The sequence below is a fragment of the Noviherbaspirillum soli genome, from assembly GCF_015352955.1.
Classification (GTDB): Bacteria; Pseudomonadota; Gammaproteobacteria; order Burkholderiales; family Burkholderiaceae_D; genus Noviherbaspirillum_A; species Noviherbaspirillum_A soli.
The window spans coordinates 1-57,545 of the sequence record NZ_JACYOX010000029.1 but is presented as its reverse complement, the minus strand read 5'-3'; the positions used below and the strand labels follow the sequence as shown (position 1 = coordinate 57,545).

The window sequence follows — 57,545 nt, the reverse complement described above, 5'->3', positions numbered from 1 at the left end:
CCCAGGCGCGCTTCCTGGCAGAGGCCGGCTGCGACGACATCCAGGGTTATTACGTCGGCATGGCCCTGCCCGCCGGCGAACTGGCCGCCTTCCTGCGCGAAGGCCAGCCGCTGTCCACGCGCCGCTGGCAGGACGCGGGCGCCGGGATAGAATGAGCGCCCGTCCATTCCCCCTCTTCGCATCATGGCCAGTTACCCTTTCCGGCTCCTGAACGTCTTCGCCGACACCACCTTCGGCGGCAATCCCCTGTGCGTGTTCGAGCATGCCGACGGCATGGACGATGCCACCATGCAGGCGCTGGCACTGCAGTTCAACCTGTCGGAAACCACCTTCATCCTGCCGTCGCAGCAGGCCAGCGCCCGGGTCAGGGTATTCACAACCGGCTATGAGATGCGCTTTGCCGGCCATCCGACGCTGGGCACCGCCCATGTGGTGCGCGAACTGATGGCCGCTGGCGATGCGCTGACGCTGGAATTCCAGGCCGGCATCGTGCCGGTGACGGCACAGGGCGACGTCTGGACCTTCACCGCGCCGCATCGCGGCGCGGTGCGCACGGCCGCCGCCGGCCTGCCCGACGCCGACGTGGCGGCGCTGCTGGGCCTGCAGGAAGAAGACCTGCTGTCTTCGCCGCTGTGGGTCGACACCGGCGCCGACCAGCTGCTGGTGCCGCTGCGCAGCCCGGAAGCGGTGCGCCGCGCCTGTCCCGACAGTACGCGCATCGCCGACTGGCCGGTCAGCAGCCTGGGCCGCAAGACCGCCTATGTGTTCGCCTTCGACCCGGCGCAGCCCGGGCTGGTGGAAGCGCGCTACTTCTTCACCAAGCAGGGCGGCGGCGTGGCCGAAGATCCCGGCACCGGCTCGGCCTGCGCCAACCTCGGCGGCTGGCTGCGCGCCACCGGCCATGCGCTGCCGGCACGCTTTCAGATCAGCCAGGGCGACGCCGTCGGCCGCCCGAACCGGCTGCACCTGGAGGTGGCGGCCGACGGCGCGATCCGGGTCGGCGGCCGGGTGATCGAGATCGGCCGCGGCATGGTGAATCTGTAGAAGGCCGACCGGATTGGCAAGGCGGATGGGGGTTGTGGCGCTGTTGCTATCTGACTGCCTTCCAGCGCGCCGTGACGGCAATGCCTGGAGCGAACAAGGTGCCGCGTTCGTAGGTGCCGCGTTCGTAGGGCGCAATACCCCGCAGGGGCATTGCGCCGTTGGTCGATCGAGCAAGTCGGCCGACCATGCCATCCCGGTTTGCGGCCCGTGGTGCAATGCCCTGCGGGTATTGCACCCTACCAGGGGCTATCCGACTTCCTTTAAGCGCGCCGTGACGGCAATGCCTGGAGCGAACAAGCCGCCGCGTTCGTAGGTGCCGCGTTCGTAGGGCGCAATACCCCGCAGGGGCATTGCGCCGTTGGTCGATCGAGCAAGTCGGCCGACCATGCCATCCCGGTTTGCGGCCCGTGGTGCAATGCCCTCCGGGTATTGCACCCTGCCAGGGGCTGGGCTCGCTTGTTCCGTTGCGGGCAAGCTGCGGCATCTGTCATCGGTCGCAATACCGCGCAGGGACATTGCAGCCTTGGTTCATCGACGAAATTGGTCGAGAACACCATCCCGGTTTGCAGCCATGGAGTTGCCGTTCTCCTTTTTTGGCGAAGCAAAGAAGGAGGTCGCCCGCCGTGGCGAATGCCCGGCCTGGTCATGACGGAAGCGCGGCGGCGTTGGGTCACCAGCGGTGAAGCGTCACTGCGAAGCAGCAGTTGCAGTCGACGTCGATGGCTGCAGGACGATTTCACTATCGTCATCACGACGCGCCATTTTCTACGTCGCAAACGGTCCGGCGCCCGGCGCAACCGCGTTTTGGGGCTCTAGGAAACCTGTCTCGGCAGGCCTGCTTGATCCTGTTGGCGGTCGTGGAGCAGCGCATCGACCTCCTTGGCCTTGATGGCTTCCATCGACTCGATTGCCCGCACCAGCGTGCACGACAGCTCGGACTGGCTGGCGGTGTCTTCATCCGACGCCGCCATCTCGGCGATCAGCTCGCTCAAGGCAACGAGCCGCTGTTTCAGTTCCTCGATATGGCGATCGATCAGCAACAGGTAGGCGTCGTCGTCGGCATGCGTCATCGGGCGTCACCATTCCGGTTATTAAACACCGATCGTAGTCTCCGGCATGATGCATGTCTGTATTACCGCTGACATATGGATGAGTTCATTCATCGCCACCCGGGCGGACTGCGTGCCAAGGCATGGCGACAAACCTGTGCCGGCCAACTAGAATGGCCGCTCCACCCGTTCCCATAGTCACCTTCATGACCTTGCAAACCCATGCCGGCACCGGCCTCGACCTGCCGCCCGCCGCCCAACCCGGCCAGGCGTTGGCCGATGTCGATACCCCGTCCCTGATCCTCGATCTCGATGTCTTCGAGCGCAACCTGGATCGCATGCAGACACTGGCCGACCGCGCCGGCCTGCACCTGCGGCCGCATGCCAAGGCCCACAAGTGCCCCGCCATCGCGCTGGCCCAGGTGGCGCGGGGCGCGGTCGGCATCTGCTGCCAGAAGGTCAGCGAAGCCCTGCCCTTCGTGCGCGCCGGCATTGCCGACATCCATGTCAGCAATGAGCTCGCCGGCCCGGCCAAGGCGCGCATGCTGGCTGCGCTGGCACGCCATGCCCGCATCAGCGCCTGCGTCGACGATGCGCGGCAGGTGACGGCGCTGGCGCAGGCCTGCGCACAGGCAGAGGCCTCGGTGACCGTGTTCGTCGAGATCGATGTCGGCCAGGGGCGCTGCGGCGTGGCAGATGCCGACGCCGCGCTGCGCCTGGTCGAGCAGATCGCCAGGTACCCGGTGCTGCGCTTTGGCGGCCTGCAGGCTTACCACGGCGGCGCGCAGCACCGGCGCAGCCGGGCCGAGCGGCGCGAGGCGGCCGCCCAGGCGGCCGAACGCACTGGCGCAGTCGTGGCGCGGCTGCAGGCGGCCGGCGCGGCCTGCGACGTAGTGACCGGCGGCGGCACCGGCAGCGTCGAATTCGACCTTGCCAGCGGCGTCTATACCGAGATCCAGCCCGGCTCCTATGTGTTCATGGATGGCGACTACGGCCGCAATGAATGGGACCCGGCCACCGGCTTCGGCCACAGCCTGTTCATCGCTTCCACCGTGATGAGCGTGGCGCCAGCGACGCGGGTGGTGCTGGACGCGGGGCTGAAATCAATGGCGGTGGATTCGGGCCTGCCGCTGGTCTGGCAGGGCGAAGGCGGCGGACTGCGCTATGTCGCCGCCAATGACGAGCACGGCATCGTGGAATGCGACAATGCCGCCTCCCGGCCCGGACTGGGCGACCAGCTGCTGCTGGTGCCGGGCCACTGCGATCCGACGCTGAATCTGTACGATGAACTGGTCGGCATACGCAATGGCAAGGTGGAATGCATCTGGCCGGTGGCGGCGCGGGGAATGAGCCGCTGAACCGGCCCCGCCTGCGGCTCAGCCGAGGTCGACGAACACCCGGCCGCCTTCGATCTTCACCGGGTAGACCCTGATGTCCTCCGTCACCGGCGCGCACATGGCGCGGCCGTTGCGGATGTCGAAGGTGCCCTGGTGCAGCGGGCATTCGATCTCGAAGCCATCCAGGAAGCCGTCGCACAGCCGGGCATGGCCATGGGTGCAGATGCCGTCGCTCGCATACACCTGGCCTTCCACGCCGTAGAGCGCGATGTCGCGGCCGTGTGCTTCCACGCCGATCACATCCTCCTGCGGCACCTCATCTTCTGCGCTTACATCAATCCAGTTTTCTGCCATGGTGACCTCAGATCGGGTAGATCAGTGAATTGGGGATCATCTCGGTGTCGTAGATGCACAGGCGCGATGCGAGCTTCAGGCCGTCGGGCGTGACCCTGATGCGGTCGATGTAGCGGCCGACATTGAACACGGTGGTCTCCTGTCCGAGCTTGGTGCGGAACACCGAATAGTTGGCCTCGGCCTCGATCAGGTCGCCATCGGCCTTCAGGATGCGCGGCAGGCCGACCACGTGGCGCTGGTAATACGGATCGTGGAACAGGGTTTCCTTGATGCCGTAGGCGCGGTCCTTCAGCATGTTGCGGCTCAGCAGCGCCAGCGTGGCCAGCGGGAAGCCGCGCTCATGGTTCTCGCGCGGCTGCACCTTGTAGACGCAGTCCTCGGTGAAGAAGTCCACCCAGGCATCCCAGTCCTCGCGGTCGACCGCGGCGGCATAGTCGGCATGCAGCTGCACCAGGGCCAGCCAGGCCTGCGTCGTCATCGTCGTGTTCTCCATCGTCAGACCTCCATCACCTTGCGCCAGTAGTGGTACATGCCGCGGATCAGCGTCTCGGTCACCATGTGGTCGGTGTTGCCGCAGTCGTAGCCGCCCAGCTCCGCCAGCGCCCGGTGGAAGGGCTTCTGCTCGAAGCCGCTCTGCGAGAACTCGATCACCTCGCCATCGTCGGCCGAGACGAAGCCGGCCGGGCCGAACAGGTTGGCCTGGATCAGCCGGCGCTCGGTCATTTCCGGCGTGTCGTCCTCGAAGCCGAAATGGGTCCAGACGAAGTCGAAGGAGCCGGTGCCGTTGGGCTGGATGTGGCGGGTCGACACGCTGTTGACCTGCTGCTGGAAGATCACGCTGGGAAACAGCGTCATCATCACTGCGGTCGGGCCTTGCCACCATGGCTCGGGCACGATGTCGAGCAGGCGCTTGTCCTGGATCTCCATGCTTTCCTTGAAGCTGGTGACGCCGGCCGTGACCTCGGACCTGGCGCCGCCGCTGCCGCGGGTGGAGATCATCGCGGCATGGCGGTACTGCGCATCCATGATGAGCTGCGACTTGTTATCGGCACGCCACAGGCCGTAGGTGATGAACCAGGTATGCAGCAGGCCCGGATGGTAGGGGTCCTTGATGTTTTCCTGCATCAGCTTCCAGTTGCCCGGTATGCGCTGGCGGTTGTAGCCGAGGATGGTCAGCTTGCGGCCGTTGAACAGGCGGTCGAAGTAATGCAGGATGTCCGGCCCGAGAAAGTCTTCCAGCGGCTCGATGCCGTGGTCGAAGGAAGCGAACACCACGCCGCCGCGGGTAGCCACCTTCAGCCTGGTCAGGCCGTGCTCCCCGGTGTTGAATTCCTTCGGCATGCCGCCCTGCACGCGGCCATCCTGCTTCACGCCGCGCCGGAACGGCACGCCCTGCAGGTCGCCCTTCAGGCTGTAGTTCCATTGGTGATAGGGACAGACGAACTCGGTCTGGTTGCCGTGGCGCTTGCGGCAGAACTGCATGCCGCGATGGGCGCAGACGTTTTCAACCACATTGATGCCGCCATCCGTATCGCGCACCATGATCACCGAGCGCTCGCCGACCACGGTGCGCTTGAAGTCGCCCGGGTTCGGGATCTCCGCCTCCAGGCCGACATAGCACCAGTGGCCCTGATAGAAGAAGCGCTCCAGTTCCTTCTTGTACAGCGCTTCATCGGTGTAGGCCCAGAACGGGATGCGGCTGCTGCCATCGCCTTCCCATTTAGGGTCTTTTGGAAATACCCCAGGCATGTCGCCCATGCTGTCTCCTTGTCGATAGTCTTATCTAGTCCATTGCCGGGTAAAACGCGTCGGCATGCAGCTTGTCCGGCACCACGCCACGGGCTTTCACCAGCAGTGCCGCCGCTTCCACCATGGCCGGCGCGCCGCACAGATAGGCCCGAAAACCCGCCAGGCTGGCCCAGTCCTGGGCCACCGCCTCGGTCACCAGGCCGCGCCGCGCCGTGCCCTCGCCGCCGCTGGCAATCACGATATGCACATGCAGGTTGGGATGGGCATCGGCCAGCTCGGCCAGCCGGTCGGCGTAATACACGTCCTGCGGCGTGCGCACGCCGAAGTACAGGTGGACCGGATCGCGCATGCCGGCAGCGATCGCGCCGCGCACGATGGAAAGCACCGGCGCCAGGCCGGTGCCGCCGGCCACGCACAGCATCGGCCCCTGATGCTTCGTGCGCAGGTAGGCGGTGCCCAGCGGACCGCTCACCCGCACCGCGTCGCCGGGCTTGAGTTCGGCCGCGATATGCCGGGTGACCCGTCCGCCCGGCACCAGCCGCACATGGAATTCGAGTTCATCGTCCTGCGGCAGTCCGGCCATCGAATAGGGCCGCACATGGGCCGGCGTGAACTGCAGGCTGGCGTACTGGCCGGGCGAGAATGCCAGCGGCTTGGCGGGTTTCAGGCGCAGCCGCAGGATGTCATGGGACAGCGCATCGATCGCAAGCACGGTGGCCTTCAGGATGCGTGCAGGATGGGTGACGATCTCGTCCGGCTCCGGTATCTCGATCGTGCAGTCTTCGCTCAGCACGCTGGTGCAGGCCAGCACATACTGGTCCTCGCCTGGATTGGTGATCTTGCCCTGGCGCCCGGTATCCAGCACGCTGCCGGCGCTGACCCTGCAGCGGCAGGTGCCGCAGCGGCCGGCGGTGCAGCTGTAGGACACCGCGATGCCATGCTCGCGCAGCGTGGCCAGCAGGTTGGCGCCGGGACTGGCTTCGATGGTGCGGTTGGCTGGCTGCACGAGCAGTTTCATGGACGATCCCCTGGCTTGCGTTGGGCGATTATAGGCAGGGAAGTAAAATAAACGAATAAAATCCGGTGAATCCACCGTATTGATTTCATGAATACCCATGCAACTCAAAGACGTCGACCTGAACCTGCTGATCGTGTTCCACCAGCTTTTCACCGAAAGAAGCGTGTCGGCCGTCGCCGCGCAACTGGGCCTGACCCAGCCGGCGGTCAGCAATGCGCTGGCGCGGCTGCGCAGGCTGATGAATGACGAGCTGTTCCTGCGCACCTCGCGCGGCATGGAGCCCACGCCCTACGCGATTGAACTCTCCGAGCCGGTGGCCTATGCGCTGGGCGCGCTGCATGACGCGCTGAACCGCAAGACCGATTTCGACCCGGCCGCCAGCAACCGGAAATTCACGGTGGCGATGACCGATATCGGCGAGATCTACTTCCTGCCGCGCCTGATGACACGGCTCGCGCAATTGGCGCCAGCGGTGACCGTCAGCACGGTGCGCAACCGGGAAACCAACCTGGCCGATGCGCTGCAGGCCGGGCATGTGGACCTCGCGCTGGGCCTGCTGCCGCAGCTGAAGTCGGGTTTTTTCCAGCGCGGCCTGTTCCGGCAGCGCTATGTCTGCATGTTTCGGAAGGGCCATGCGCTGGACCGGGAGGCGATCTCAGTCGAAGCATTCGCCGCGGCCAGCCATGTGGTCGTGGTCGCCGAGGGCACCGGGCATGCCACGGTGGATGAATCGATACAGCGGCGCGGCATCGCCCGCAATGTGGTGCTGACCGTGCCGCACTTCGTTGCGCTGGGCCACATCCTGTCCAGCACCGACATGGTGGCCACCGTTCCGGAGCGGTATGCACAGGCCTGCCTGGCGCCGTTCGACCTGCGCTACCTGCCGCATCCGGTGCCGCTGCCGGACATCGGCATCAACCTGTTCTGGCATGCCAGGTTCCACAAGGACCCGGCAAGCATCTGGGTGCGCAATGTCATCTTCGACCTGTTCTCCGACCAGGCGCAGCCATAGAAGGCGGCCCGGCGTTCAGACTGCGCCCGCCATGTCTTCGTTGCTCAGCAGCGGCGCCGACATCGCGGCTACAAAACTTGCCGAGTTGTTGTACTGCTCGAAACGGGCGATCTTTCCGTTTTTCATCGTGAAAACATGCACCCAGGCATCGTCGAACTTCGCGCCGTTTTCCAGCACCTTGCCGCGCGAGATCCCGCTTACGGCCACCTTGTCGCCGTCGGCAATAAAGCTTTGCGGCTCGAAGTGCTCGAATTCAATGGCTTGCGACATCAGCTGGAAAAAACGGCCTACCTCCGCCTTGCCGTGAAAGCTGCCTGAAAAGGAAATCGGTTCGTTTTTCGGGCTGACCCAGGCTATGTCATCGGCGCAAAGGCCGATCACGCCTTCGATATCGCCCTTCATGAACATGTCGTAGCCGCGCCTGGCCAGTTGCCGGTTTGCTTCGGTGCTCATCATCGTCTCCTTGCGCCGCGTCGACAAATCCGGCAATCGGCCGGATTCGCGGCGACGTGGATAGACATTAGGCGGGCATGCTGCGCCCGGACTGAGAGAAGTCAAACTTGGGGCTGGTTGCATCAGTCCGGAAGCGGGTCTATTGCCGTGCAGTAGCTCAGCGGCTTCCCTGATTTCGCTGCAGTGTCACTTCCTTCTGCGCCTCCAGTGCATCCGCCGGCCATCCGCTCTTGATATACGCCAGCACCGCCTGCACGTCGGCATCCGACAGCAGCCGTTCATAGGCCGGCATGTCGCTTTCGTAAGCGTCGGGCGCGGTCTTGCCCGGCACCAGGCCGTGCTTGACGATATCCACCAGCACCGCGTCCGGGTGATGCCAGGTGTGGCCACTGGCGTCATGCGGCGGCGCCGGCAGGCGGCCGTCGGGCCGGCGCTCGCGCCAGTTCGGCTGGCCTTCCATGCTGGCGCCATGACAGGCGGCGCAATGCTGGGCATAGATGGGCTTGCCCCGCGACACCAGGGCCGCGTCGGACGGATCGATATACGCTGCCGCAGCGCCGGGCCGGCCAATGAAAAGCGCTGCGGCCGCTGCCAGGGCCAGACCAGCCGCCGCTGCAATGAAAATCCCTTTGTTCAACTTCCTCTCCCGCCGGCAACGCCATTCCGGCCCAGTGCCATCCGGATTTCCGAACGACTTGAGGCCGCATTATCCGGGAATCCGGACACGGCCACGCCGGCCTGAATTTTTACCTTGTTAATCAAAGGCTTGCACTTCCACTTGGAAAGCCAAGACTGGCACGTCTTGTGCTGAACAGGAGGGCGGTCAGCAAATGGCCTTGAAAGCCGGGCACCGCCCATTCGTCCCAATCAGCCAGAAGCAAAAGGAACCCTCCGATGAAACGGAACAAACTTACCAGCTGGATCGCCATTGCCATGGTGTCCGGCGTTGCAGTCGGCTATCTCTGCCACTCGCTTGCCGCGGATGCCGCGGCGGCCAAGGAGATTGCCAGTTATTTCACGATGGTCACCGACATCTTCCTCCGGCTGATCAAGATGATCATTGCGCCGCTGGTGCTGGCCACCCTGGTCGGCGGCCTGGCCGGCATGGGCGACGCCAGCGCGGTGGGCCGCATCGGCGGCAAGGCGCTGGGCTGGTTCATTACCGCGTCGCTCTGCTCGCTGATGATCGGCCTGGTGATGTCCAACCTGCTCCAGCCCGGCCATGCGGTCAATGTGCCGCTGCCGGACGCCGGCGCCGCCACCGACTTGAAAACGAACGCACTGAACCTGAAGCAGTTCGTGACGCACGTCTTCCCCAAGAGCATCGTCGAGTCGATGGCCAACAACGAGATCCTGCAGATCCTGGTGTTTGCGCTGTTCTTCGGCGTGGCGCTGGGCAAGCTGCATGACAGCACCGCCCGCAGCCTGTTGAAAACCACCCAGGAAATCGGCCATGTGATGCTGCAGGTGACCGACTATGTGATGCGCTTTGCGCCGGTGGGCGTGTTCGCCGCAGTCGCCGCCATCATCACCACCCAGGGCCTGGGCATATTGCTTGTGTATGGCCGCTACATGGCCAGCTTCTTCGCCGCGCTGGCAGTTCTGTGGATGGTGCTGATCTTCGCCGGCTACTGCGTGCTGGGCCGCGAGGTGTTCCGGCTGCTGAAGCTGATCCGCAATCCGATGCTGATCGGCTTCTCCACCGCGTCCAGCGAGTCCGCCTATCCGAAGCTGATGGAGCAGCTCGACAAGTTCGGCGTGCAGAAGAAGGTCACCAGCTTCGTGCTGCCGCTGGGCTATTCCTTCAACCTCGACGGCTCGATGATGTACACCGCCTTCGCCGCGCTGTTCATTTCCCAGGCCTACAACATTCCGCTGACGCTGGGCCAGCAGATCACCATGCTGCTGGTGCTGATGGTGTCGTCCAAGGGCATCGCCGGCGTGCCGCGCGCCTCGCTGGTGGTGGTGGCCGCGGTGCTGCCGATGTTCAACCTGCCGGAAGCCGGCCTGCTGCTGGTGATGGGCGTGGACCATTTCCTCGACATGGGCCGCACCGTGACCAACGTGCTGGGCAATGCGATCGCCACCACCGTGGTGGCCAAGTGGGAAAACGCGATCGATACGGTCGACCCTGCCCTGGCCGAGTCCGAGGACGTGCTGCCGCTGCCCGAGGAAGAACGGGAAACCACGCCGGCATAGCAGCCAGGCGCCGGCAAGGAGCGACATGCGCAAGCCAACGATGATGCAGCAAGGTTTTTCCGGCGGAAATGACGCCGGAATGCCGGCGGGCCGGCATAATCCGGAAATCCGAACGGCCCCCGTTGTCATGCTCCCTGCCCTGTCCCTGTCGCGTGTCGCCGCCCTGCTGCTGCTGTTTGCGGCGCTGACGCTGGGCGCGTCGCAGCTGGCCTTCCGCTACAGCCTGTCGGCCGGCATGGCCGAACTGGAATCCACCGGCCGCCACCGGCTCGACCTGTACGCCGCCAGCCTTGAACGGGAAATCGACAAGTACGGCTATTTCCCGGCGCTGCTTGGCCTGGACCAGAGCGTGCTGGACATGCTGGCCGCGCCCGACGCCGCCCGCGTGGCGCGCATGAACCATTACCTGGAACAGCTCAATGCCCGCGCCGGCAGTCTCTCGATCTACATACTCGACCGCGAAGGCCGGGTGGTTGCCAGCAGCAACTGGCGCCAGCGCGACAGCTTCATCGGCGAGAACCTGTTTTTCCGGCCGTATTTCCGACAGGCGCTGGAAACAGGCGCCGGCCGCTTCTTCGGCATCGGCACCACCCAGGGCGAGCCCGGCTATTACCTGTCCTCGGCGCTGGCCAGCGGGCACGACGTGGCCGGGGTGGCGGTGGTGAAAGTCGGCCTGCGCCAGCTGGAACAGTCCTGGGGCGCGGTCGAGGCGCCGGCGCTGGTGTCGGATGAAAACGGCGTGGTGATTTTGTCCTCGGTGCCCGACTGGAAATTCACCACCATCAAGCCGCTCGACAAGGCCACGCTGGAAGCCTTCGAGCGCACCCAGCAGTACAACCGCCAGGCGCTGGCGCCGCTGGGCGTGAAGGAGCTGTCGGTGCTGGAGGACGGCGCCCGCCTGGTGCGCCTGCCGGCGACCGCGACCGCGGCGCCGGTGTTCCCGCTGGCGGGCAACTTCCTGGCCCAGACCCGCAACCTGCCCGGCACGCCGTGGAACATCACGGTGTATTCCCCGCAGGCCCAGGTGCGCACCATCGCCGTCAACCGCGCCGCGCTGGCCGGCGCCTTCGCCGCCTTCCTGTTCATCCTGGCGCTGCTGCTGAACCAGCGCCGCCGCCACCTGCAGGACCAGCTGGCGGCGCAGGCCGCGCTGCAGCGGGCGCATGACGAGCTGGAGCGCAATGTGATCGAGCGCACCGCCGACCTGTCCTCGGCCAACGAACGGCTGATAAAGGAAGTGGCGGAGCGCACCCAGGCCGAGCGCACCCTGCGTTCGGCGCAGGACGAGCTGGTGCAGGCCGGCAAGCTGGCCGTGATCGGCCAGCTCTCGGCCGGCATCGCGCATGAGCTGAACCAGCCGCTGGCCGCGCTGCGCACCCTGTCCGGCAATGCCCGCAAATTCCTGGCGCGCGGCAACCAGGAGACCGCCAGCAGCAACCTGGAACGGATCGACCAGCTGGTCGACCGCATGGGCCTGCTGACGTCGCAGCTGAAGTCCTTTGCCCGCAAGTCGTCCGGCAAGCCGCAGGCAGTGCCGGTGCGGCGCGCCATTGAGAATGCGCTGTTCCTGCTGGAGCAGCGGCTGAAACAGGCCGGCACGGTGGCCTGCGTCGACCTGCCGCCGGACGAGCTGGAAGCCTGGTGCGACCCGAACCGGCTGGAGCAGGTACTGGTGAACCTGGCCGGCAACGCGCTCGACGCGATGGAAGGCCAGCATGCGCCGGTGGTGGACATCTCAGCCAGCCGGCGCGACGGCCGCATCCTGATCCGGGTGCGCGACCGTGGCCCCGGCATCAGCGAGGAAGCCAGCGGCCGCCTGTTCGAACCCTTCTTCACCACCAAGGAAGCCGGCGGCGGCCTTGGCCTGGGGCTGGCGATCTCCGCCGGCATCGTCGCCGACTTCGGCGGCGCGCTGTCCGCCGACAACCTGCCCGAAGGCGGCGCGGTGTTCACCGTCGACCTTCCCGCCGCACCGCAAAGGCCCGCTTCATGACCGACAAACTGCAGGTACTGATCGTCGAGGACGATCCCGATGTGCGGCTGGGCTGCACCCAGGCGCTGGAGCTGGAGGACATCCCCGTGATGGCGGTCGACAACGCCGAACTGGCCTGCCGCCGCATCGCCCGCGATTTCGCCGGCGTGATCGTCAGCGACATCCGCCTGCCCGGCATGGATGGCATGGCCCTGCTGGCGCAGGTGCGCGCCGTCGATGCCGACCTGCCGGTGGTGCTCATCACCGGGCATGGCGATGTGTCGCTGGCGGTGCAGGCGATGAAGAACGGCGCCCACGACTTCATCGAGAAGCCGTTCTCGCCGGACTACCTGGTGGAAGTGGTGCGGCGCGCGCTCGACAAGCGCCGCCTGACGCTGGAAGTGCGCCGGCTGCAGGCCCGGCTCGAAGGCCGCGACCGGCTGGAAAACCTGCTGATCGGCCGTTCCGCCAGCATGGTGCGGGTGCGGCAGCTGGTGGCCGAACTGGGCAACAGCGCCGCCGACATCCTGATCGAGGGCGAGACCGGCGCCGGCAAGGAGCTGGTGGCGCGCAGCCTGCACGAGGCGGGCCCGCGCCGCAGCGGCAACTTCGTCGCGATCAATTGCGGCGGCCTGCCCGAGACCCTGTTCGAGAGCGAGATCTTCGGCCACGAAGCCGGCGCCTACACCGGCGCCGGCAAGCGTCGCATCGGCAAGATCGAGCATGCCAGCGGCGGCACCCTGTTCCTGGACGAGATCGAATCGATGCCGATGGCGATGCAGATCAAGCTGCTGCGGGTGCTGCAGGAACGCACGCTGGAGCGGCTGGGCAGCAACACGCCGGTGGCGGTGGACTGCCGCGTGGTGGCCGCCACCAAGGCCGACCTGAAGCACTTGTCCGACCAGGGCCTGTTCCGTGCCGACCTCTACTACCGGCTCAATGTCGCCACCCTGCCGCTGCCGCCGCTGCGCGAGCGGCGCGAGGATATTCCGCTGCTGTTCGAGCACTTCCTGCTGCAGGGCGCCGCGCGCCACCAGCGTCCCGTGCCGGAACTGGCGCCGGCGCAGATGAACCGGCTGATGGCCTATGACTGGCCGGGCAACGTGCGCGAGCTGCGCAACGTGGCCGAGCGCTGCGTGCTGGGCATCGCTTCCGGCTTCGCGCCTTTTTCCGGCAATGCCGAGGCCTCCGGCCCGACGCCGCTGCCGGAAGCCGTTGCTGCCTATGAACGCGCCCTGATCGTCGACGCGCTGGCCCGCAACGGCAACAGCCTGGCGCGTGCGGCGGAAGCCCTGGGGCTGGCCAAGACCACGCTGCACGACAAGATCAGGAAGTATCGGCTGGGGGAGCAGGGGTAGGGGGTGGGATGGCTGCCAGACTGCATCAACCAGCCCTTGACCCCGCCACCACACTTTTCCCCCGCAACTGCTGCATCACCACCGCCGCAATCAGCAGCCCCAATCCCAGCAAGTCATAGAACGTCCCCGGATAAGCCAAAGTGAATCCCGCCACCAGCAGCAACGTGCGCTCAAGCCAATTGGTGCGGATGAACATCCAGCCCTGGAACCCTGCCGCCAATGCCGCGATGCCGGCCGCCGCGGTCAGGCTGACCTGGGCGATGGACCACCAGTTCGCGCTGGCCAGCGCCTTGGTCGACCCCATCAGCAGCAGGCCCTGCCCGCTGCTGTCGAGCACGAACATGAACGGCAGCAGGAAGGCCGGCACCGTGTACTTCCAGCATTGCATCGTCGTCTTGTACGGGTCGCCGCCGGTAATGGCCGACGCCGCGAACGGCGACAAAGCCGTCGGCGGCGAGACTTCCGACAGCACCGCGTAATAGAAGATGAACATGTGCGCCGCAAAGTCCGGCACGCCCAGCTTGGTCAGGGCCGGCGCGGTGATCACCGCGCAGATGATGTAGGAAGCCGTCACCGGCACCGCCAGTCCGACGATCCATACCACCAGCGCGGTATAGACCGCGGTCAGCAGCAGCGAGCCGCCGGCGTAGTTGATCACGATGGAGCTGAACTTCAGGCCCAGGCCGGTCAGTGTCACCACGCCGACGATGATGCCGGCGCCGGCGCAGGTGGCGGCGACGTTGAGCATGCCGACCGAGCCGGCTTCCAGTGCCTTGACCAGCCGCGAATCGACGATGTGGCGCCATACCGAGCCCCTGCCGCGGAACAGGTCATAGGACAGCAGCGCGCAGTCGCGGTCGAGGAAGCTGACGAAGAAGGTGACGATGGTGGCCCAGAACACCGACAGCACCGGCGAATAGCCAAGCAGCATGAACACCACGATCGATATCAGCGACACGAAATGAAACCAGTAGCGCCGCGTCAGGTTCCACAGGCTGTCGGCCTTGGCGAACACGGTATTGCCCATGCCGTACTTGCGCGCATCGATTTCCACCATCAGGAACAGCGCCAGGTAGAACAGCACCGTCGGGATGGCCGCCATCAGCAGCACGTCGAGATAGGAAATCTTCAGGAACTCGGCGATCAGGAAGGCCGCCGCGCCCAGCACCGGCGGCGAGATGATGGCGCCAAGCCCGCCTGCCGCCAGCAGCCCGCCGGCGGCGTTGCGTTCATAGCCTACCTTCTGCAGCATCGGCCAGGCCACCGAGCCCAGCGTGACCGTGGTTGCCACGCCCGAGCCGGAAGGGCCGCCGAGCAGGAAGGAAGCCAGCACCACGGTGCGGCCGGCGCCGGTCGGCTTGCCGCCCATCGCGGCGAAGGAAAAGTCGATATAGAACTTGCCGGCCTTGGAGAACTGCAGGAAGGCGCCGAAGATGGTGAACAGGATGATCAGCGAGGAGGACACGTCCAGCGCCACGCCGAAGATGCCCTCCAGCGTCATGTACATCTGGCCCACCAGCCGGCCCAGCGCATAGCCCTTGTGGGTCCAGGGTTGCGGCAGGTAGGCGCCGTACAGCGCGTACAGCACGAAGCCGATCGTCACCACCGGCATGATCCAGCCGGCGGTGCGGCGCATCGCTTCCAGCACCAGCACCATCAGCAGCGCGCCAAGCACGATGTCCCAGGTTTCCGGCATGGTATTGCGGTCGTTGAAGTCGTCGCCGCCCATGATGGCGTAGGCAATGATCACCAGCGACAGCAGGGCCGCGATCCAGTCCCACCACATGATGCGGTGGCGAAAGCGCCGCGCCACCGGAAAGATCAGGAAGGTCAGGAACAGCACGAAGGCCAGGTGCACCGGGCGCAGCACCTGCGTGGGCACGATCGCATAGGCGCTGTAGAGATGGAACAGCGACATCACCACGGCGGTGAAGGTCAGGAAGCCGGCAATCCAGCCGGTCATGCGGTTGGCAGCGCCTTCCTCTTCCTCGATGTAGGCTTCCGCCTTTTTCAATGCCTCGTCGTCCACGCCGGCGGCCAGCGCCGGGTCCGGCTTGCTACTTTCAGTCATAAGGTTTCCGGTGTTGTTAAGCATGCGGCTTGCCGGCCGCCGGCTGCACGCAACAGCGCGCAGCCGGGGCAGGCTGGCATCGAGGCGCTCAGTTCAGCTTGATGCCCTTTTCAGCGTAGTACTTGGCGGCGCCTGGATGGAACGGCACCGGCGTGGCGCTGGTCTTCTGGTTTTCCAGCTTGAAGTTTTCCGCTTCCTTGTGCACCGCGATCAGCTCGTCGCGCTTCTCGAAGATAGTCTTGGCGATGTTGTAGGCGGTCTTGTCGTCCATATTCTCGTTCGCCACCAGGATGTTCATCACGGTCGCCTGCTGGTTGTCGGCGGTCATGCCGTGGTACATCGACTTGGGGATGGTGTCGGTCACATACAGGTTGCCGTACTTCTTGTTCATCACGGGCACGGTCTCGGCATGGTCGACCATCTTGATTTTGGTGCCGGGCGTGTTGGCCAGGTCGGTCACGGCGGCGGTCGGCAGGCCGCCAACCCAGAAGAAGGCATCGATCTTGTTGTCCTTGATCGCATTGACCGATTCGGCCACCGAGAGGCGCTCGCGCTTGACGTCCTTGTCCTTGTCCAGGCCGGCCGCCTCCAGGATGCGGAAAGCCATCACTTCGGTGGCGCTGCCCGGCGAACCGGTCGACACATGCTTGCCCTTCAGGTCCGACAGCTTGCTGATATTGCGCCCCTCCACCGTCACCAGGTGCATGCGGTTGGGATAGAGCACGGCGATGGTCCGCACCGGTATCTTCTTTGACTTGAACTTGTCTTCGCCCTTGTAGGCATCCTGCGCCGCGTCGGACATGCTGAAGCCGACATAGGGCTGGCCGGAGCCGACCAGCTTCAGGTTGTCCACCGAGCCGCCGGTGACCTCGGCCGTGGCCTGCAGGCCCGGCACATGCTTGGACAGCACCGCCGCGAGGCCGCCTCCGAGCGGGTAGTACACGCCGCCGGTGCCGCCGGTGGCAATGGACAGGTTCTGGGCGCCGGCCACTCCGGCAAGGCCGATCGCCAAGGTGGCCACGCAGGCCCGCAGTAATTTCGTCATCATGCTTGTCTCCTCAGATTAATAGATGGATAGATGGATTGTCGAGTGCTTCAGCACTTCTTGACGGGAATGGCGGATGTCGTCCCGGAACTTGCCCGGAACGCGTGTGCGTCGCCAGTGGCGACGGCGGTAAAGGGCACGGCCATGCCTGCGGCGGGCCAACGCCATCTGTGATTGGGGTGCATTGCTGTCTCCTTTTTAGGCACTGGGTCCTGTCGGCCCGGCGCTCGTCAAGCGCGCTCACGCTTGCGCTTCGATATAGTCGAAGTCGTCACATGGAAACATGCTTCCAACAAACCGTCAACTGCTATGAAGCCATGAAGAGACTGTGGTTAAGGCCAGGCTCATCAGTACCGCGGCATGGCATCGCCGCGCTTGCGCCGCAACGCGAGCCTGGACCCGTCAGGGCAGTGGAAACAGGAAGCGCCTGGTCAGCAGCACCGCCAGTTCATGCGCTGGCACCGGGGCTGATACATAGTAGCCCTGGGCTTCGTCGCATTGCAGCTGCTGCAGCAGCTGCAGCTGCTCGGCCGTTTCAACGCCCTCGGCGACGACCCGCATGCCGATCGCATGCGCCATCGCCAGGATGGCGGTGAAGAAAGCCAGGTCTTCCGGGCCGTTCGCGATCTGCGCCGTGAAGGACTGGTCCACCTTCAGGCCATCCATGTCCAGCCGCTTCAACTGCGACAGCGAGGAATAGCCGGTGCCGAAGTCGTCCACATACAGCTTCACGCCAAGCGCGCGGATTGCCGCCAGCTCGGCGCCTGCCATGCCCTCCTGCGCCACGGTGGCCGACTCGGTGATCTCGACCTCGATCTGGCTGGGGTCGATGCCGTGGTGCGCCATGCAGCGGGCAAGACAGGCGCTGACGCCGGCGCGGTCGATCTGGCGTGCCGACACGTTCACCGACAGCGGCACCACCGGCAGGCCCGCATCGCGCCATTGCGCCAGCTGGGCACAGGCCTTGGCGATCACCTGCTCGCCCAGCGGCACGATCAGGCCGTTCTCTTCGGCCAGGCTGATGAAATCGTCCGGCGGTATCAGGCCGCGCTGCGGATGGCGCCAGCGCACGAGCGCCTCCATGCTGGTCATTTCGCCGCTGGCTACATCGACGCGCGGCTGGTAATACAGCTCGAACTGGTCGGCTTCCAGTGCCTGCCGCAGCTCGGCCTGGCGCGTCACCCGCCGCAGCAGGACTTCGGAAAGGCTGGCGCGGTAGAGGCAATAATTGCCCTTGCCGGCGGTCTTGGCTGCATACATGGCGATGTCGGCATGCTTGAGCAGGGTTGGTCCGTCGTCGCCATCCCGTGGAAACAGGCTGATGCCCACCGAAGCCTGCACCGTATGCCGGGCGCCGCCGCCGATCGTGAAGGGGTCGCCCAGCGCGGCAATCAGGCGCCCCGCCACGTGCAGCACATCCTCCTCGCTGCGGGCCGACGCCAGGATGATGGTGAATTCATCGCCCCCCAGCCGGGCGATGCTGTCGCCGGGACGCACCAGCGCCTTGAAGCGCAGCGCGGCCGCGCGCAGCAGTTCGTCGCCGGCGGCGTGGCCCAGCGTGTCGTTGACATTCTTGAAGTCGTCGAGATCGACGAACATCACCGCCACCAGCATGCCGGCGGCACGCGCCTGCTCCAGGGTGTCCGGCAGATGCTGCATCAGCCAGTGCCGGTTGGGCAGCATGGTCACCGGGTCGGCATTGGCCAGGCGATGCATGGTTTCCTGCTGCAGCTTGGCATCGGTGATGTCGCGCAGCGTCACGGCCAGGCCCATGCCAGAGCGCTCCAGGCGGCGCTGCAGCCATTGCGGCTCGCGGCTCTCATGCGGCGGCACATACACCTCGTCCTCATAAAAGCCGCTTTCCATCGCCTGGCGGCAGGCCGGCAGCATATGGGACTGGAATAGCAGCGGCGCGGTGGCCGACAGGCGCTTGCCCAGCAATTGGGCGCGCTGCAGGCCGCGGTAGAAGGCGCCGCGCTCGTTGCAGTCCTCGATCAGCAGGTCGACGATCTGGCGCTGGCCGTCGTACAGCGGGCGCAGCATGTAGAAGCCTTCGCGCGCGCTCTCGGTCGCCAGCCGGTATGCCGCCTCCACTTCCCTTGCATATTCCCGGCGCAGCACGCGCAGGGCGGAATAACCCATGCCCGTCCCGGCCACCAGCAGCAGGAGAATGCTGGCTGCCAGCGCGATCAACTGCAGTTCGCGCTGGCGGTCTTCATAGGCAACCATCAGATTCTGTTCCGCCAGGCCTACCAGCCCGACCATGGGATAGTTGCGGGCATGATGCCAGCCGACATAGCGGGCGCGGCCATCCACGAACCGGGTGCCGGGCATCTTTTCCAGGCCCGCCGGCGCCGCCAGGGCCGGGGTCTCCTTCAGCACCGGGCCGGCGGCGGGTTCGGCGCCGATCATCCGGGCGGCGAGGAATACGCCGTCGGCACGGCGCGCCGCCATGAAGTCGCCCTTGCCCAGGCCGGTGTAATCAGCGATCGAGGTCAGGTAGGCGGGCTCGATGGCAACCACGATCAGGCCGTCGAACGCGCCCTGTGCATCGTCTAGACGGCGCGACAGGATCAGCACCGGGCGCTTCATGCGCATGCCATCGACCGGCTTCGAAAACAGCAGGCCCTGGTCCTTTGCGCGATGCGCCTTGAAATAATCGCGCTCGCGTATCGATGGCTCATTGCGGCCCAGCGCGAGCGTGCTCGTCACCGGCATGCCGCGCCGATCGACGATCGTGATGGACAGCCCGGCCGCGGCCGGCACCAGGCCCTGCTTGACCTGCTCTTCCAGCAGCACGTCGCCGGCGCTTTTCTGCCAGTGATACTTCAGGCTCAGCATGATGTAGTCGATCTGGCCGATGATGCGGTCCAGCTGCTCGGCATAGGACCTGGCCTGGGCCGAGGCATTGGCGAAGGCGCGCTGGCTGATGGCGCGCTTCTCGTTTTCCATCATCCAGAAAGCGCCGCTCCACAGTGCCGTGGCAACGGCGCCAAGCACCAGCGGCCACACCAGCAGTGAGCGCAGGTTACTGCTCAGATAGCGCAGCTTTTCGGCGGAACTGAATGGCAGCGGTTGTGTGGAAGTCAAAGTCGTCGGCGCATCGGGAATGGGCGCGACAATTGTAAGCTGCCGCAAGCGGGCGTGTTTTACTTTTTGCGCCACAATCGATCGCCGTCATTGCGCGCGACCGATCTTCCCTAACCCATATTCAACAATGGCCAGCCACCGCCGGTTAACACGCGACCATTGGCCGGCGCGCTCGTTCCACGCTACCCGCAAGGGGCAACGACCGAGATAGCCCGCACTCAGTATAATCAAGGCCATTTTTTCCCAGCCCGCCTCGCCATCATGTCCATGGTCCAACTTGCACTGCGCCGGCCCTACACCTTCATCGTGATGGCGCTGCTGATCCTGCTTGCCACGCCGTTCGTGCTGCGCAAGATGGCCACCGACATCTTCCCCGAGATCGACATCCCGGTCATCAGCATCATCTGGAACTACAACGGCCTGTCGGCGCAGGAGATGGGGCAGCGGGTGGCGGCGCAGACCGAGCGCGGGCTCACCACCACCGTCAGCGACATCGAGCATATCGAGTCGCAGTCGCTGTCGGGCGTCACCGTCATCAAGATCTTCTTCCAGCCCACTGCCAACATCCAGACCGCGATCGCGCAGACCGTGGCCTCGGTGCAGACCCAGGTGCGGCAGCTGCCGCCGGGGATCACGCCGCCGCTGGTGATCAAGTACTCGGCGTCGAGCATCCCGGTGATCCAGCTGGCGCTGTCGTCCACCTCGCTGCCCGAGCAGACCGTGTTCGATGCCGCCGTCAACCAGCTGCGGCCGCAGCTGGTGACGATACCGGGCGTGGCCATCCCCTTCCCCTACGGCGGCAAGATACGCCTGATCTCGGTCGACCTCGACATGCAGGCGCTGCAGTCGCGCGGCATGGCGCCGATCGACGTGGTCAATGCGGTCAATACCCAGAATTTGATCCTGCCCTCCGGCACCGCCAAGTTCGGCGAGACCGAGTACAACGTGCGCATGAACAGTTCGCCCGACGCCATCGCCGGCCTGAACGACATGCCGGTGCGCACCGCCGGCGGCGCCACCACCTATGTGCGCGACGTGGCCCAGGTGCGCGACGGCTTCTCGCCGCAGACCAATGTGGTGCGGCGCGACGGCGAGCGCGGCGTGCTGCTGTCGGTGCTGAAGAACGGCGGCGCCTCGACGCTGGACATCGTCGAGAACCTGCGCGCGATGCTGCCGGTGGCGCTGCAGACGATGTCGCCCGACATCAAGGTCACGCCGCTGTTTGACCAGTCGGTGTTCGTCAAGGCCGCGATCAAGGGCGTGGTGGCCGAAGCGGTGATCGCGGCCGGCCTGACCGCCGCCATGGTGCTGCTCTTTCTCGGCAACTGGCGCAGCACCCTGATCATCGCCGCCACCATACCGCTTTCCATCCTGGCGTCCATCCAGATGCTGTACCTGATGGGCCAGACCCTGAACCTGATGACGCTGGGCGGGCTGGCGCTGTCGGTGGGCATCCTGGTCGACCAGGCCATCGTCACCATCGAGAACATCGAGCGCCACATGCAGCTCGGCGCCAGCCTGGAAGACGCGATCCTGACCGGCGCCGGCGAGATCGGCATTCCGGTGCTGGTGGCCACGCTGTGCATCTGCATCGTGTTCGTGCCGATGTTCTTCCTATCCGGCGTGGCGCGCTTTTTGTTCGTGCCGCTGGCCGAGGCGGTGGTGTTCGCGATGGCGGCCTCCTACCTGCTCTCGCGCACCCTGGTGCCGACCCTGGTGATGCTGTTCATGCGCGGCCATGGCGCGCAGGATGGCGCCAAGCCCAGCCTGCTGCAACGGCTGTACCGGGCCTTCGACCGCCGTTTCGAGCAGGTGCGCCGCGCCTACATGCTGATCCTGTCGACGCTGCTGTCGCGCCGGCGCGGCTTCCTGATGATGTTCCTCGGCTTCTGCCTGCTCTCCACCCTGCTCTTTCCCTTCCTCGGCCGCGACTTCTTCCCCACCGTCGACGCCGGCCAGATCCGGCTGCACATGCGCGCGCCCACCGGCACCCGCATCGAGGAAACCGCGCTGCTGGCCGACCGGGTCGAGGCGGCGATACGCGAGATCATCCCCGCCGACCAGCTCGACACCATCCTGGACAACCTCGGCGTGCCCAACAGCGGCATCAACCTCTCCTACAGCAATGCCGGCACCATCGGCGCGATGGATGGCGAGATCCTGCTGTCGCTGCATGAAGGCCACCGCCCCACCACGGAATTCATCAGCCGCCTGCGCGCCGAACTGCCGCGCCGCTTTCCGGGCGTGGAGTTCTTCTTCCAGCCGGCCGACATCATTACGCAGATCCTGAACTTCGGCCTGCCGGCCGCGATCGATGTGCAACTGTCGGGCAACAACATCGCCGGCAATGCCGCGCTGGCCGGCGAACTGGCCAAGGCGATCAGGAAGATACCGGGCGCGGTCGACGTGCATGTGCACCAGAAGCTGGACAACCCGACCCTGGAACTGCAGGTCGACCGCTCGCGCCTGCAGCAGCTCGGGCTGAACGTGGCCAATGTCGGCCAGAACCTGCTGATCGCGCTGTCGGGCAGCTCGCAGACCGCGCCCGCCTTCTGGCTCAATCCGCAGAACGGCGTGGTCTACAACGTCGCGGTGCAGGCGCCGCAATATCGCGTCGATTCGCTCGATGCGCTGCTCAATATCCCGGTGGCCGCAGGCGCTGCCGCGCCGGGCGCCACCCCGCAGCTGCTGGGCAACCTGGCCGAGGCCAGGCCGACGCAGAGCCTGCCCATCGTCTCGCGCTACAACATCACGCCTGTGATTGATCTCTATGTCAGCGTGCAGGGCACCGACCTCGCCAGCGCGGCGCGCCAGGTCAATGCCGAAGTCGAGAAGATCCGTTCCAGGCTGCCGCGCGGCAGCCAGGTCGCGGTGCGCGGCCAGGTCGAGACCATGCAGTCCTCCTTCGCCGGCCTGCTGGCCGGCCTGGCCATGGCCATCGTGCTGGTGTACCTGCTGATCGTGGTGAACTTCCAGTCCTGGATCGACGCCGCCATCATCATCGCGGCGCTGCCGGCGGCGCTGGCCGGCATTGCCTGGATGCTGTTCATCACCGGCACCACGCTGAGCGTGCCGGCGCTGACCGGCGCCATCATGACGGTCGGCGTGGCCACCGCCAACAGCATCCTGCTGGTGGACTTCGCGCGGCAGCGGCGCGCCGATGGCATACCGATTCTTGCCGCGGCGCTGGAAGGCGGCGCGACCCGCATCCGGCCGGTGCTGATGACGGCGCTGGCAATGATCATCGGCATGATCCCCATGGCGCTGGGCATCGGCGAAGGCGGCGAGCAGAATGCGCCGCTGGGGCGCGCCGTGATCGGCGGCCTGCTGTTCGCCACGGTCTCGACGCTGTTCTTCGTGCCGGTGGTCTACGCGGCCGTCCACCAGCGCCTGGCAGCCCGACACGCGGCGCGCGCCGGCATGCTGCCGGCCGCTCACTAAAACGCAACAGGAGACGCACTACATGTCCGAGCAACGCCATTCCGGCCTGACGCAGCATATGCCGCACGAGGACGAGGCCGCCGATATGCACAAGCGCAGGCAGCTGCTGCGGCGCGCGAAGATCAGCGCGGCCGTGGTGCTGGTTATGCTGGGCCTGGGCGCGGCGCGCACCATGGTCAGCCGCATGTCGAATGCCCATGCGCTGGAGGCGGTGGCTGCCAGCAACGGCAAGCTGCATGTGCGGGTGGCCTCGCCCAGGGCCGGCGCTGCCGGGCAGCCGCTGGTGCTGCCGGGCACGCTGCAGGGCTACACCCAGTCGCCGGTGGCGGCGCGCGCCAGCGGCTACCTGAAGCGCTGGACCAGGGATATCGGCAGCCGCGTGGCCAAGGGCGAATTGCTGGCCGAGATCGAGACCCCGGAAATCGACCAGCAGCTGACGCAGGCTGTCGCCGCGCGGGCGCAGACCGCGGCCAGCCTGATGCTGGCCAAAAGCACGATGGAACGCTGGGAAGCGCTGCGCAAGAAGGACGCGGTGTCACAGCAGGACCTGGATGAGAAACGCAGCGCCCATGCACAGGCGCGCGCCAACCTGGCCGCGGTCGATGCCAACATCGAGCGGCTGCGCCAGCTGGAAGCCTTCAAGCGGGTGACCGCGCCCTTCGCCGGCGTGATCACCCGCCGCAATGTCGACGTCGGCGACCTGATCGATGCCGGCGGCGGCGCCAGCCGCGCGCTGTTCCTGCTGACCCAGACCGATCCGCTGCGCATCTACGTCAACGTGCCGCAGTCCTATTCCCAGCTGGTGCAGGCCGGCCAGAAGGTCACGGTCAGCCAGCCCGAACTGGCCGGCCGCAACTTCGAAGGCAAGGTGGAACGCACCGCCGCCGCGATCGACAGCGCGACCCGCACCATGCAGGTCGAGGTCGGCCTGCCCAACCGCGACAATGCGCTGCTTCCCGGCGCCTATGTGCAGGTGGCGCTGCCGGTGACGAGTTCGGCGCTGACGATGTCGACCAATGCGCTGATCTTCAGCAGTGCCGGGCCAAAGGTGGCAGCGGTGGACCAGGCGGGACGGGTTCATCTGAAGCCAGTGCGCATCGGCCGCAACTTCGGCCAGACCGTGGAAGTGCTGGAAGGCGTCGATCCGGCCGACCGGCTGGTGCTGAATCCGCCGGATGCGCTGGCCGAGAACGACCTGGTCGAGGTGGTTGCCGATGCCCCGGCCGCGAAGGCCGGCAACGGCAGCCAGACCCGGCCGGCGCCATGACGCGGCCATACCGCCTGGCCGGCGTCCTCGCCGGCGCCGCCCTGCTGGCAGGCTGCGCCGCGCCTCCCGAGATGCGCAGGCCGGCGCTGGACCTGCCGGCCGCATGGACGCTGGAGGCGCCCTGGCGCGAAGCCCGTCCCGATGACGGCGCCGCGCGCGGCTCGTGGTGGCGGCGCTTCGGCGATGCCGAGCTCGATGCGCTGCAGCAGCGCGCGCTGGACAACAGCCCGACGCTGGCGCTGGCCGGCGCGCGCCTGGCCCAGGCCCAGGCCGCGCTGGATGCGGCGCTGGCTGCGCGCTATCCGCAGCTGGGCCTGAACCTGCGCGGCGCGCGCCAGCGCATCTCGGCCAACCGGCCGCTGACCAACTACAGGTCGCCGAATTTCTCCACCGTGCAGAACGACGCAATCGCCCAGTTGAGCGTGAGCTATGAAGCCGACCTGTTCGGCCGCATCGCCAGCAATATCGCCGGCGCCACCGCGTCGGCCGAGCAGTCCGCGATCGACCTGGAAAACGCCCGCCTGCTGCTGGCCGCGGACGTTGCCACCGCCTACTTCAACCTGCGCACCGTCGACACGGAACTGGACGTGGTGGCGCGCTCGGTGTCGCTGCAGCGGCGCGCGCTGGAGCTGGCCAGCGACCGGCATGACCTCGGCGCGGTGTCGGGGCTGGACGTGGCGCAGCAGCAGGCGCTGCTCGACAGCACCCTGACCCAGGTCGACCTGCTCAAGCGCCAGCGCGCCCAGTTCGAGCATGCGCTCGGCACCCTGACCGGCGCCGGCGCGCCCGGCTTCACGCTGGCGCCGCGGGCGCTGCCGGCGCAGTCGCCGCTGGTGCCAGCGGTGCCGCTGGGCTTGCCCTCGGACCTGCTGGAACGCCGGCCCGACGTCGCCGCCGCAGAACGCGCGATGGCGGTGGCCAATGCCCAGCTCGGCGTGGCCAATGCGGCCTTCTATCCCAGCATTTCCTTGAGCGCCGCCGGCGGCATGGAATCGCGCGCCCTGCCGGCGCTGTTCGATGCGCCCAGCCTGCTGTGGTCGCTAGGCGCGTCGCTGGCCCAGCCGCTGTTCGATGCCGGCCGCATCCGCGCCAACCAGGCCGGCGCCCAGGCCGGCTATGAAGCCACGGTCGCGGGCTATCGGCGCGTGGTGCTGACGGCGATGCAGGAAGTCGAGGATGGCATCAGCGGCATGGCTTCGCTGGAACGCGCGCATGCGCAGGCGCTGCGCGCCGGCGACAGCGCGGCCCGGGTGCTGGATTTGGCCACCGCGCGCTATGAGGGCGGTGTCGCCAGTTACCTGGACCTGATCAGCGCGCAGCAGAACCTGCTGACCGCGCAGCGCCAGGTGGCGCAGCTTGCCGGCCAGCGGCTGCTGTCGTCGGTATTCCTGATCAAGGCGCTCGGCGGCGACTTCCAGCGCGCCGCCGCCGGGGGCTGAACGCCAGCGCGGCCATCAGGCAGAGCGCCCCGGTGCCGGGTTTGGCCGATAGGGATGGATGCAGAGCACGGCTTGTTGTGAAAGTAGACCAATATCGAGGCGGCATTCCCGCCCCGATGCCTCACTCGCCTGCCCCGTCCGGCTACTTCTTCACCAGCGCACAGGCGGACGCGCTCAGCGGCTGGAAAGCCTGTTCTCCAGGGACGGTCGACACCAGCTTGTAGTAATCCCAGGGCGCCTTCGACTCGGACGGTTTCTTGACCTGGTACAGATACATGTCATGCACCATGCGGCCATCCTCGCGGATGCGGCCATTCTTCGCAAACATGTCGTTGATAGGCATTTCCCGCATCTTCTGCATCACCGCGCCGGTCTCGTCGGTGCCGGCCGCCTTCACCGCCTTGAGGTAATGCATCACCGAGGAATACAGGCCGGCCTGGCTCATGTTCGGCATCTTCTTCGTCTTCTCGAAGAAGCGCCGCGACCACTTGCGGCTTTCGTCGTCATGGTCCCAGTAGAAGCCGGTGGTCAGCAGCATGCCCTGCGCCGCGTCCAGGCCCAGCGTATGCACATCGTTGATATAGACCAGCAGGCCGGCCAGGCTCTGCTTGCCCGAGGTGGTGAGACCGAATTCCCGCGCCGCCTTGATCGCGCTGATGGTGTCGCCGCCGGCATTGGCCAGGCCAATCACCTTGGCGCCCGAGCCCTGCGCCTGCACCAGGAAGGAAGAAAAGTCCGAGGCATTCAGCGGATGCCGCACCGAGCCCAGCACCTTGCCGCCATTGGCGCGGATCACGTCGCTCGCATCCTTTTCCAGCGTGGTGCCGAAGGTATAGTCGGCGGTCAGGAAGAACCAGCTGTCGCCGCCATTCTTGACCACGGCGCGCGCGGTGGAATTGGCCAGCGCATAGGTATCGTAGGCATAGTGCACCGTGACGGCGGTGCAGGCATCGTTGGTCAGCCGCGCCGAGCCGGGGCCGCTGAAGACGGCGATCCGGTTCTTTTCCTTTGCAATCGGCACCACCGCCAGCGCGGGGCCGGATGCGGCCACATCCAGGATCGCATCGACCTTGTCGCGGTCATACCATTCGCGCGCCTTGGACGCGGCGATGTCGGCCTTGTTCTGATGGTCCGCATGGACCAGTTCGACCGGCTTGCCGAGCACCTTGCCGCCGAAATCCTCGATGGCCAACTGTGCGGCGGCAACGCTGCCGGTGCCGGTGATGTCGGCATAGAGGCTGCTCATGTCGAGCAGCAGGCCGATCCTGACGACGTCGTTGGAAATCGCCTCCGCTGGCCGGGACTGCGCCTGGGCGCCGGCTGCGAAGCCGAGCGCGATCATTGCCGCAAGCATCTTGCGTGGCATGGTGTCTCCTCCTGTTGTTATGAGTGCTCCATGGTACCAACGGAAAGACAGGACATGTCAAGCCGGTGTGATGCCGTGGTCGCTGCCCGCATGATCACGTGCAAGCCGGCGGGCTCTGAATCGATTGCACGGCCAGTCGCAGGGCCTAGTACATCGACAGCATGCCGCTGGAGATCCGTCCCCGCCAGGTGCGGATCAGGTCGCGGTACAGCTCGCCCACCGGCCTGATCTTGCGGTCCAGGCTGAACAGGCCATAGCGGTTGACCTGGCCATCGTCCTTCACCAGCAGGCTGTCCCAGTCCACCTGGTCGATCAGGCTGTACCAGGTGAAGCCGATGATGGGCACGCCGTCTTCCTTGAGCCGCACCAGGTTGCCCCACTGGCGTTCCAGCCAGGAACGGGCATCCTTCTCGTTGAGGGCATAGTCGCGGTTGTTGGTCTCGGTGTGCATCACCGGCAGGCGGTAGCGGTCATAGTACTGCTTGGTGATCACGTAGTAGCCCAGCATTTCATACTGCTGGGTGCTGCCGTCGGGATGGACGACATGCTCGTTGGTCGCATAGTAGTCATTGCCCATGATGCAGACCGGCCGGATGTTGTGGTCCAGGAAGAAATGGAATTCCTCGCGGGTCATGCCATTGTCCAGCAGGTACTCGTACATGGTTGCGCACAAGTCATAGCCGTAGCACAGGTCCAGCGACAGGAAGCGCCGCTCGTTCATGTGCCGGGCCAGCTTCACGGCGTCCGGATGCGAGGGATGAAAGTATTCCGACGACTCGCTCTGGATGAAGCGCGCCGCCGGCTGCACCTCCAGGATCGCCTCGGTGGCCAGGATGTTGGCCCTGGCGATGTGCTTGCTGGCGGTGATGAAGGCCCGGTCGTCCGTCAGGCATTCATTCCATATGCCGAGCTTGGCGGAAAAGTGCGCGGTCACATACATCTCGTTGATGGGCGTGTACAGCCTCACCCATGGAAAGCGGATGGCGAAGGCCCGCGCATAGTCGGCAAAGTGGCGCGGGAATTCCGGGTTCTGGAAATTGCCCAGCCAGTCCGGCAGGCCGAAATGGCACAGGTCGACGCAGGGCGTGATCTGCAGCCGCCTGATTTCATCGAAAGCCTGGTCGGTGAATTCCCAGTCGTAGCGGCCGGCGCCGCGATGGACCTGGTAGTACGGCGGCCCGTAGCGCAGCAGATCCACGTCCAGCTCCCTGGCCAGCGCGAAGTCTTCCCGGTACCTGGCATAGTGGTCGGTCTTCTGCATTTCGTCCACCCGCCTGGCGCTGCCGTCCGGCTGGCGTATGGTCGGATAGCTGTTCTCTATGCCGGTTGCGAAAAGAAATCCATGCATGGCTGTCCCTGGTGTGCCTGGTGTCCCACCAAGCCATGTAATCAGGCGGATGGTTTTTCCGGATTGCGCGGCGTCAAGACCGCGCTTCCGACGGCTGCTAAGGTCGCTTCATGTTTTCCCGGATATTGATCCCCACCGACGGCTCGCCCGCGTCCGCCGCCACCACGCTGGCCGGCATGCGTTTCGCGCGCAAGCTCGGCGCGGAGGTGGTGGGCGTTTTTGTTGCGCCCGAATTCCGCTACCCGATCTATATCCAGACCATGCCGCCCTGCTATCTGAGCGACGAGGAATACCGGCTTTCGATGCGCACCGTCGGCGAAACCTATCTCAACGAAATGCGCAAGGCCGCAGCCGGGGCAGGCGTTGCGTTTTCCGGCGAGATGCTGTTTTCCGATGCGGTCGCCAAATCCCTGCTCGACACCGCGCGCCAGCGCCAGTGCGACCTGATCTTCATCGGCTCGCACGGCCGTGGCGGCTGGCAGCAGGCGCTGCTCGGCAGCGTGACCATGAAGGTGGTGTCGGCCTCGCCCGTGCCGGTGCTGGTCTATCGCGATCTCCCGGCCTGAGGCGCAGGAGACGGCGTCACTTACGGCAGCAGTGGCTTTGGGCTAAAGTGTTGCGCCGCGCGCACTTTGCGCCCTGGCATCAGCCATCAGCCATCACACGGAGACAAGAACCAATGAAGAAAGTCCTCATGAACGCCGCCATTGCCGCCGCCATTGCCGCCGCGCTGGCCGGCAGCGCCTGGGCCGGCGCCCAGAACCTGCCGGACGACACGCCACTCACCGCGGAACAGCAGCGTTTCCATGACATCTACAAGGAGCTGGTCGAGATCAACACCACCCATTCCAGCGGCAACAATACCGAAGCGGCAAAGGCCATGCAGAAGCACCTTCTGGCGGCAGGCTTCAGGCCGGAGGATATCCAGTTGTTCGAGCCGTATCCGCGCAAGGGCAATCTGGTGGCGCGCTACCGCGGCACCGGCAGCAAGAAGCCGGTGCTGCTGCTGGCCCATATCGACGTCGTGGAAGCCAGGCGCGAGGACTGGAAGACCGACCCGTTCAAGCTCAAGGAAGACGACGGCTACTTCACCGCCCGCGGCTCGTCCGACGACAAGGCCATGGCGGCCTCCTTCGTCTCCATCCTGTCCCAGTTGAAGCGAGAAAACTTCATGCCGGAACGCGACATCATCCTGGCGCTCACGGCGGACGAGGAACTGGGCGATGTCCCCAGCAACGGCGCCTTCTGGCTGGTCAACAACCAGCGTTCCGCGATCGATGCCGAGTTCGGCATCAACGAAGGCGGCGGCGGCCAGCTCAACCAGGGCAAGCCCATCCTGCACCGGGTCCAGGTGGCCGAGAAGATGTACACCACCTACAAGATCGAAGTGAAGGATGTCGGCGGCCACAGCTCGCTGCCCACCGCCACCAATCCGATGTATGAGCTGAGCGCCGCGCTGAACCGGCTTGGCGCCCACCGTTTCCCGGCCAGGCTGTCGGAAGTGACCCGCACCTACTTCGAGCGCAGCGCGCAGTTCGAGACCGGCCAGCGCGCCGACGACATGCGCGCGGTCGCCTCCGGCAAGGGCAGCGATGCCGCCATCGACCGCCTCTCGGCCACGCCGCTGTACAACGCGCTGCTGCGCACCACCTGCGTGGCGACCCAGGTCAATGCCGGCCATGCCGAGAACGCGCTGCCGCAATCGGCCAAGGCGGTCGTCAACTGCCGCATCCTGCCGCATGACGATCCGGCCGAGGTGGATGCCACGCTGAAGAAGGTCCTTGGCGGCGAGCGCCTGACCATGGTCGCCAGCAACCCGCCGCTGCGCAGCCCGGCCTCGCCCTTGCGTCCCGACGTGACCGGCGTGATCGAGAAGCTGACCGGGCAGATGTGGCCCGGCGTGCCGGTGATACCGGCGATGAGCACCGGCGCCACCGACAGCCGCTTCATGCGCAACGCCAACATCCCGATGTACGGCGTCTCCGGCATCTTCAGCGAACCAAGCGACGCCCGCGCCCACGGCCTGGACGAGCGGGTAGCGATACCGCGGCTGTACGACGGCCGCGAGTTCATGTACCGCATGGTGAAGGCGCTGTCGCAGTAAGGCATGCTAACGGCCGCCGATCAGCCCCGGCCTGATCGGCGGCTGTTGATGCGTGGCGCTTGATGCGCTCTGACGCACATCAAGCGCCGCTGCGCGAAACGATGGTGACGGCAGCGGCTCGGCTATCCTGAAGCCGGACAAGGCGCATACCATGCGCGCGCGGGCCGGCAGGCCCTGCATCGCATCCCGCCTTCGGACCAGGAAGGAGCGCCGATGCGATGACTTTCATACGATGGTTTGCCGAGCTTGGCGTGGGCGACGTGCCGCTGGTCGGCGGCAAGAATGCTTCCCTAGGCGAAATGTTCCGCGAGCTTGGCGCCCAGGGCGTCAGGGTGCCGAACGGCTTTGCCGTCACGGCCGAGGCCTATCGCGTCACGCTGGAACAGGGCGGCGCATGGAACAGGCTGCATGCGGCGCTGGACGGGCTCGATCCGGGCAATGTCGACGACCTCGCCCGCCGTGCCCACGAGGCGCGCGAGATCGTGTACGGCACGCCACTGCCCCCGGAACTGGCAACCCAGATCGTGGATGCCTACAAGGCTCTGCGCCAGCAGTACGGGGAGGCCCTCACTGTCGCCGTGCGCAGTTCCGCCACCGCGGAAGACCTGCCCACCGCCAGCTTTGCCGGTCAGCACGAAACCTTTCTCAATGTCAGCGGCGAGGCCAGGCTGCTGGATTCGGTGCGCCGCTGCTATGCCAGCCTGTTCACGGAACGCGCCGTCATGTACCGCATCGAACATGGCTTCGATCACTTCAAGGTATTGCTCTCGGCCGGCGTGATGAAGATGGTGCGCGCCGACCTCGCCGCCAGCGGCGTCAGTTTTTCCCTTGATACCGAAAGCGGCTTTCGCGACGTGGTGCTGATCACCGGGGCCTATGGCCTGGGCGAGAACGTGGTCCAGGGCACGGTGGACCCCGATGAATTCTATGTCTTCAAGCCCACGCTGCAGGCAGGCAGGCGGACCGTGCTGCGGCGCACGCTGGGCGGCAAGGAAATCCGCATGGTCTATGCCCGCGCCGCCGGCCGCGACACCACCCGCAACATGCCGGTGGCGCGCCAGGAACGGCAACGCTTCTGCATCGGCGACGCCGAAGTGCTGGAGCTGGCCGAGGCCACCATGCGCATCGAGGCCCACTACAGCGCCCGCGCCGGACAGCCCACGCCGATGGATGTGGAGTGGGCCAAGGATGGCATCGATGGCCAGCTCTACATCGTGCAGGCGCGGCCGGAAACCGTGGCCTCGCGCAAGTCCTCGGCCATGCTGGATGAATACGTGCTGGAGGGCGGCGGCGTCGCCATCGCCAGCGGCCGCGCGGTCGGCCGCGGGGTGGTGTCGGGGCGCGCCAATGTGGTGGCCGACGTCTCCGAACTCGGCCGCTTCCAGCGCGGCGAGATCCTGGTGGCCGACACCACCATGCCGGACTGGGGCACCGTGATGAAGCAGGCGGCGGCCGTCGTGACCAACCGCGGCGGGCGCACCTGCCATGCTGCCATCGTTGCGCGCGAGCTTGGCATTCCGGCCGTGGTCGGCTGCGACGATGCCACCGAGAAGATACGCAGCGGCGACGAGGTCACGGTCTCCTGCGCCGAAGGCGACACCGGCCGGGTCTATGCCGGCGCGCTGCCATTTCACAAGACCAGCACCGACCTCTCCGCCCTGCCCATGCCCGGCACGCGGCTGATGATCAACATCGGCAACCCGGACCTCGCCTTCCAGCTGAGCTTTCTGCCCAATGACGGCGTCGGCCTGGCGCGCATGGAGTTCATCGTGGCCGAGCATATCCGGGCGCATCCGATGGCGCTGGCCCATCCGGAGCGGGTCGACGACCCGGCCGAGCGCGAGCGCATCATCGCGCTGGCCGGCGCCTACGCCAGCCCGGCCGACTATTTCGTCACCCGGCTGTCGGAAGGCGTCGGCACCATCGCCGCGGCCTTTTATCCCAAGCCGGTGATTGTGCGCATGTCCGACTTCAAGACCAATGAATATGCCAGCCTGCCCGGCGGCCGCTGGTTCGAGCCGGTCGAGGCCAACCCGATGATTGGCTTCCGCGGCGCGGCCCGCTATACCCACCCGGCCTATGCGGACGGTTTCGCGCTGGAATGCCGGGCAATGAAAAGGGTACGCGCCGACATGGGGCTGGACAACGTGCGGCTGATGATTCCGTTCTGCCGGCGGGTGGAGGAAGCGCGCCGGGTGCTGGACGCGATGGCAGCCATGGGACTGGCGCGCGGCGTGGACGGCCTGGAAATCCATGTGATGTGCGAGATCCCGAACAACATCCTCCAGATCGACGCCTTTGCCGCGCTGTTCGATGGCTTTTCCATCGGCTCCAACGACCTGACCCAGCTGGTGCTGGGCGTGGACCGCGACTCGGAAATCGTTTCCTTCGATTTCGACGAGCGCGACCCCGGCGTGCTGGAAATGCTGCGCCTGGCGATTCAAGGCGCACGGCGCTGCGGCCGCCATGTCGGCATCTGCGGCCAGGCGCCTTCGGACTATCCGGAGCTGTCTGCCTTTCTGGTGAAACAGGGCATCGACGCCATCAGCCTGAACCCGGACTCGGTGATCCGCACGATCAGGACACTGCTGGAGGCGGAGCAGCAGCTCGGCATCCCGCCGCGGCCGCCGGCCTCGCCCCATGCACAAGGAGAAAGACCATGACGCTTCGCGCCGCTGATCTGATGACAACGCCGGTAGTCACGGCGCAGGCGGACCAGACCGTCGCCGCAGTGGCTGCCACCATGCACCAGCACCGGCTGTCCTTCGTGCCCGTGACGGAAAAGGCCGGCGGCACGGTGCTGGGGATTATCAGCGCCGCCGACATCCTGCATCTGGAAGCCGCGCGCCAGGATACCGGGCGCCTGAAGGCCTGGCAGGTCTGCGCCTACAAGCCGCTTGCGGTCGATGCCGATACGCCGGCCGCCGAGGTGGCGCGGCAGATGCTGGAGCGGCAGGTGCATCATGTGGTGGTGATGCGCCAGCATGATCTGCTGGGCGTGATTTCAGCGCTGGATTTCGTCAAACGCTTTCTTGCGGAAAACCCGGCCTGATCAGCCTGTTGCCGGCGCGCGCTGTAAAGGAAGCCGACAACGGGCCTGGCGGGTCGGGCCTGTGCCTCCGTGCAATCGATCAATCAATCAATCAATGCGTGCCGTCAGTGGCATAGCCGGCTTCGCGCCAGGCATCGATGCCGCCCTGCAACGGACGCACGCGGGTATAGCCGCGCTTGAGCAGTTCCCTGGCTACCAGCGCAGCCGAGGCTTCGTTCGGACAGGCGCAATAGACGATGACCTCGTCGGCAAGCGGAATGTCGCCGGCAACGAATTCGCTGAAGTCGGGCCCGATGGTGATGGCGCCGGGAATGCGTCCCTGCGCCTGCGACTGCGGGGCGCGCACATCCACCACCAGCGGCTTTTCGCCCTGCTGCAGCATCTCGTACAGCTCGTCGACCGAGATTCTCGCCATGCGCAGCGAGCGCATGAAGCGATAGCGTTGCCACCATTTGCCGGCAATGAAGACCGCCAGCACCAGGGCCAGCAGCGCCAGGCCGCCGCGGCCCAGCTGATCCAGCACCCGCATCAGGTCATCCACGGTCGAGCTGAACAGCGTGCCCAGGTACAGCGCCGAACCGGCCCAAAGAACGGCGCCGATGGCGTCGAACAGCAGGAAGGCCAGCGTGCCGGTGCCGGTAGCGCCGGCCAGCGCGCTGGCCAGCGAGGCAAAGCCCGGAATGAATTTGGCCACCATCAGCGAGGCCGCGCCCCAGCGCGAAAACGCGCCCTCGGTCTGGCGCACGCAGGAATCGGCGGACAGCGAAAGCCGGCACAGCAAGGCCAGGATGCCGCGGCCATAACGGCGGCCGGCGAGATACCAGCCGGTATCCGCGATCAGCGCGGCCAGCACGGCCACCATCAGCAGGGTGGATGCGGCATACCGGCCATCAGCGGCGAGCGCGCCGGTCAGCACCAGCGTCGGATAAGCCGGTATCGGCGCGCCGGCCTGCTCCACCAGCACATTGGCGAATACAGCGGCGATGCCGTACTGCTCGATCATTTGCAGCAGCCATGACATGGCGCCTCCCTTGCTCTGCCTGCGTTGCGGCGCCGATTGCGCCAAACCGCAAGCATAACGGCTCGCGCCTGATCGCGCCCGGGAGCCTGCGCGGCCTTTGCCGGCAGCGGGAAAGCCCACAGGGTAAAGACAAACAGGGCTGGCGTTGGAATCGCCAGCCCTGTGCGGGGTTAGGAAAACCAGCGCCCTCAGGCGCTGTCAGTCTCAGCCCTTGTTACGACGGCGCATGAAACCCAGCGCGGCCAGGCCCAGGCCAAAGATCGCCACGGTGCTCGGCTCGGGAACGGCATTGCCGCCGCCGCCGTTGCCGGTGCCGCCTCCGCCGCCCTGGGCAAAGTTCACCGCGAAGAAGGTCTCCGGTCCGCCCTGGACATTGTTAATCGTCGCGGAAAGGCCGATCCGGTTGTTGGCAGAACCAAAGGCGCTGGTCGCACGCGTGATTTCATCCGCGCTCAACTGGAATACGAAGCCGGCATTGCCTATGCCCCGGTCGGTGGCGTCCAGCGGCAGAGCAGTGAACGGATTGGAGGTGAACAGGGGCGAGCCGCCAGCCGGGCCGAAGATGCGCAGCGAGAGATCGGTCAGTGTCAAGCTGCTGGCACTGGCCGGCTCGTTCGGATTGAAAACGATGCGCAGGGAAGACGGGCTGGTCACGCCCAGGCTGCCCAGCGTCGGCGTCCCGGACTGCGACGCGCCATTGGGGACATCGCCGGTGGTCGTGGTGGCGGAGCCGTTCCAGAGCACGGCACCGCTCTCTGTCGTGGAATTGGCAGGGCTGTTCAACGTGAGGATGGTATTGACTGCTCCCAATCCAGTGCCCTGGAAATCACCCGGTCCCGCCAGGATAAGCGCGTGGCTCGACGAAGCGGCTACCGCCAGCCCGATCGCAGCCAATGTGCGTGTCACGCGAAAAGTCATTTTGGTCATGAAAAGCCTCATAAGATTTTGGGTCAGCGAACGGGTTCTGTAGCCCTTCTGATGACGATCTCCCTTGTACGAAACCGACAATCGCACAAAGTGTGCCAGTACTCCTAAGCATCTGTTTTTACACACTGTTTCTTGTAAAAAACGGTATCTCTCAGGAATTGTGTAATAAATTCCGACGCAAACGTCATATAATTTTAACAATGTTTTCAGGAATGTTAATTTTCCTGCATCGGCTCCACGCAGCCGTAGCCATATGTCTTGCTGTGCTGGTGTCAGTACTGTCTGGTTGCCGGCCACGAATGACAGGAATTAACTAACCGCATTAGAATGCGCGGTCCGGCCTTTAACCCGTTTCCTCAAAAGGCAGCCGGCTGCATTGCAGCGGCCGGTTCACTGCCTTTCTTACTTCCAGATCCATCATGAAAACGATTGTCCTGAAGGTGGATGTCGACACCTACCGCGGTACCAGGGAAGGCGTTCCACGCCTGCTGCGCCTTTTTCAGTCGCGCGGCGTCAATGCGACCTTCCTGTTCAGCCTTGGTCCGGACCATACCGGCCGGGCGCTCAAGCGGGTGTTCCGTCCCGGCTTCATGAAGAAGGTGTCCCGCACGTCGGTGCTGGAACACTATGGCCTGAAGACGCTGCTGTACGGGACCCTGCTGCCAGGGCCGGACATTGGCCGCTCACTGGCCGACATCATGCGCATGACCGAAGCGGCGGGGTTCGAGACGGGCATCCATTGCTGGGACCATATCCGCTGGCAGGATGGCGTGGCCGGCGCCGATCCGGCATGGACACGTCGGCAGTTCCATCTCGCCGCCGACCGCTTCAGGGAAATCTTCGGACATGCAGCGCCTACCCACGGCGCAGCCGGGTGGCAGATGAATGCCGCCGCCTATCTTGAAGAAGAAAGGCTGGGGCTTGCGTATGCCTCCGACGTTCGCGGCAGGTCGCCTTTCCGCCCGGTCGTAGATGGGAAAGCGCTGGCATGCGTCCAGCTTCCGACCACGCTGCCCACGCTGGACGAACTGCTGGGCATCGGCGACATCGTGCCGGAAAACGTCCATCATCATCTGATCGCGGCAAGCGGCGAGGAAAGGGAGTTCGGGCATGTCTACACCCTGCATGCCGAGCTGGAAGGGATGCGCCTGCTTCCGGCGATGGAACGCATGCTCGACGCCTGGCAGGCAATGGGCTACCGGATCACGTCCCTCGGCGAACTCTACCGGAGCCTCGATCCTGAACGTTTGCCATGCCACCGCATCGATACTGGAGAAGTTCCGGGACGCTCAGGCTTGTTGAGCGTACAGGGCGAGGCAGCCTGACCGGCAATTCCGGCCGCAGACCGGCTCGGGTCCGAGATGCAGGCTGGATGCCCGGCGAATTCATATACAGCATGTAGTTTCCGCATAGAAACCAAATGTCAGCAAATTGTCAGGCCATTTTCAGTTTCCTGACAGGAAATATTTGTATTATCCTTATTTCTGTGCAAAATCACGGGCAACCGCAGGTCAGGCGGGTAGTGTGTCCGGTACGGCTCGCACCATGCTGAAGGGCAAATATTGACAATGGCCGGCCATGTATTCTGTCCAGTCCAACGTTGCCTTGCCAAGGCTGCATCTGCTCTCGGACGACAGGCAATAAGGCATGAAACGGCATTTTTGTTCGGGGTCGTCGCCGGGTTCGTGGCACCGTCAGTCCTGCGGACGGTCTACGTGCTGGAGCCCGGCATGCACCCCTGCCACTCACCCATGGTTTCCTTTTGACACTTTAATTTTTGGCAGTGATGTGATGAAAAAAGTCCTCATACTTGGCGTTAACGGTTTCATTGGCCACCACCTGTCCCGGCGTATCCTGGAAACGACCGACTGGCATGTTTATGGCATGGACATGATGTCCGATCGCATTACCGAATTGCTGGACAACGAAGCCTTCAAGCCGCGCCTGCATTTCTTTGAAGGCGACATCATGATCAACAAGGAATGGGTGGAATACCACGTCAAGAAGTGCGACGTGATTCTGCCGCTGGTCGCGATTGCTACGCCCTCCACCTATGTCAAGGAACCTCTGCGCGTCTTCGAGCTTGATTTCGAGGCGAATCTTCCCATCGTCCGTTCTGCGGCGAAGTATGGGAAGCACCTGGTTTTCCCCTCCACCTCCGAGGTCTATGGCATGGTGGACGACCAGGAATTCGACCCGGCCGAATCCAACCTGGTATACGGACCGATCTCGAAACAGCGCTGGATCTATGCCTGCTCCAAGCAGCTGATGGACCGCGTCATCTGGGCCTATGGCGCGGAGCAGGGCCTGAATTTCACCTTGTTCCGGCCATTCAACTGGATCGGCGCCGGGCTTGACTCCATCCACACCGCCAAGGAGGGCAGCTCGCGGGTGCTGACCCAGTTCCTGGGCCATATCGTACGCGGCGAAAACATTTCGCTCGTGGACGGCGGCAGGCAGAAGCGCGCCTTCACCTATATCGACGACGGCATCGCCGCGCTGATGAAAATCATTGCAAACGAGAATGGCGTGGCAAGCGGCAAGATCTACAACATCGGCAATCCGGACAATAATTTCTCGATCCGCGAACTGGCTGAAATGATGCTCGCCCATGCCAGGGATTATCCGGAATACACCGAAATGGCCGGCAAGGTGCAACTGGTCGAAACCAGTTCGGACGCTTATTACGGAAACGGTTATCAGGACGTGCAGAACCGGGTGCCCAAGATCACCGAGACCTGTCGGGAACTCGACTGGAAACCAGCCACCTCGATGGCGGAAGCGCTGGCCCATATCTTCGAGGCGTATCGCAGCGAAGTCGCACAGGCCAAAGAGCTGATCCAGTAGCGCGGATGCTGCCTGCGGCGATTCGCGGCTGCGGCCGGGCCGGCGCCTGCCAGCCCGGCCGCAGCGCTGGCCCCCTGCCCTTGTCATTCCCGCTGCGTCAGCCGGTTGCGCATCGCCCGCTCGGCCGCAGCCGTTATCGCATCAGGCCATCCTCCGGCTATCATTGCGTTTCTTCTTGTCAGCCCTCATGCCGCAGCAAGCATTGCGCATCCCATGTTGGCCGTTACCTGTCAGGCATTTCATGATCAAAAGATCGCTGGCCCCCGAACCGGGTCAAAAGCGCCGCGTGCAAGTCCTCCTGTTCTGGGCCGTCGTCACCGTCATCTGGTTTTCCTCACTGGGCCTGCGGGCACTGATCCACCCGGACGAAGGCCGGTATGCCGACATTTCCCTGACCATGCTGCAGTCGGGCGACTGGATCACGCCAAGGCTCAACGGCCTGCTCTATTTCGAGAAACCCGCGCTGCAGTACTGGGCAGGCGCCGCCAGCTTCTTCCTGTTCGGCATCAATGAATTCGCCGCCCGCTTCTGGCCCGGCCTGACGAGTTTCCTGACGGTTCTCGTCGTCTGGTCTTTTGGGAAGCGCCTGTATGGCCGCGACATGGCCGGCAAGGCTGCGCTGATCGTGGCCGGCACCATGTGGATCGTGGGGAACGGGCATTTCCTTACGCTGGACATGGGCGCCACCTTCTTTCTCACACTGGCGCTGTTCAGTTTCCTGCTCGCCCAGGATGAGCAAACCACGCCCCGCATGCGCCGCTGGATGATGTGGCTGTGCTGGGCCGCGATGGCCGGCGCCACCCTGTCCAAGGGACTGGTCGGCCTGCTCATTCCCGGCATGACGATCGTTCTGTATTCCCTGACCGGCATGCGCTGGGCGGTATGGAAACGGCTGCATCTGCTGAGCGGCCTGCTGATCTATTTCTGCCTTGCCGCGCCGTGGTTCATCCTGGTCTCGCGCCGCAACCCGGAATTTGCGAACTTCTTTTTCGTTCACGAGCATTTCCAGCGCTTCCTCACCACCGAGCACAAGCGCACCGGCGCCATCTGGTACTTCGTCCCGGTCCTGCTGCTGGGCTTTTTCCCATGGACGACCCTGCTGGCCAGGACATTGCGGGAAGGCTGGAAAAGCGACGGCGCCGGTTTCCAGAGCCGGCAGGTGCTGCTGATCTGGTGCATCTTCACCTTCGCGTTCTTCAGCGTGTCCGGCTCCAAGCTGCCCTCCTATATCCTGCCGATGTTCCCGGCGCTCGGCATGCTGCTTGCGCTCGGCATCGGGCAGGTGACCGAAAAGGCATGGAGATGGCATCTACTGGCGCCGGGATTGCTGTTTGCCGCACTGGTCGGGCTGTATCCCTTCGCCGGCAAGGCCGTCACGCCGGAAGCGCCGCTGGAAGTATGGCAGCACATGCTGGGCTTCATGGCCATCGCGGGCCTGGCCGGCATGCTCGGCACATGGCTTGCCTGGCGGGCAATCAGGCGCGGCCAGCTGACCATGGGTCTGGCAGCGCTGTCACTGACCAGCATCGTTGCGATGACCCTGGCCATGACCGGCCATGACAGCTATGGCCAGCTGAAAAGCAGCAAACGCATCGCGCATGCCGTGGGACAATACCTGCACGATGACACCGAACTGTTTTCAGTCAGAATGCATGACCAGACCTTTCCCTTCTATCTGCGGCGGCCGGTTACCCTTGTCGACTATCGTGACGAATTCGCGCTTGGCCAGGATATCGAGCCAACGCGGTGGATCCCATCGCTCGCGCAATTCGAGAGCCGCTGGCGCAAGGCGGCCAGCGCAGCTGCCATGATGCATCCGGAAACCTATGACGAACTTTCCAAGAACCAGTTGCCCATGCAAGTCGTCTACCGTGATGCGCGGCGGCTGGTGGTGGTGAAGCCATGAAGGCCGCGGAGTTCTCGCTGATCCTGGCGGGCGTCCTGCTCAATGCCTTTGCCCAGTTGCTGCTCAAGGCAGGCGTGCGGCAGATCGGCCACTTTGATTTCGTTCTGGCCAACAGCTGGAGCGTTCTGCTGCGGGTGGCGGGCAGCCTGCCCATCATCGGCGGCCTGGCGTGCTACGTTGTCAGCGTGGTGGTCTGGATACTTGCGCTGTCGCGCGTCGAGGTCAGCGTCGCCTACCCGATGCTGTCGATCGGCTATGTCATCAATGCGGCGCTGGCCTGGTGGCTGTTCGGCGAAGCTGTGGGAATGCAGCGGCTTGCCGGCATCGGCGTCATTATCATCGGCGTGATTATCGTGGCTCGATCATGAATCCTGAATTTCTTCCCTTTACCCGCCCGTCGATCGACGAGGCCACCATCGAAAGCGTCGCCGCCGTGCTGCGTTCCGGCTGGCTCACCACCGGGCCGAAATGCGCTGCGCTGGAAGCGGCCTTGTCGGCACGCGCCGGCGGGCGGCTGGTCCGCCTCGCCTCCTCCGCCACCGCGGCGCTGGAATTCGGTCTGCGCATCGCCGGCGTCAAGCCTGGCGACGAGGTGATCACCACCTCGCTGTCCTGGGTGGCGACCGCCAATGTCATCCTTGCGGTCGGCGCCAGGCCCGTGTTCGTCGACATCGATCCGGCCACCCGGCTGATCGATCTCGACCTGGTCGCCGCGGCCGTGACGCCGAAGACCTCGGCCATCATACCGGTGGACCTGGCCGGCTTTCCGGTCGACCGCGACAGGCTCTACGACATTGCCAGCCATCACCGGCTGCGCGTGCTGGAGGATGCGGCGCAATCGCAGGGCGCGAACTGGAAGGGCCGGGAAATCGGCAGCACCGGCGACCTGGTGGCATTGAGCTTTCATCCGAACAAGAACATGACGACCGGCGAAGGCGGCTGCCTGATGGTCAACGATGCCGCCGAGGCCACGCTGTTCGAGAAGCTCAGGCTGCAGGGCGTGACCCGCTCGCCGGACGGCACCTACGACTGCGACATCCTGGGCGGCAAGGCCAACCTGACCGACATCGGCGCGGCCATCGGCCTGGGCCAGCTGGCGCATCTCGATGAAGCCAATGCCCGCCGCCGCGGCCTTGCGCGCCTGTATCTGGAAAAGCTGCAGGCAGCGGGCCTCGGATTGCCGCCCGCCGACTTCGAGCAGACCAACTGGCATATGTTCCAGGTACTGCTGCCGGAGTCGCTCGCGTCGCGCCGGCCTGCAGTGATTGCATCGCTGAAGGCGGCCGGCATCGGCTCCGGCGTTCATTACCCGGCGATACACACCACCACGCTGTATCGCAACCTTGGCTGGCGCCCCGGCGACCTGCCCCACACCGAATCGGTGGCATCGCGCATCCTGACACTGCCGCTGTTTCCCCAGATGAATGAAGGCGATGTCGAGCGCGTCTGCGCCGCATTGCTGGCCATTATCAAAGGCTACTGATGGACAGCCATATCCAAAGCCCCCAGATCTCGCTCGTCATTCCCGTCTTTAACGAAGAGGCCTGCCTGGAAAGCCTTTTCGACCGCCTCTACCCCGTGATGGACGGCCTTGGCGTCTCCTATGAAATCCTGTTCATCAACGATGGCAGCCGCGACCGCTCGGCCGCCCTGCTGGCGGAGCAGTTCCGCCGCAGGCCGGACGTGACGCGCGTCGTCCTCTTCACCAACAATTTCGGGCAGCACAGCGCCATCCTCGCCGGCTTCAGCTTTTCGCGCGGCAGCAGGATCATCACGCTCGATGCCGATCTGCAGAATCCGCCCGAAGACATCCCGCTGCTGCTCTCAGCGATGGACCAGGGACATGATTATGTCGGCTCGATCCGTCGCCAGCGCAACGACAGCTGGTGGCGGCACTCGGCCAGCCGCTTCGTGAACCGGGTACGGGAGCGCACGACCGACATCCGGATGACGGACCAGGGCTGCATGATGCGGGCCTACGGCAGGCACATCGTGGACACCATCAACCAGTGCCAGGAAAGCCATACCTTCATACCGGCGCTTGCCTATACCTTTGCCCGCAACCCCACCGAGGTGGTGGTGGGACATGAGGAGCGGTACGCGGGAGAATCGAAATACTCGCTGTACAAGCTGGTGCGCCTGAACTTCGACCTGATGACAGGCTTTTCGGTGATGCCCCTGCAGCTGTTTTCCCTGCTGGGCATGGTGGTGTCCCTGGGCTCGGGATTCCTGGTCGCTTACCTGCTGCTGCGCCGGCTCATCGTGGGGCCGGAAGAAGGCGGCTTGTTTACCCTCTTCGGCATTGCCTTCTTCCTGATCGGGCTGGCCCTGTTCGGACTCGGGCTGCTGGGCGAATATGTCGGCCGAATCTATTTCGAAGTGCGCAAGCGGCCACGCTACATGGTGTCCGCGGTGCTGGAGCAAACCCATTTGCAGGAAGACCAGACGGTATGACCTCCGCAGTGGTGTTTGCCTATCATAACGTCGGCGTGCGCTCGCTGAAGGTGCTGCTGGCCCATGGTATCGACGTACGGCTCGTGATTACCCATGAAGACAATCCCGGCGAACAGATCTGGTTTGCATCGGTGCGGGAAGTCTGCCGCGAATATGGCATTGCCTGCATTACGCCTGCCGACCCCAACGCCGACGACGTTGTTGCACGGGTGGCCGCGCTTGATGCCGATTTCCTGTTCAGCTTCTATTACCGGCTGATGCTGAAAGCGCCGCTGCTGGCCACGGCCAGGCTGGGCGCCTTCAATCTGCACGGCTCGCTGCTGCCCAAGTACCGTGGCCGGGTGCCGGTGAACTGGGCCATCATCCATGGCGAACGGGAAACCGGCGCCAGCCTGCATGTGATGAACATCAAGCCCGACAATGGCGCGCTGGTGGACCAGCAGGCCGTGCCGATACTTCCGGACGACACCGCGCAGGACGTGTTTACGAAAGTGATGGTTGCAGGCGAGATTTGCCTGGATCGCGCGCTGCCCAGGCTCATCGCCGGCACCGCCACACTGACGCCGCAAGACCTGTCGCAAGGCGCTTATTTCGGTGGGCGCACCGCCGAAGACGGCCGCATCGACTGGCGCCAGCCGGCACGACGCATCCACGACCTGGTGCGTGCCGTGACGCATCCCTTTCCCGGCGCCTTCGCCGACCTCCCCGGCGGCAGGCTGCATGTATGGCGCACCCGGGTAGTGGATCAGCCGGCGCCCGCCGGGAAGCCCGGCATGCTCGAATTCCGGGACGGCTCGCACACCCTCTATCCGCTCGGCGGCGGCTGCCTGCGCGTGCTTGAGGCCGATATCGATGGCGGCGCGCTGCCGGAGCAGGATCTGCCGCTTCTGCGGATTCCGTAGCATGCCGGCAGTCTGCGTGGCGATGCAGGCCTGCTCCCGCTGAGACAGGCGATCCTTGCCGAGACAGCATGCATGCCCTGCATTCCCGTCCGGACAGGGCATGTTCAGCCTGCCCGCAGTGGCCAGGCGCTGCACTCCTGCATCCGCATGACCGGCTCGGGGCAAACTTTATATAATGGCCTCCTCCGATTTCCCCTGTTCACCGCCGGCGCCCATTGCCGCCTATCCCTGGCCCGAAAGACCAATGACTTCCTCTTCTCCCCATGCAAGGCTGGCTTCCTGGATCGATGCGCATTTCGATGAGGAAGTCGGCTTTCTTGCCGACATCGTGCGCATTCCCACCGACACCCCGCCCGGCGACAACGCGCCCCATGCCAGGGCCGTCGCCGCAATGATCGGGCAGCTGGGCTGGCAGGTTGAAGAGCATCCCGTGCCGCAGCAGACCGTGCATGACTACGGCATGGCCAGCATTACCAACCTGATCGTGCGGCGGCGCTATGCCGATGGCGGGCCGACGCTGGCGCTCAACGCGCATGGCGACGTGGTTCCGCCTGGCGAAGGATGGACCAGGCCGCCCTATGGCGCCGTCATCGAGGATGGCCGGATGTATGGCCGCGCCGCCGCGGTGTCGAAGTCGGATTTCGCGACCTACCTGTTTGCGGCAAGGGCAATCGAGGCGCTGGGATTGCCGCTGCGCGGCGCGCTGGAACTGCATTTCACCTATGACGAGGAGTTTGGCGGCAACCTGGGGCCGGGCTGGCTGCTCGAGCAGGGCCTGACCCGGCCCGACTATCTGATCGGCGCCGGCTTCAGCTATAACGTGGTCAATGCGCACAATGCCTGCCTGCAGTTCGAAGTGACGGTGCATGGCAAGGCCACGCACGGATCGATTCCCGAGACCGGACATGACGCCCTGCAGGCCGCCACCCGGGTCCTCAATGCGATCTATGCGGAAGTGCCGCGCCTGAAATCCATCCGTTCCGCGATTGCCGGCATCAGCCATCCGACCATGATCGTCGGTCGCATCGACGGCGGCACCGATACCAACGTGGTGCCCGGCAAGGTCGTGCTGAAAATGGACAGGCGCATGATTCCGGAAGAAGACCCGGCGCAGGTCGAGGCGGGCGTGCGCCGGCTGATCGAGGAAGCGGTGCGAGGCCTGCCGGGCATACGTGTCGAGATCCGGCGGCTGCTTCTGGCCCATGCGCTGCGGCCCCTGCCCGGCCAGGAGAAGCTGGTCGACAGCCTGCGCCGCAACGCGCGCGAAGTGCTCGGCGAGGAGATCACCGCGCTTGGCTCGCAGCTCTATACCGATGCCCGGCTCTACAGCGAGCACGGCATCCCGGCCGTGCTGTACGGCGCCGGCCCGCGCACGGTGCTTGAATCCAATGCCAAGCAGGCCGACGAGCATCTGGTGCTGGACGACTTGCGCGCCGCCACCAAGGTCATTGCGATGACCCTGTTCGACTTCCTGACTGCCTGGAGCCAGGAAAGCGAAAAAGCAGCGTGAACCGCATCGTTCTGACCGGGGAACAGGCGGCGGTGGTGCAGAGCACCGCCGCCAACCTGGTGGTCAATGCCTATGCCGGCACCGGCAAGACCACCACGCTGCGCGAATACGCGCTGGCGCGGCCGGATCAGCGCATCCTGTACCTGGCATTCAACAAGGCCACCGCGAGCGAAGCCGCGCTCAGCTTTCCGCCCAACGCCACATGCCGCACCATCCATTCGCTGGCCTACACTGCGCTGGGCCATCGCTATCGCCACAAGCTGTCGCCGCTGCGTCCCAACGACATCATGCAGCTCTACCAGGGCGTCACCGCGGCCATGGCCGACCTCCTGGTGCGCACGGTAGAAAGCTTCATGGTGTCCGCCGACGCGGCCATAGGCGTCGAGCATGTGCCGTTTGAGTTGGCCATGTCGGACCGCCAGCAGTTTGCCGCGGCTGCCCGGCGGCTGTGGAACGACATGACCGACGCCGGCAAGGCCGTGCCGCTGCCGCATGACGGTTATCTGAAGCTGTACCAGTTGTCCCGTCCGCTGCTGACGCGACGGCATGACATCATCCTGCTTGATGAGGCACAGGACACCAATCCCGTTACCGCCGATATCGTTTTTTCGCAGCGCTGCGGCAAGGTGCTGGTGGGCGACCGCCACCAATCCATCTATGGATTCCGCGGCAGCATCAATGCGATGGACCGGCTGCCTGAAGGCGAGGTCCACTACCTGACCCATTCGATGCGCTTCGGCGAACCAGTCGCCAGGATCGCGAGTCTGCTGCTGCATGCGCTCAAGGGGGAACGTCAGTCGATCAGAGGCAGCGGCGTCATGGCTGCGTCGCCATTCCGGATCGACCGCAGCCGTTCCCATGCGATCATCTGCCGCACCAACGCCTCGGTGTTCTCGCAGGCGGTGCAGGCTGTCGACCGCAGCCGTATCCATTTCGTCGGTGGCGTGCAGAATTACCTGCTTGGCAAGCTGACCGATGTGCATCATCTCTGGAGCGGCCGCGCCGACCTCGTCAAGGACGGCTTCTACCGTGCCTTCGAGAATTTCGACGCGCTGGCGCTGTATGGCCGCGAGACCGTGGACAAGGACATCCTGTCGGTAGTGTCCGTCGTCAAGGAATACGGCGCCGCCCTGCCCCGCCTGATCGACCAGGTCAGCACCAGTGCCTGCGCGCAGCCAGGCGAAGCCAATCTGCTGCTGATGACGGCGCACCGCTCCAAGGGCCTGGAGTTCGACCAGGTGCTGCTCGACGATGACTTTCACGATCTGGTCGACAAGAAGGGCCGACCCAATCTTGGCGCAATGGACGCGCACGCCTTCGAGCAGGAGGTCAACCTGCTCTATGTCGCCCTGACACGGGCGCGGCATGCGGTGGAACTGAACAGCCAGTTGCAGGCGGTGCTGGATGCGGTGCAGACGGGCAAGCTGGGCGCGCCCTGAGCGCATGATGGCGCCGTTTTCCGGGAGGGCCGGGGCGCGCTGTACAATAACGCTCCTGACACGGCTGCCGTGAAAGCAGACATCTGCGATGCCGGGCCGATGGCCCGGATTCCTGGTGCGAAAACCAGGCAGCCTGGCCAGCGCCCGTGACTGCGTACCGGCAACCCTTCCTGCTGCAACGGTTTGAAGCGGCGCCAGAACGAAGCGGCAACTGCCGTGTCATAAATTGATCGACGGCGGGCGGCTGGCATCATGCCAGCCTTCAAGCCTGCTGCTTATTCCCTCGGAGAACCTGAACATTGAGTGCTACCAGAACCAAGCGCTGGAATGGCGACATTGCCACCCTGCCAGCCGAGTACGCCAAGGGCGTGCTTGAAAAAATGGCCGCCTACGGCGACCGGGTACAATTTTCATTGACCAGCGGCGGCGCCGAGCCCAGCTATCAGGTCATCAACGACATGGGCAAGGCGATTGCCTTTGACCGTCAGCATCACCTGCTGCAGGGCCAGGAAGAACTGTTCGCTGGCGCCAATGCAACGCCGGTGATGAGCGCTGAACAGCTCAATACGGCCCTGTCGGGCTATGGCGCCAGCGCCCGCGGCGGCAGCCGCACAGGCCGCGTGGTAAAAAGCGCCAGCGGTCCGACCAAGACGGCGGCTGCGCGACTGGACGAGCAGGTTGCGGCCGCACGCTATGCCTATTTCAAATCCAACCGGGCGACGCTGCCGGCGCGCATTGCGGAATACTCCGGCGAGATCGACCAACTGCTGAAGAAAGGCAAGCCGGTCGAGGAAGCTTTCGCGGAAGTGGTCAAGAAGTACTTCTGATCGCAGCTCCTGGCCTGAAATGGCTCATACCAATCCCGATTCATGTGATGGATCAGGATTGGTATCAAGCCTTCTGCATGCTGTTGACTGCGGCAAAGGCCAGCAGGTCGGTGTCGGTGGGTTCTGCCCACTGCTGCTGCGCAAACCACATGCTGAATGCGGAGCGCGCGCTCGCCGTCGACAAGCCGCGTGACAGGTTCAAGCCCTTGGCACCCGGACTCTCCTTGAAACGGAACAACCAGTCGCTCTGGTCGGTGGCAGGCAATTCGTTGTACATGCCCAGCGCATCCTTGGCCCGGTCGGCAAGAAAACGCTCGCGGATCGCATTGATCGACGCCTCGATGCTGGGCGGCTTTTCCATCTTCTGGATATTCTTTCTTGCGATATCCACATTCGACGCATAACCATCCCGCAGGGCCTGCTTGAAGTAACCCGCCGGCGATCCGATCGCCCCGGCCCGCGGATTGCTGACGCGGCTTTCGGTGAGCTCCAGCGTGGCGCGCAGCTTGCCATCCTCGGTGGTTGCGAGGGTATTGCAGGCATCCTCCTGCGACAGGCCCAGCGCCATCATGCGCTGCACCAGGTCGCCATCGATAATGGGCGGCGCTGACAGGGCCAGGGATTCCTGCTGAGCCGGTTCCACCTTGAACTGCAGGCTGACGATCTTGCGGCCCTGCTTGTGCTCGATCAGCTCGACATTGATGTCGGTGACCATGTTGATCTCGCTGATGGCGTATTTCAGCACGTCACGCTTGAAATACTTATATTCCGGAATCGCATCACTGACCGGGTTGCCAGTCAGCGCGCCATACCACCATGCCCATTCGGCGCGGTTGGTGAGCTTGGAAGGATTGGTCGCATAGCGTCTGCAGATCTCATACAAGGCCAGGCTGGCGCCTGAACGCAGCAGGGCCTGGTAGTACACCGACAGCTTGGTATAGGACCCGGGCGCCATCACCATGCTTTCCACCTCTGGTGGAAAGGCAAAGCCAAACCAGAGCATGCCGCCCTGCTTCTTCAGGCCGCGTGGATTGACCAGCTTCACCGAGGAGACCAGGCGCTCGCTGGTCCACTGGATCGCATCTTCGGAAAAGATCCGGATGTTCTGCAGTTCCTGCACCTGTTCCTTGAAGAGCTCGGTGTCGCGGCTGTCATAGGCGGCATCACGCGCCAGTTCCGCCAGGGGTATCCAGTAATAGTTCTTTGCCGCCTCCGTGTCGATCGGCGCATTCTCTCCCTTGTGGCGTATCCGCTGCGCGTGGTACACCATGACATTGAATATCTTGCGCGACAGCAGCGACAGCCGCCCTTCTGACACGCGCAAGCCTATCGCCTCGTTTGTCTTGCGGAATTCCTTGAGTTCGGTACTCCCGCTGCTGCTGGTTTTGCCTGCTTTCTTTTTTGCTGTCATAGCGTCATATGGTGAGAAGCGGCCTACCAGGCAGGCTCACCGCGAGGATGGTGCACGAAAAGTGAGAAGAACGCAATCACCGTTGTTGCATGATGTTCACCTCCCTTCCTTCGCTGAATATGCCGGGTCCCCGTAGGGCCTCACCTTCAGGCACATTCTCTCCCTGTTTCCACTCACCGAGGTCCCTGTATGGCCTCACCCAGATGCTGTTGAAACCCTGTGCAGTCTCACCTTGGTCCCTGCCGGACCTCACCCAGATCCCTGCAAAAGCTCACCTCAATCCGCGCTCGGCCTTACTGGCATTGCACTTCCCGATTTTTAAGGTTTACAAAGCTTTAAGGTGTTTACTTATTCAAACTCTCAAGAGCATCGGGCTGGCGTGCCCCTGGCAAGAAATTCCGCCACAAAAGCGCGTATTACGGACCCTTGAAGGCCAGGCAAGAAGCAATAGCACGCTATCAGGAAGAATGGGATACCTGTAAAGGCTCACCATAGACTGGTCTAGTGCAGACGAATGCGGATATCAGTGTGGAATACGCCTTGTATCACTGCTGCTCACGCATTTTCATTGCTGGAAAAGGGAGTCATGAGCCTACGGGAAATACTTTTGAGCGCATTGCTACCTGTAAAAGCTCACCTTATGGCCCTGGTACCGCTTCCAGGATTGCATGGTGAGAATAAACAGGGACTCACCATCTGCCTGTATCCCCGTAAAACCTCACCATAAGCAAAAATGGTCCCTGAATTGCCCAGATGCATTCGCAAGGCCGACTTGTTGCAACCTTATGGTGAGGTTTTACGGGGATGTTGGCGCATCGGTTCCTGTAGAACCTCACCTTATATATCCCTGGGCGTCCCGAGATCCCTGTGGAATCTCACCTTTAACCCAGCAGCATGAGAGCGAGGGTTGCCGAGTCCTAAATTTCTCGAACGCGGCAGCATTGGGAATACCCGTCTGGGATCCACTTTAATGCCGCACTTTGGGCTTTTACCAGGGATTTCTTTCGCGAGCCAAGCTTATGGACGGCCTAACTGTCCATGAGCACGGCGCAATACCTGTAAAAGCTCACCTTTTATTCATACGCTGGCAGACCGGATGGATATGGGGCACACCTGCCTGTAGAAGCTCACCATTCTTTTCTCGCATGGAGCCTACAGGCGAAAAACAACATGGGCTTGGTCTGATTCGACCAATCCGGGCACGCTCGCCGCTTGTGGGGGCGCCTGGCTAGCCTGGTCGCCCCAAGTTGGCCGGCACCCGCCTTTCAAGGTCCCTGTTGGGTCTCACCTTAAATGGCTCGAAACGATCTTGATGCAGTTCTGCCATCGATGAATAACTGTAAGAGCCTAATAGGCGCCTGGACCTTGGTCTCTTAGGAGGTTTTGATAACTTTGGTAGGTTATTTAGCTAAAAGGTACATTGAACCTACCAAATGAGTTGACATGAGCTAATAGCATGCAGACAATGCGTGCTTCAGTCTTTAATCAGGGGGAATGATGCGATCGACATTTGCATTGCAGGATGATGTTGTTTATCGGCTTAAAGCAGCCGCTGCGCTGCTCAATATTTCGGAGAACACGTTGCGCAATCATCTGCGCGATAGCGGCATGGAAATACAGAGGGCGAACAAGAAGAATCCGGCTTCGCCGGCTGTCAGACTGTTCAGCATCGCCGATATTTTCCGCCTGGCCCAATGGCGACGGGAACAGGAACTGGTAAAGCGCGTGTCATCGTCGCCTACCATCATTGCAGTTGACCTGATTAAAGGCGGTGTCGGCAAGTCGACTACCGCAGGAGAACTCGGTGTCCAGCTATCGCTATTGGGCTACCGAGTGCTGATGATCGACCTGGATGTGCAATCCAACCTCACGCAATTAATGGGTTACGAGAGTGACCTCACAATGGACGAAGCATCCCAGCATGATCTGAATGAAGATGGCATCATCACAGGGACCTTTTCGACCGTGTGCACGCAGTACATGGAAAGCAAAAGTGGCCGTGGCACACGCATGGAGAACGTTGCAACCTTGATTAAACGGCCGTTCGGGATCCATGGACCTGCGCTGATTCCGTCGGATACCTTCCTGGGCGACCTGGAGCAGGCGTTCACTTATGCCAAGGGCAATCGGGAACTGGTATTCCGCAACCTTTTCAAGGATTCGGCGGCAGGTCAAGTGCCGGGACTCAATGTATCGGAATTCGATTTCGTTATCTTCGACTGCCCACCCTCGATTTCCTTCTCTTCAACCAACGCCATCGCCGCGGCCGACCTGGTGATTGCTCCGATCCGCATGGACTCGTTTGCGGTGAAGGGGCTTTCCCGACTCGTATCCGAAATCAACGGTCTGGCGGAACGTTCGCCAGAGGTACGCCCGCAGTTAATGATATTGCCCACACATTACTCCACCAACATCACCAGGGTATCCAGGATGCAGCAACAGCTTCAGGCCTATAAGACGAATCTTTCGCCGACAGTCATTTCTTCCAGCGAGCTGTTCCCCAAGACCCAGGAGAATTACCTGCCGCTGACACTGCAGCAGCCAACGGCGGCGCCTGTCGGGGAGTATCGCTTGTTTACCGAATTCGTCCTGTCGGTAGCGGGCAAGCTGGCCAGGAAACCGGCGAGCGTTAATAAGGAGGCAGCATAATGAAACAGCGACTGGCGCCCCGGATGCCGCTGGCCTCCTTAAAGACCTTCGATCAACCGGAACCCGTGAGCGTTCCAAGCGATGAGGAACGAATAGCCGACGGTTCTTTTTCCGCACCCGAAGCGAAACCTTTGCCAGTACAGGGTTATACGCCAGCGGCGGAGATTCCCATCACGCTAATCGATAAAAGTCCGCATCAACCACGGCTGATTTTCGATCCCGAAGCGATCGACGCATTAGCTGCTTCGATTAGCGAATCGGGCTTGATGTCTCCTATAACGGTAAAGACGAAAGAGGACGGGCGGTACGAATTGATTGGCGGGGAACGCCGTCTGCGCGCGCATCAGATCCTGGGCAAGCAACAGATACCGGCATTCGTACTTGAGAATATTTCGGTAACCGATGCGGCGATTGGCGCTCTTGCAGACAATGAAGCCAAACGTTCCCTTTGTGATTACGAGCGCGGAAAAGCATACAAACGGACCTTGGCGATGTCCACCGAGGCAGGAAAGTCGTTGACGCAAGGAACCCTGGCGAGACGTATTGGCGTGTCGGATGCAACAATAAGCCGCTGCCTGGCGTTTTTCGATTTGCCGCAGGAAGCGATTGCCATGCTGGACGAAAAGCCGAATTTAATCGGTGCCAAGAATGCGGCAAGCCTGGTGACGCTCGCCAAAAAAGGCCACGGCCGAATAGTGATTCAGGCATTGAGACGCATCAGCCAAGATGGCGCTTCGGAGCAGGGGGCAGTCAATTGGGCAACAAGTGAAGTGAATCGCCTTTCGAAAACGACCCAAAGCATCGTCGCGTTAAAAATTAAAGGACAGCATTTTGGCGATGTGGTGGTAGACGGATCTCGCCTGATCATTAACTGCAAAAATGGTTACACGGCAGAAGATATTCTGTCGAAACTTCTGGAGTTGGCTGATTAACAGGCAACCGCGAAATTTTCACCGTGAAAATCCCCATTGGTTTTTCACGGTGAAAATCGCAGAGAACACAGAAACCGCGCTTCTCGGCGAAAACTCCCTTATCGCAAGTCATTGAAAAATCAAAACTTTTTCGTTGAATTCGGACAAGAAAAAAACGGGCGAACGATTTCAGTCTCTGTAAATCGGTATATTGATAATGCAATGAGCTGGATCTATTCATCCGCTTTAACGCCAGCCTCAGCGCAACCGCAGCAAAACACTCCATTGCTGTAGGTTCAGGTCTGATTGACGACAGCTCTTGTCCTGCGCACACGCCAGCGGCAATGGTCTTTTACTCTTCCCCGCATAGTGGGTTGAAGATAGCAGGCCATTCCGGTCAAGCTTCAATCTGCGCATCGCTATAGACTGCAGCATATTCCCGCTAACTGTCTCCATCTTGCTGGCCGACCGATCCACTATCACCACGATCTCGCAATGAGAGGCAGCCGCGAATCCAGGGGAGCTTATGGCGTCACGCCAGCCCATGTAGTTACCCGGTCCGAGTGCGCCGCGAGAATAGCAGAGCAAGTCGCCTTCGCGTGGATGTGTGCTGCGCGGGTCGCAGGCCTGGTATGCATGCCTTGAATCTGCCGAGAAAGCCTGCTTTATATACTGCCAATGTGCAGCCGCATAACGGAACTGTTCGTCTGGGAGGCCCGCCTGATGCATTACATACGAGACGAACGCTGCCGACCAGGGCGAATCGCTGAGCGCAGCGCGGACAGCGGCCTGGCGCAAACTCTCTTTACCGTCAGAAAGGCCTTGTTCTAACAAAGAGAACAGATCGCGCAGGGTCTCTTCGCTCGTCCTCGCATTGGCTGCCTTGGTATTCAGCGCGCTCGGAAAAGCGACTACCTTGCGCGACAAGGCGATTCCGGGAACATGCTGGTCGAGAACGAGCCAATATTCCCACACCCGCCGCCACGCAGGCAGAACAGGATCGGAAGATGCCGGCTGGCCTGTTTCCGGATCCAGCAGGGGCTCGTTCTCCGTTTCTGTCGAGCCAAACTTCCACAAGCGGCCATTGGCGTCGATCCGGTGCCCATTAAATACCGCATATTCGTTCAAAGCTGCGGCGACAATGCGTTTGCTCCTTGCATTTATTACGCCAGCTTCGGCGCAACCGTTCGCCATCGCCGGAGACGGGCTTGAAAACATCGCAAGTAAGGCGGCCGGGAGCGCCAGGACACGTAGCACGTTCATTCAGATTTGATATATCAGATAACACCAGTAAAAATTGGAAATTGATTTCGCCAGAGAATACATTTCTTGAAAACCTATCTTGCACTTTTTGAATTCAAGGAATATTTCATGAGTACCTCCGCGCTGACATTTACTGACCCGCTGCCGCACGGCGGCTACGCGCCGAAGACGGCACGCCGTCCTCCGATGCTTCCATTCAGCCGTCTGCTCAGCCTTCTGCAGCAAAGCATGAGCATGATGCAAGCCATTCCGGACAGCGGCCGCATCAGCCAGCGTCAACTGGCGAAAGTGCGCGCGATGGCGGACAGCATCTGATTCTTCTCTCTTCCCGCTCGCTCGCAAAACGAAATGCCGGCTTGAAAGCCGGCATTTTTCATGGCGCGCTTTCGCGCCGTTCGGTTTGCTGCTGCAGCACTCTAGATCTTGCCCTGATTCTTCAACCGGCTCAGGGTTTCCGGCGACAGGTTCAGATAAGACGCCAGTTCCTTCTTCGGGAGCCGTTCAAACAGGTCTGCATGTTTGCGAACGAATCGATGTACACGGCCAGGCGCATTCAGCAAATGCAAGGTGATGGTATGGGCCATGATTTCGCTCATCAGCTGCATCACTTCGAACTCGAAGGTTTGCTTCACTTCCGAATGGCTTTCGATGAACATTACCCATTGCGGCAGAGACAGCTTGGCCACACGGGCCTTGGTGACTGAAACAATGCTGTAGGGTGTTGGCGTCTTCAGCCTCCACGCAGCATAGCTGGTTTCGATATCGCGCTCGGCACCAAAGCGCAAGATCATTTCCTTCGCGTTCTGATTGGTCACTGCACGTTTGAGAATGCCATCGAGAATGAAGTACTGTTCCATCTCGTAAATGCCCTGATGCAGCAGCACATCGCCCTTCTGACAATCTACGATGGTGAGATAGGGCTCAAGCGCAGCCATTTCGCTTTCCCTGAGACTTTTCAGGACTTTATTCTGTTTTAACTGGACGCGAATGATGTTTTTTTCTGGATGGCTTGCAACAGATGACATGTCTTGTTTCGTTATCAGGTCGGTGGGGCACTATGCGGCGAAAATTGACCCCGGTCAATGAGGAAAAGCAGGCCTGCTCGCTATGATGGACTCAACGTGACGCACAGTGTTCAGGCTGGGTCGCATGCAATATATCGTGCATGATGTGGTAAATGAAATGACTTTACAAGCGCATTAACCGGAAAAGTTTATTAAGATTAAGCAATGGAATTTACTGTAGCAGTGCATTAAATACCGTCAATAAGGAACAGCCCCATCAATGCTCCAGTGACGGAAGGCCAGCAAGGCTAGCGGCATGAGGTTGCCGCCCGGCTGGAGAAAACAATGCCGCAAGTATATTCTGACGAGCCAGCCCGAAGAGGCGGCCGACGCTGACAGGTATATACACATCATCAGGAGACATCAATGAGTAAAGCCCTCGACGGCGTCCGCATTCTCGACTTCACTCATGTCCAGTCCGGGCCGACCTGTACGCAGTTGCTGGCATGGTTCGGGGCAGACGTGATCAAGGTCGAGCGTGCCGGTGAAGGCGACGCTACCCGTGGCCAGTTGCGCGACGTGCCGGATGCAGACAGCCTCTACTTCACCATGCTGAACCATAACAAGCGCTCGATCACGCTTGACACCAAGAAGCAGGCTGGCAAGGAAGTGCTCGAAACCCTGATCAAGCAATGCGACGTGCTGGTGGAAAACTTTGCGCCTGGCGCGCTGGACCGCATGGGTTTTACCTGGGAACGTATCCAGGAACTCAATCCCCGCATGGTGGTCGCCTCGGTGAAGGGCTTTGGCCCGGGCCCGTATGAAGACTGCAAGGTGTACGAGAACGTCGCCCAGTGCGCGGGCGGCTCGGCGTCGACCACCGGCTTCGACGATGGTCCGCCGCTGGTGACTGGCGCGCAGATCGGCGACAGTGGCACCGGCCTGCACCTGGCGCTGGGCATTGTCACCGCGCTGTATCAACGCAACAGCACAGGACGCGGCCAGAAGGTGCTGACTGCCATGCAGGATGCGGTGCTGAACCTGTGCCGTGTCAAGCTGCGCGACCAGCAGCGCCTGGAGCATACCGGCGTGATGGAAGAATATCCGCAGTTTTCCGACGGTCGGAAATTCGGCGATGCGGTGCCTCGCGCCGGCAATGCTTCCGGCGGCGGGCAACCGGGCTGGATCCTGAAATGCAAGGGCTGGGAGAGCGATCCGAATGCCTACATCTATTTCATCGCACAGGCGCCGGTATGGAAGTCGATCTGCCAGGTCATCGGTCGCGAGGAATGGATCACGGACCCCGACTACGCGACGCCCCGCGCGCGCCTGCCCCGCCTGATGACGATCTTTGCCACGGTCGAGGAATGGACCAAGACCATGACCAAGTTCGAGGCCATGGACATCCTCAACAAGTACGACATTCCCTGCGGTCCCATCCTGTCGATGAAGGAAATCGCCGAAGAGCCTTCGCTGCGCAAGACCGGCACGGTGGTCGAGGTGGATCATCCGAAGCGCGGCAAGTATCTGACCGTGGGCAATCCTATCAAGCTGTCGGACAGCCCGACCGAAGTGACGCGTTCGCCGCTGCTGGGCGAACATACCGAGGAAGTGCTGACGCAGCTGGGTTATTCGGAACAGCAGATTGCGGCCCTGCGGGAAGAGCGCGTGATCTGAGCCGGAAGGCGCGGACGGCAGGGGAGGGGCCGGATCCCGGTCAACCCTTCCCGGTCGGTTCGATGCCACCACCTCATCAATTAAATATTCAATGCATGCCTGTTGCGCCTGATGCCGCGGGTTCCCCCGCTGCAGCCTTGTGAATGCATGGAAGACGGCTTTAATTTATTAAACCCTGAGCTGGCGGGAAAACGATGAACAAGATAATCATTCCGATCGCGGTGCAAGGCGCAAGCAAACAGCGCAAGCGCCAGGCGCCCAAGGGCCGGCGGGTCGATCCGCAGGCCCTGTCCGAAGTGCAGGCGCTATTGGGCGACATGCCGCGCCGGCGCGACCTGCTGATCGAGTGCCTGCACCTGGTCCAGGACCGCTACCGCTGCCTGTCGACCCAGCATCTCGCCGCGCTGGCCCAGGAACTGCGCATGGCCCAGACCGAGGTCTACGAGGTCGCCAGCTTCTACCATCATTTCGACATCGTGCGCGAAGGCGAGGACAGCCCGGCCGCGCTGACCGTGCGCGTGTGCGACGGCATCGCCTGCGAACTGGCCGGCGCCGGCGAACTCATCGAGCGCCTGCCCGCCATCCTCGGCGCTGACGTGCGCGTGCTGGCCGCGCCCTGCGTGGGCCGCTGCGAACAGGCGCCGGTGGCCGTGGTCGGCCAGAAGCCGATTCCCCAGGCCCGATGCGAAACCGTGCAGGCCGCCGTGCAGGCAGGCGAAGTCGCCGATGCGCCCGCGCCCGGCTATCTCGACCACGCCGGCTACCTGCAGCAGGGCGGCTACCAGCTGCTGCGCCAGTGCCTCTCCGGCGAGCGCGATGTCGACAGTGTGCTGGCCGCGATGGAATCGTCCGGCCTGCGCGGCCTGGGCGGCGCCGGCTTTCCGGCCGGGCGCAAGTGGCGCATCGTGCGGGCCGAGGCCGGCCCGCGCCTGATGGCGGTCAACATCGACGAGGGCGAGCCCGGCACCTTCAAGGACCGGGTCTACCTCGAAACCGATCCGCACCGCTTCCTCGAAGGCATGCTCATTG

46 protein-coding genes (1 of these 46 running past the window's edge) are annotated in these 57,545 nt (G+C 63.6%); 29 read left to right on the top strand and 17 right to left on the bottom strand.

Annotated features, from left to right (window positions below):
• Together IGW04_RS18595 and IGW04_RS18590 are read left to right on the top strand one after the other, a co-directional pair.
• Window positions 1–155, top strand: the 3' portion of a protein-coding gene (locus tag IGW04_RS18595; RefSeq protein ID WP_194714587.1) for a putative bifunctional diguanylate cyclase/phosphodiesterase. Its footprint begins 2,284 nt before the window's first position; only the last 155 of its 2,439 coding nucleotides appear in the window; the start codon falls outside the window, past its left edge; the stop codon is at window positions 153–155.
• Window positions 156–183: 28 nt separating this feature from the next.
• On the top strand, window positions 184–1,044 hold the full coding sequence (locus IGW04_RS18590) for a PhzF family phenazine biosynthesis protein (RefSeq protein WP_194714586.1): 861 nt from the start codon (window positions 184–186) through the stop codon (window positions 1,042–1,044).
• Between the two features lie 812 nt (window positions 1,045–1,856).
• On the opposite strand, the gene IGW04_RS18585 is transcribed toward IGW04_RS18590, so the two are convergent.
• Window positions 1,857–2,114 carry a hypothetical protein gene (locus tag IGW04_RS18585; protein ID WP_194714585.1) on the bottom strand — a complete coding sequence of 86 codons (258 nt, stop codon included), beginning with the start codon at window positions 2,112–2,114 and terminating at the stop codon, window positions 1,857–1,859.
• A 185-nt stretch (window positions 2,115–2,299) separates the two neighbouring features.
• On the opposite strand from IGW04_RS18585, the gene IGW04_RS18580 reads away from it, so the two are divergent.
• On the top strand, window positions 2,300–3,451 hold the full coding sequence (locus tag IGW04_RS18580) for a DSD1 family PLP-dependent enzyme (protein ID WP_194714584.1): 1,152 nt from the start codon (window positions 2,300–2,302) through the stop codon (window positions 3,449–3,451).
• A gap of 18 nt (window positions 3,452–3,469) precedes the next feature.
• On the opposite strand, the gene IGW04_RS18575 is transcribed toward IGW04_RS18580, so the two are convergent.
• Genes IGW04_RS18575 through IGW04_RS18560 form a run of 4 tightly spaced genes read right to left on the bottom strand, consistent with a single transcriptional unit; the run spans window position 3,470 to window position 6,551 of the window.
• Window positions 3,470–3,784, bottom strand: a complete 315-nt coding sequence (locus IGW04_RS18575; protein WP_194714583.1) for a non-heme iron oxygenase ferredoxin subunit — start codon at window positions 3,782–3,784, stop codon at window positions 3,470–3,472.
• 7 nt (window positions 3,785–3,791) lie between these two features.
• Window positions 3,792–4,277, bottom strand: a complete 486-nt coding sequence (locus IGW04_RS18570) for an aromatic-ring-hydroxylating dioxygenase subunit beta (RefSeq protein WP_194714582.1) — start codon at window positions 4,275–4,277, stop codon at window positions 3,792–3,794.
• 2 nt (window positions 4,278–4,279) lie between these two features.
• The gene (locus tag IGW04_RS18565) at window positions 4,280–5,542 is read right to left on the bottom strand and encodes an aromatic ring-hydroxylating dioxygenase subunit alpha (protein ID WP_194714581.1); all 1,263 of its coding nucleotides are present in this window, start codon (window positions 5,540–5,542) and stop codon (window positions 4,280–4,282) included.
• Window positions 5,543–5,567: 25 nt separating this feature from the next.
• Window positions 5,568–6,551 carry a 2Fe-2S iron-sulfur cluster-binding protein gene (locus IGW04_RS18560; protein ID WP_194714580.1) on the bottom strand — a complete coding sequence of 328 codons (984 nt, stop codon included), beginning with the start codon at window positions 6,549–6,551 and terminating at the stop codon, window positions 5,568–5,570.
• Window positions 6,552–6,648: 97 nt separating this feature from the next.
• Between IGW04_RS18560 and IGW04_RS18555 the strand changes: the two genes are divergently transcribed.
• Window positions 6,649–7,563: a LysR family transcriptional regulator gene (locus tag IGW04_RS18555; RefSeq protein ID WP_194714579.1), complete on the top strand. Its 915-nt coding sequence runs from the start codon at window positions 6,649–6,651 to the stop codon at window positions 7,561–7,563.
• A 15-nt stretch (window positions 7,564–7,578) separates the two neighbouring features.
• On the opposite strand, the gene IGW04_RS18550 is transcribed toward IGW04_RS18555, so the two are convergent.
• Both IGW04_RS18550 and IGW04_RS18545 read right to left on the bottom strand, forming a co-directional pair.
• Window positions 7,579–8,016, bottom strand: coding sequence for a nuclear transport factor 2 family protein (locus IGW04_RS18550; protein WP_194714578.1), 438 nt, complete (start codon window positions 8,014–8,016; stop codon window positions 7,579–7,581).
• Window positions 8,017–8,173: 157 nt separating this feature from the next.
• The gene (locus IGW04_RS18545; RefSeq protein WP_194714577.1) at window positions 8,174–8,653 is read right to left on the bottom strand and encodes a c-type cytochrome; all 480 of its coding nucleotides are present in this window, start codon (window positions 8,651–8,653) and stop codon (window positions 8,174–8,176) included.
• Window positions 8,654–8,910: 257 nt separating this feature from the next.
• Here IGW04_RS18545 and IGW04_RS18540 point away from each other — a divergent pair, with 257 nt between their 5' ends.
• The 3 genes from IGW04_RS18540 to IGW04_RS18530 all read left to right on the top strand — a co-directional run bounded on the left by IGW04_RS18540 (window position 8,911) and on the right by IGW04_RS18530 (window position 13,545).
• Complete coding sequence (locus IGW04_RS18540) at window positions 8,911–10,215, top strand: dicarboxylate/amino acid:cation symporter (protein WP_194714576.1); 1,305 nt, start codon at window positions 8,911–8,913, stop codon at window positions 10,213–10,215.
• A 127-nt stretch (window positions 10,216–10,342) separates the two neighbouring features.
• On the top strand, window positions 10,343–12,208 hold the full coding sequence (locus IGW04_RS18535) for an ATP-binding protein (RefSeq protein WP_194714575.1): 1,866 nt from the start codon (window positions 10,343–10,345) through the stop codon (window positions 12,206–12,208).
• Window positions 12,205–13,545 (top strand): sigma-54-dependent transcriptional regulator, encoded by a 1,341-nt coding sequence (locus IGW04_RS18530; RefSeq protein ID WP_194714574.1) that lies wholly within the window; start codon window positions 12,205–12,207, stop codon window positions 13,543–13,545. The genes IGW04_RS18535 and IGW04_RS18530 overlap by 4 nt, the downstream gene beginning before the upstream one ends.
• Before the next feature lie 25 nt (window positions 13,546–13,570).
• On the opposite strand, the gene IGW04_RS18525 is transcribed toward IGW04_RS18530, so the two are convergent.
• The 3 genes from IGW04_RS18525 to IGW04_RS18515 form a co-directional block, all read right to left on the bottom strand.
• Entirely contained in the window at window positions 13,571–15,616 is a 2,046-nt protein-coding gene (locus tag IGW04_RS18525) for a TRAP transporter permease (protein WP_194714573.1), read from the bottom strand.
• Window positions 15,617–15,704: 88 nt separating this feature from the next.
• Window positions 15,705–16,664: a TAXI family TRAP transporter solute-binding subunit gene (locus IGW04_RS18520; RefSeq protein WP_194714572.1), complete on the bottom strand. Its 960-nt coding sequence runs from the start codon at window positions 16,662–16,664 to the stop codon at window positions 15,705–15,707.
• Window positions 16,665–17,063: 399 nt separating this feature from the next.
• Window positions 17,064–19,751 carry a bifunctional diguanylate cyclase/phosphodiesterase gene (locus tag IGW04_RS18515; RefSeq protein ID WP_194714571.1) on the bottom strand — a complete coding sequence of 896 codons (2,688 nt, stop codon included), beginning with the start codon at window positions 19,749–19,751 and terminating at the stop codon, window positions 17,064–17,066.
• A gap of 261 nt (window positions 19,752–20,012) precedes the next feature.
• On the opposite strand from IGW04_RS18515, the gene IGW04_RS18510 reads away from it, so the two are divergent.
• Genes IGW04_RS18510 through IGW04_RS18500 form a run of 3 tightly spaced genes read left to right on the top strand, consistent with a single transcriptional unit; the run spans window position 20,013 to window position 25,898 of the window.
• Window positions 20,013–23,192 carry an efflux RND transporter permease subunit gene (locus tag IGW04_RS18510; RefSeq protein ID WP_194714570.1) on the top strand — a complete coding sequence of 1,060 codons (3,180 nt, stop codon included), beginning with the start codon at window positions 20,013–20,015 and terminating at the stop codon, window positions 23,190–23,192.
• 22 nt (window positions 23,193–23,214) lie between these two features.
• Complete coding sequence (locus IGW04_RS18505; protein ID WP_194714569.1) at window positions 23,215–24,459, top strand: efflux RND transporter periplasmic adaptor subunit; 1,245 nt, start codon at window positions 23,215–23,217, stop codon at window positions 24,457–24,459.
• Entirely contained in the window at window positions 24,456–25,898 is a 1,443-nt protein-coding gene (locus IGW04_RS18500) for an efflux transporter outer membrane subunit (protein WP_194714568.1), read from the top strand. Before IGW04_RS18505 ends, IGW04_RS18500 begins: the two co-directional genes overlap by 4 nt.
• A gap of 142 nt (window positions 25,899–26,040) precedes the next feature.
• Here IGW04_RS18500 and IGW04_RS18495 read toward each other — a convergent pair whose 3' ends face one another.
• Both IGW04_RS18495 and IGW04_RS18490 read right to left on the bottom strand, forming a co-directional pair.
• Window positions 26,041–27,264, bottom strand: a complete 1,224-nt coding sequence (locus IGW04_RS18495) for an ABC transporter substrate-binding protein (RefSeq protein WP_194714567.1) — start codon at window positions 27,262–27,264, stop codon at window positions 26,041–26,043.
• Between the two features lie 145 nt (window positions 27,265–27,409).
• Complete coding sequence (locus IGW04_RS18490; protein ID WP_194714566.1) at window positions 27,410–28,612, bottom strand: family 1 glycosylhydrolase; 1,203 nt, start codon at window positions 28,610–28,612, stop codon at window positions 27,410–27,412.
• A gap of 110 nt (window positions 28,613–28,722) precedes the next feature.
• On the opposite strand from IGW04_RS18490, the gene IGW04_RS18485 reads away from it, so the two are divergent.
• From IGW04_RS18485 to IGW04_RS18470, 4 genes are all read left to right on the top strand, one after another.
• Entirely contained in the window at window positions 28,723–29,178 is a 456-nt protein-coding gene (locus IGW04_RS18485; protein WP_194714565.1) for a universal stress protein, read from the top strand.
• A gap of 113 nt (window positions 29,179–29,291) precedes the next feature.
• Window positions 29,292–30,716 carry a M20/M25/M40 family metallo-hydrolase gene (locus IGW04_RS18480; protein ID WP_194714564.1) on the top strand — a complete coding sequence of 475 codons (1,425 nt, stop codon included), beginning with the start codon at window positions 29,292–29,294 and terminating at the stop codon, window positions 30,714–30,716.
• Between the two features lie 218 nt (window positions 30,717–30,934).
• The gene (ppsA, locus tag IGW04_RS18475; protein ID WP_194714563.1) at window positions 30,935–33,379 is read left to right on the top strand and encodes a phosphoenolpyruvate synthase; all 2,445 of its coding nucleotides are present in this window, start codon (window positions 30,935–30,937) and stop codon (window positions 33,377–33,379) included.
• Complete coding sequence (locus tag IGW04_RS18470) at window positions 33,376–33,768, top strand: CBS domain-containing protein (RefSeq protein WP_194714562.1); 393 nt, start codon at window positions 33,376–33,378, stop codon at window positions 33,766–33,768. Before ppsA ends, IGW04_RS18470 begins: the two co-directional genes overlap by 4 nt.
• A gap of 91 nt (window positions 33,769–33,859) precedes the next feature.
• Here the strand turns inward: IGW04_RS18470 and IGW04_RS18465 are convergent, their stop codons facing one another.
• Window positions 33,860–34,789 (bottom strand): DedA family protein/thiosulfate sulfurtransferase GlpE, encoded by a 930-nt coding sequence (locus IGW04_RS18465; protein ID WP_194714561.1) that lies wholly within the window; start codon window positions 34,787–34,789, stop codon window positions 33,860–33,862.
• Between the two features lie 204 nt (window positions 34,790–34,993).
• On the bottom strand, window positions 34,994–35,716 hold the full coding sequence (locus IGW04_RS18460) for a PEP-CTERM sorting domain-containing protein (RefSeq protein ID WP_194714560.1): 723 nt from the start codon (window positions 35,714–35,716) through the stop codon (window positions 34,994–34,996).
• A gap of 419 nt (window positions 35,717–36,135) precedes the next feature.
• Between IGW04_RS18460 and IGW04_RS18455 the strand changes: the two genes are divergently transcribed.
• The 10 genes from IGW04_RS18455 to IGW04_RS18410 all read left to right on the top strand — a co-directional run bounded on the left by IGW04_RS18455 (window position 36,136) and on the right by IGW04_RS18410 (window position 47,601).
• Entirely contained in the window at window positions 36,136–37,041 is a 906-nt protein-coding gene (locus IGW04_RS18455) for a polysaccharide deacetylase family protein (protein WP_194714559.1), read from the top strand.
• A 466-nt stretch (window positions 37,042–37,507) separates the two neighbouring features.
• Window positions 37,508–38,563 (top strand): bifunctional UDP-4-keto-pentose/UDP-xylose synthase, encoded by a 1,056-nt coding sequence (locus IGW04_RS18450; protein ID WP_194714558.1) that lies wholly within the window; start codon window positions 37,508–37,510, stop codon window positions 38,561–38,563.
• A 241-nt stretch (window positions 38,564–38,804) separates the two neighbouring features.
• Complete coding sequence (locus IGW04_RS18445) at window positions 38,805–40,469, top strand: glycosyltransferase family 39 protein (RefSeq protein WP_194714557.1); 1,665 nt, start codon at window positions 38,805–38,807, stop codon at window positions 40,467–40,469.
• Window positions 40,466–40,837: an SMR family transporter gene (locus IGW04_RS18440; protein WP_194714556.1), complete on the top strand. Its 372-nt coding sequence runs from the start codon at window positions 40,466–40,468 to the stop codon at window positions 40,835–40,837. Before IGW04_RS18445 ends, IGW04_RS18440 begins: the two co-directional genes overlap by 4 nt.
• A complete protein-coding gene (locus IGW04_RS18435) occupies window positions 40,834–41,952 on the top strand; it encodes a DegT/DnrJ/EryC1/StrS family aminotransferase (RefSeq protein WP_194714555.1) in 1,119 nt (372 codons plus the stop codon). The genes IGW04_RS18440 and IGW04_RS18435 overlap by 4 nt, the downstream gene beginning before the upstream one ends.
• Window positions 41,952–42,923: a glycosyltransferase gene (locus tag IGW04_RS18430; RefSeq protein WP_228527197.1), complete on the top strand. Its 972-nt coding sequence runs from the start codon at window positions 41,952–41,954 to the stop codon at window positions 42,921–42,923. The genes IGW04_RS18435 and IGW04_RS18430 overlap by 1 nt, the downstream gene beginning before the upstream one ends.
• Window positions 42,920–43,825, top strand: a complete 906-nt coding sequence (locus IGW04_RS18425) for a formyltransferase (RefSeq protein WP_194714554.1) — start codon at window positions 42,920–42,922, stop codon at window positions 43,823–43,825. The genes IGW04_RS18430 and IGW04_RS18425 overlap by 4 nt, the downstream gene beginning before the upstream one ends.
• Window positions 43,826–44,069: 244 nt before the next feature.
• On the top strand, window positions 44,070–45,335 hold the full coding sequence (locus IGW04_RS18420; protein WP_194714553.1) for an ArgE/DapE family deacylase: 1,266 nt from the start codon (window positions 44,070–44,072) through the stop codon (window positions 45,333–45,335).
• Window positions 45,332–46,774, top strand: a complete 1,443-nt coding sequence (locus IGW04_RS18415; protein ID WP_194714552.1) for a UvrD-helicase domain-containing protein — start codon at window positions 45,332–45,334, stop codon at window positions 46,772–46,774. Before IGW04_RS18420 ends, IGW04_RS18415 begins: the two co-directional genes overlap by 4 nt.
• Before the next feature lie 299 nt (window positions 46,775–47,073).
• Window positions 47,074–47,601 (top strand): hypothetical protein, encoded by a 528-nt coding sequence (locus tag IGW04_RS18410; protein ID WP_194714551.1) that lies wholly within the window; start codon window positions 47,074–47,076, stop codon window positions 47,599–47,601.
• 64 nt (window positions 47,602–47,665) lie between these two features.
• Here IGW04_RS18410 and IGW04_RS18405 read toward each other — a convergent pair whose 3' ends face one another.
• Entirely contained in the window at window positions 47,666–49,012 is a 1,347-nt protein-coding gene (locus tag IGW04_RS18405) for a replication initiation protein (RefSeq protein WP_228527196.1), read from the bottom strand.
• 1,494 nt (window positions 49,013–50,506) lie between these two features.
• Between IGW04_RS18405 and IGW04_RS18400 the strand changes: the two genes are divergently transcribed.
• A complete protein-coding gene (locus IGW04_RS18400; RefSeq protein WP_228527195.1) occupies window positions 50,507–51,661 on the top strand; it encodes a ParA family protein in 1,155 nt (384 codons plus the stop codon).
• Window positions 51,661–52,593 (top strand): ParB/RepB/Spo0J family partition protein, encoded by a 933-nt coding sequence (locus IGW04_RS18395; protein ID WP_194714549.1) that lies wholly within the window; start codon window positions 51,661–51,663, stop codon window positions 52,591–52,593. Before IGW04_RS18400 ends, IGW04_RS18395 begins: the two co-directional genes overlap by 1 nt.
• 237 nt (window positions 52,594–52,830) lie before the next feature.
• Here the strand turns inward: IGW04_RS18395 and IGW04_RS18390 are convergent, their stop codons facing one another.
• Window positions 52,831–53,835, bottom strand: a complete 1,005-nt coding sequence (locus IGW04_RS18390; protein ID WP_194714548.1) for a DUF2272 domain-containing protein — start codon at window positions 53,833–53,835, stop codon at window positions 52,831–52,833.
• A gap of 66 nt (window positions 53,836–53,901) precedes the next feature.
• On the opposite strand from IGW04_RS18390, the gene IGW04_RS18385 reads away from it, so the two are divergent.
• Window positions 53,902–54,150 (top strand): hypothetical protein, encoded by a 249-nt coding sequence (locus IGW04_RS18385; RefSeq protein WP_194714547.1) that lies wholly within the window; start codon window positions 53,902–53,904, stop codon window positions 54,148–54,150.
• Between the two features lie 101 nt (window positions 54,151–54,251).
• Here the strand turns inward: IGW04_RS18385 and IGW04_RS18380 are convergent, their stop codons facing one another.
• Entirely contained in the window at window positions 54,252–54,860 is a 609-nt protein-coding gene (locus tag IGW04_RS18380; RefSeq protein WP_194714546.1) for a Crp/Fnr family transcriptional regulator, read from the bottom strand.
• A gap of 405 nt (window positions 54,861–55,265) precedes the next feature.
• Here IGW04_RS18380 and frc point away from each other — a divergent pair, with 405 nt between their 5' ends.
• Together frc and IGW04_RS18370 are read left to right on the top strand one after the other, a co-directional pair.
• On the top strand, window positions 55,266–56,516 hold the full coding sequence (frc, locus tag IGW04_RS18375; protein ID WP_194714545.1) for a formyl-CoA transferase: 1,251 nt from the start codon (window positions 55,266–55,268) through the stop codon (window positions 56,514–56,516).
• Window positions 56,517–56,710: 194 nt separating this feature from the next.
• Window positions 56,711–57,545: NAD(P)H-dependent oxidoreductase subunit E (locus tag IGW04_RS18370; RefSeq protein ID WP_194714544.1), on the top strand; the 835-nt coding region annotated here is incomplete at its 3' end.

Excerpts from the sequence above, each read along its gene's own strand:
- IGW04_RS18590 (WP_194714586.1), top strand. The coding sequence starts at position 184 with ATGGCCAGTTACCCTTTCCGGCTCCTGAACGTCTTCGCCGACACCACC.
- IGW04_RS18585 (WP_194714585.1), bottom strand. The coding sequence starts at position 2,114 with ATGACGCATGCCGACGACGACGCCTACCTGTTGCTGATCGATCGCCAT.
- IGW04_RS18580 (WP_194714584.1), top strand. The coding sequence starts at position 2,300 with ATGACCTTGCAAACCCATGCCGGCACCGGCCTCGACCTGCCGCCCGCC.
- IGW04_RS18575 (WP_194714583.1), bottom strand. The coding sequence starts at position 3,784 with ATGGCAGAAAACTGGATTGATGTAAGCGCAGAAGATGAGGTGCCGCAG.
- IGW04_RS18570 (WP_194714582.1), bottom strand. The coding sequence starts at position 4,277 with ATGGAGAACACGACGATGACGACGCAGGCCTGGCTGGCCCTGGTGCAG.
- IGW04_RS18565 (WP_194714581.1), bottom strand. The coding sequence starts at position 5,542 with ATGGGCGACATGCCTGGGGTATTTCCAAAAGACCCTAAATGGGAAGGC.
- IGW04_RS18560 (WP_194714580.1), bottom strand. The coding sequence starts at position 6,551 with ATGAAACTGCTCGTGCAGCCAGCCAACCGCACCATCGAAGCCAGTCCC.
- IGW04_RS18555 (WP_194714579.1), top strand. The coding sequence starts at position 6,649 with ATGCAACTCAAAGACGTCGACCTGAACCTGCTGATCGTGTTCCACCAG.
- IGW04_RS18550 (WP_194714578.1), bottom strand. The coding sequence starts at position 8,016 with ATGAGCACCGAAGCAAACCGGCAACTGGCCAGGCGCGGCTACGACATG.
- IGW04_RS18540 (WP_194714576.1), top strand. The coding sequence starts at position 8,911 with ATGAAACGGAACAAACTTACCAGCTGGATCGCCATTGCCATGGTGTCC.
- IGW04_RS18535 (WP_194714575.1), top strand. The coding sequence starts at position 10,343 with ATGCTCCCTGCCCTGTCCCTGTCGCGTGTCGCCGCCCTGCTGCTGCTG.
- IGW04_RS18530 (WP_194714574.1), top strand. The coding sequence starts at position 12,205 with ATGACCGACAAACTGCAGGTACTGATCGTCGAGGACGATCCCGATGTG.
- IGW04_RS18525 (WP_194714573.1), bottom strand. The coding sequence starts at position 15,616 with ATGACTGAAAGTAGCAAGCCGGACCCGGCGCTGGCCGCCGGCGTGGAC.
- IGW04_RS18520 (WP_194714572.1), bottom strand. The coding sequence starts at position 16,664 with ATGATGACGAAATTACTGCGGGCCTGCGTGGCCACCTTGGCGATCGGC.
- IGW04_RS18510 (WP_194714570.1), top strand. The coding sequence starts at position 20,013 with ATGTCCATGGTCCAACTTGCACTGCGCCGGCCCTACACCTTCATCGTG.
- IGW04_RS18505 (WP_194714569.1), top strand. The coding sequence starts at position 23,215 with ATGTCCGAGCAACGCCATTCCGGCCTGACGCAGCATATGCCGCACGAG.
- IGW04_RS18500 (WP_194714568.1), top strand. The coding sequence starts at position 24,456 with ATGACGCGGCCATACCGCCTGGCCGGCGTCCTCGCCGGCGCCGCCCTG.
- IGW04_RS18495 (WP_194714567.1), bottom strand. The coding sequence starts at position 27,264 with ATGCCACGCAAGATGCTTGCGGCAATGATCGCGCTCGGCTTCGCAGCC.
- IGW04_RS18490 (WP_194714566.1), bottom strand. The coding sequence starts at position 28,612 with ATGCATGGATTTCTTTTCGCAACCGGCATAGAGAACAGCTATCCGACC.
- IGW04_RS18485 (WP_194714565.1), top strand. The coding sequence starts at position 28,723 with ATGTTTTCCCGGATATTGATCCCCACCGACGGCTCGCCCGCGTCCGCC.
- IGW04_RS18480 (WP_194714564.1), top strand. The coding sequence starts at position 29,292 with ATGAAGAAAGTCCTCATGAACGCCGCCATTGCCGCCGCCATTGCCGCC.
- ppsA (WP_194714563.1), top strand. The coding sequence starts at position 30,935 with ATGACTTTCATACGATGGTTTGCCGAGCTTGGCGTGGGCGACGTGCCG.
- IGW04_RS18470 (WP_194714562.1), top strand. The coding sequence starts at position 33,376 with ATGACGCTTCGCGCCGCTGATCTGATGACAACGCCGGTAGTCACGGCG.
- IGW04_RS18465 (WP_194714561.1), bottom strand. The coding sequence starts at position 34,789 with ATGTCATGGCTGCTGCAAATGATCGAGCAGTACGGCATCGCCGCTGTA.
- IGW04_RS18460 (WP_194714560.1), bottom strand. The coding sequence starts at position 35,716 with ATGACCAAAATGACTTTTCGCGTGACACGCACATTGGCTGCGATCGGG.
- IGW04_RS18455 (WP_194714559.1), top strand. The coding sequence starts at position 36,136 with ATGAAAACGATTGTCCTGAAGGTGGATGTCGACACCTACCGCGGTACC.
- IGW04_RS18450 (WP_194714558.1), top strand. The coding sequence starts at position 37,508 with ATGAAAAAAGTCCTCATACTTGGCGTTAACGGTTTCATTGGCCACCAC.
- IGW04_RS18445 (WP_194714557.1), top strand. The coding sequence starts at position 38,805 with ATGATCAAAAGATCGCTGGCCCCCGAACCGGGTCAAAAGCGCCGCGTG.
- IGW04_RS18440 (WP_194714556.1), top strand. The coding sequence starts at position 40,466 with ATGAAGGCCGCGGAGTTCTCGCTGATCCTGGCGGGCGTCCTGCTCAAT.
- IGW04_RS18435 (WP_194714555.1), top strand. The coding sequence starts at position 40,834 with ATGAATCCTGAATTTCTTCCCTTTACCCGCCCGTCGATCGACGAGGCC.
- IGW04_RS18430 (WP_228527197.1), top strand. The coding sequence starts at position 41,952 with ATGGACAGCCATATCCAAAGCCCCCAGATCTCGCTCGTCATTCCCGTC.
- IGW04_RS18425 (WP_194714554.1), top strand. The coding sequence starts at position 42,920 with ATGACCTCCGCAGTGGTGTTTGCCTATCATAACGTCGGCGTGCGCTCG.
- IGW04_RS18420 (WP_194714553.1), top strand. The coding sequence starts at position 44,070 with ATGACTTCCTCTTCTCCCCATGCAAGGCTGGCTTCCTGGATCGATGCG.
- IGW04_RS18405 (WP_228527196.1), bottom strand. The coding sequence starts at position 49,012 with ATGACAGCAAAAAAGAAAGCAGGCAAAACCAGCAGCAGCGGGAGTACC.
- IGW04_RS18400 (WP_228527195.1), top strand. The coding sequence starts at position 50,507 with ATGATGCGATCGACATTTGCATTGCAGGATGATGTTGTTTATCGGCTT.
- IGW04_RS18395 (WP_194714549.1), top strand. The coding sequence starts at position 51,661 with ATGAAACAGCGACTGGCGCCCCGGATGCCGCTGGCCTCCTTAAAGACC.
- IGW04_RS18390 (WP_194714548.1), bottom strand. The coding sequence starts at position 53,835 with ATGAACGTGCTACGTGTCCTGGCGCTCCCGGCCGCCTTACTTGCGATG.
- IGW04_RS18380 (WP_194714546.1), bottom strand. The coding sequence starts at position 54,860 with ATGTCATCTGTTGCAAGCCATCCAGAAAAAAACATCATTCGCGTCCAG.
- frc (WP_194714545.1), top strand. The coding sequence starts at position 55,266 with ATGAGTAAAGCCCTCGACGGCGTCCGCATTCTCGACTTCACTCATGTC.